We start from the raw sequence: 56,975 nt of genomic DNA on the forward strand, positions 1-56,975 counted from the left end.
CCATCGGTGGTGTACTCTCCGGTTTTTTTGGTGGACTTTCCGGTAATCAGGGGGCGCTTCGCTCAGCATTTCTGCTCAAGGTCGGCTTGTCGAAAGAAGCCTTTGTGGCGACGGGGATTGTGTCTGCCGTGATTGTCGATGCAGCGCGTCTTATGGTGTATGGCAGTGCCATGCTCGCGGCGGAATTCTCTCAGACCGACGGACTCGTTCTACCTGTGGTCGTCGGCTCACTCTGTGCTTTTATTGGCTCTTTCTTTGGCAAGCGTATTTTGCCAAAAGTAACACTTCGCGTGGTACAGTTAATTGTTGCAATCGCCATGGTGATCATTGGTAGCGGACTGGTTCTAGGCTTGCTATAGAGCGTTATGTACTAATTAGGTTGGTAAGGGTAGTTCAGCACAGGTAATTTTTGTAAAGTTAGGATTTTCGTCATTTTGCCTATTTAAATTGTGTCTTAGATAGATTTCATGCTAAATTTTGACAAAATATGTCAAAAGTAAATCCTAAAGGAGGTCTTTGTGTTAATTGAGGTGAATGTAGCGAATTTTCGTTCGTTGAGTGACACTCAAACCTTCAGCTTGGTAAAGAGCAAAAGTGATGAGTTGGTGACATTGAATACCTTTAAGGTTAAGGCAGCTAATGAGTTTGAGTTACTGCGTTCAGCTGCTATTTATGGTCCAAATGCCAGTGGGAAGTCTAACTTTTTGCGAGCACTGAAAACCATGAAGCGAATTGTGCTTGAATCTGCTGCGAATCAGCAACGTGGTGATCTCCTTCCCGTGACCCCTTTTCGACTCTCTCCAGATACCCGTCAGGCTCCCAGCGAGTTTGAAGTAACGTTTGTTGTAGGAGGGGTGCGCTATCAATATGGTTTTTCTGCCACATCTCAGCAGGTTTATGAAGAGTGGTTGCTAGCTTACCCTAAAGGTCGAGCACAACGCTGGTTCACGCGTGTTTGGGTAGAAGAGAAAGAGCGTTTTGAGTGGGAGCTAGGGAATAGTCTCACAGGAGAAAAACAGCTTTGGCAAAGATCGACGAGAGACAATGCTTTATTTCTATCAACGGCTGTTCAGTTGAATAGCGAACAGTTACGACCTGTTTTCGACTGGTTCAAGACTACATTGCGTTTGGCAAATGTGGGCGGATGGTCACCATCATTTAGCGCATCTCTATGCGAAAATGATGAAAAGTCTAAAGTGATGGAGTTTTTGCATGCGGCAGATATCCACATTGATGACATCCTCGTTGAAACAAAGTCATTTGGTCCTGATGATTTACCAAGTGATATGCCGGATGCTTTGAGGGATGTTGTTATTGAAGAAATGAAAGGAAAAAAAACGCTCGATATTAAAACAGTTCACAAAGATAGCGATGGGAAAGCTGTAACATTTGATTTTGATGAGGAGTCTGATGGCACTCGGAAACTATTTTCATTTGCTGGCCCTTGGATTGATGCCTTAAAAAATGGTTATGTCTTATTCATTGATGAACTGCATGACAATTTACATCCAAGATTGGTTCGTTTTTTAGTTGAGTTATTCAACAACCCGGAGACAAACCCTAAAAATGCACAGTTAGTGTTCACTACTCACGAGACCTCTATTTTAAATCAAGAGGTTTTTCGTAGAGATCAGGTGTGGTTTTGCGAGAAAAATAAAGCACAAGCTACAGAAATGTACCCATTAACGGATTTTAGCCCTCGAAAAGGTCGTGAAAATCTTGAGCTTGCCTATCTTTCTGGACGTTACGGCGCTTTACCCTTTGTGAAGAAGATGCGACCAACGGTCTAAGGGGGATGGCATGGGGTCAGATAATTTATTTCATAAGCGTAAAGCGAAGAATGCTAAGAGCTTGCAAAGAAGAGTAGCAAGCCGAGAAGCTTATAAAAAGATATTGGTTGTTTGTGAGGGCGAAAAAACAGAGCCAAATTATTTTGAAGAAGTACGAGAATATTACTCTCTTAATACTGTCAATGTTGAAGTTCGTGGTGACTGTGGTTCAGACCCAATGAGTATTTTCAATTTTGCTAAACAGCGATTTAGAGAAGAGAAAGATGCAGGAGATCCTTTCGATAAAGTATTCTGTGTTTTTGATAAGGACGGACACGCTAAATATGCAGATACATTGAGAGCAATAGCATCCTATACCCCTAAAGATACCTATTTTGCGATAAACTCGGTACCTTGCTTTGAGTATTGGCTACTACTTCACTTTACCTATTCAACTCGCCCTTACACCACATTGCCGGGAAATAGCTCTGGCAACCAAGTTTTAACAGAGCTTAAAAAGTACATACATGATTATGAAAAAGGAAGAGGGGGCATTTTTTCTGACTTAATCTGTCAGTTGGGTCAAGCGATAAACTATGCGGAGCGCGGGTTGCGAGAAAGTGAGCGTAATGCCACCGATAACCCCAGTACTCGAGTGCACGAGTTAGTTCGAGTTTTGCAAAAATTAAAGGACTAAGTCTCTTATGGAATACATTACTAAAAAAATTAGAAGCCTTCATCGTCAAAAGGGTCTATTGCAGGCACCCCATGACGATTTTCAGGTAGAGCTATTCATTTAGTCAGAACGCCCCCCTTAATCTACTTACCCAACTTCGACAACATCTCAGGCCGCATAAACTTATTGATAATCAACATAAATCCAATGGATGGAATCAATAAAATAAGCGCGGTAATCGAGGAGATCTGGTAATTCCCTTCCATGCTGGCGGTATAGAGTAATAAGGGTAAGGTCGTGACCTCTGGGGCTCCAACAAAAAAGGTGCCGGTAAACTCATCCAAAGACTCCAAAAATACAAAGATACTGGCCGCAATGAGACCCGGTGCTGCTTGTGGCAGTACCACATGGATAAAGGTGTAGATTGGCCCGGCTCCCAAATTACGCGAAGCACGGGACAGCATGGGATCAATAGAGGAGAAGGCCGCGACACTTATCCACACGGAATACATCAGCCCATGCACGCTGTGCACCAACACGACACCGAGCAGAGTGCCGTTGAGTCCCCAGTCATAGAAAATGCGGGCAATATTGATGTATACCGTTAAATTCGGGAAGGCTTGAGGAATCAAAAACAGCAGCATAAATCCTACCCGCCAAGGCATGGTGTGTTTGGATAGCGCATAGCCAGCCGGTATCGACACCAGCAAACACACAACAACAGCACAGAGGGCGATGATAATGCTGGTCATCAGTGAACCCGAGACATCACTGTAGGGATTAAACACTTGCTGCCAGTACTTCAATCCCCACTGATTGGGTAAGGTGTGTGGGAAATACCAGGTTTCTGCAATTGTCCAAATCAATAAATTCGCGATGGGGCCAAAAAGCGCCAAGGCTAAGAGGGTGATAAATGCAGTTTGCGCCCAAAAACTCCAGCGTAAGGTGAATCGGGCTTTTAGTGATCGAAATCCTCTGTGTTGGGTTGTCATCGTTTGACTCATGATAAAGCCCCCTTATCCTTTAAACTCTGACGCAAGTAGAACCATGCTAGGCCTGCACAAATTAAGTAAGACACCATGCCTAGGGCATTGGCGACAGGGTAATCACCGTAAGAATTCACTCGAAACGCGATATCGGCGGTGATCATGGTGGGTGAGCCTGTGCCTATCATGAGCGGCACGGATAACACCGACATAATGGTCACAGTGGACAACACAAGCGCTACACCAATGGTTGGCATTACTTGCGGCAAAATTACATCCACTAAAATGCGTAGACGCGAGGCGCCCAGGTTTTGTGCCGCTTGAATCTGGTCTCGGTTTAACGCGGCCATTGCGCCACTGATCAGCAAGGTTGAAAAGGCTAACTGTTTCCAGACAAAGGTAATGATAATGCCGCTCCAGCCAAGTAAAGAAATCGTTTCAAAAGGGGTCATCACACCCATCGCGACAAGGGTGTTGTTCATCAAACCATTTTTCGCTAAAAACGTGCGCATCATTTGTGCGGCAACGATAAATGGAATGAACAAGGGCAAGCGATAGAGCAGGGCCAATACGGCCACCAGCTTGGGAAAAGGAGACAAGGTCAGTGTTGCAGCAATTCCAATTGACAGGATCGCCAGCAATACAACTGAACTCAGGACAATGATTATGGTGAACTTGATATCGTTTGAGTAGAGTTCGAATACCTTTACAAAATGATCGAGCGTGAAAGACAAATCATCCTGAGTAAACGCCGAGACTAGCGAAAAAAACAGCGGATACAAGAATAACGCCACGACCATTAATGCAGCTGGCCCAATGAGTAATAGGTTAGAAGTGGATGCTCGCATAGTAAACCTGAGACAAAACGCTGAGACTAAAATAAGCCCTAAGCAAGCGTATCTCGCTTAGGGCTTGTTATTAATTGGATACCTGACGCTCGTAGCCTTCCTGGATCGCATCAAAGTAAGGGGCGATCGGGAAGCTCTTACCGAAATTGGCAAGATCGTCTGGTGTGATCTCAACAAACAGCTTGTTCCAACTCTCGGTGTCGAGTTCAGGTTGAACAAACTCAGCATCAATGCCGGGGTACCAGTTAAATTGCTTCACAATACCTTCCGCTTGAACCTCAGGACTGGTTGCCAACTCAATAAAGGCACGTGCAAGCTCAGGATTTTTGGCTTTATCCGGTGTGACGTAATACATCGGCTGACCAGGCATTCCTGGGGCAATCAGCGCAAGCTTTAACGAAGGTGGAATCTTTTCATCGGCTTGCCAGCTGTAAAACATATCCACCCATACTGGGCCCATGAAAATTTCACCACGGCTGAGCATGTCTAAGGTGCCTGCATTACCGGGTGTAAAGGTTACGTTCTTGTTGAACTCTTTTAGCTTGGCAAAGGCATCCTCCCAAGAAGCTTCAAGGCTCTGGTCATAAGGAGCACTGGACAAACGTTCAGCATCGGTGCCATAGGCATAGATCCAACCTGTTACGAAGCTGACACCCGACATACCGTTCTTGATGCCGTTATAACCAAAGGCTTTTGGATGTTGCTGTGTCCATTCCACTAGCTCATCGTAGGATGTGGGCGGATTGGCAATGAAATCGCTGTTGTAGGCAAGAGCAGTTTGACTGTGGAACATGGGCATGACATAGCCATCGACATCTGTACCTAACGCATTCTTTGCGGTATCACGTGTCACCAATTTACCTGTACTGATGTCATCACGGAACGCAGCCAATAAGCCTTGCTCGACCATATCGCCACCGGTTTTTTGATGAACAACGGCCACATCCAGATCCCACGTCTCTCGACCACTTTTTTGTTGAGCGCTGAGTTTTTCCATGATTTTATGAGAGCCCGCATCACCAGGACCTGTGCCCACTACGTTGACTTTGACATCTGGATGCATCGCTTCAAACTTAGGTGCTAAGTAGGTTTTGACATAGTCGACCATATTTTGGCTTCCGGCGGTCGCAACATTAAGCACGGTTTGGGCATGGGCGTTTGCCCCAAACTGCGTTACACACACCATCGCTAAAACAGAGAGTTTCGTTTTGAAAAACATAATTTATCCTCGTAGGTTTGATTGAAAAGCATTGGATGTTTCGTGCGTTGCAAGATCAAACACGTGCAGTGCCTGAGGTGGAACAAATAAGGACACCTGTGATGCGATAGGCCAGCATTCGCGAGAGTCGGCTTGTAAAACCTGTTCACCAGAGCGGACGGTATGGCGGTATTGCTGCCCTAAAAACGCGGTTTGCTCGACTAGACCGGATAGCGTTAGGCCTGCCTCATTCTTACTGTTAGAGAACGCCTGCACTTGAGTGGCGGAACTTCGAAAATACAGGGCAAATGTTTGGGCTGTTGAGCGATTGGGTAAGTGTAACTGTACGTTTGGTTCCGAAGTTTTATAGATAATGCAATTATCAGCGCCCATAAAATCGGCAACGAAAGGGGTTTCGGGTTGTTGATAAATATCTTCGGGGGTACCGAGTTGTTCAATGCGACCTTGGTTAAGCACCGCGACACGGTCTGCCATGACTAAGGCTTCTTCCTGATCATGGGTGACGATCAGCGAGGTGAACCCTAATTTCTTTTGTAAAGCTTTTAGTTCGTGGCGAACGCTAAGGCGAACTTTGGCGTCTAGATTTGATAAGGGTTCGTCCAATACCAGTACGTCCGGCTCAACGGCTAAGGCCCGGGCCAGTGCCACACGTTGACGTTGCCCCCCAGATAGGTTGGTTACTTTTTCGTTTTCAAACCCCTCTAAGTTAACAATGCTCAGCAGATCCAATACGCGTTTGTGTGCTTGAGCCTTTGGGATTTTGCGTACCTTTAAACCATAACTAATGTTTTGTGCGACGCTCATGTGTGGCCACAAGGCATAGCTTTGAAACACCATGGTGATATTGCGACGCTCTGCAGGAAGCTGCGTAATCTCGTGTCCAGCGATATGCACTTCGCCTGATTGCGTGGGCACAAAACCGCATATCGCATTTAATAAAGTGGTTTTCCCGCATCCAGAGGGTCCCAATAAAGCAATCATCTCACCTTTTTGCACTTGTAAATTGATGCCATGCAAAATGGTTTTATCGCCATAACCCACTTGTAGTTGTCGTATATCTAGGTGTGCCATCGATTAAATCCACTATCAAATTGCAAAAAAATGCACTAATTTGTATAAATGAACACGTGTTCATCGAGTTGTAAAAAAAATGCAACTTAGTGTCGACATTATGTGTGTCTACTTTGTCGCCTATGTGTGACAGTTTCATTAAGCAAAAAAGAAATTTTCTGGGGTGTTATGAAAATCGACGTAATTGGCAGTGGCAGCGCATTTTCTTTAACGCGCAATACCTCTTCTATTCTGGTAACGGACAAGGATGATCAACGCTGGCTCATCGATTGTGGTCCTACGGTGCCTCGTGCGTTGTGGCAGCGCGCGCTTGATGTGAACGACATCGATGTGCTGTATTTCACTCATATCCACCCAGACCACTGTGCAGGATTGCCGGTTTTACTCAATCGCTGGAAAAGTTTTGGGCGTCGTAAACCGCTGATTATTTATTGCCAGGCGCAGCAGCGTGAATCCCTCCAACAGCTTGTCTCTCTAGCAACCTGGCCTGTACCTCACATCTGTTTTGACATCGACTGGCGGGATAGCCAAGCGCAATGGCAATGGCAGCAATGGCACTTATCCACAGCGGCCACTCAGCATGAAATGTCCAACTTATCCTTGAGGATTGAAGCCGACGGACACGTGCTTTTTTACAGTGGAGACGGCCGTCCAACAGACGCCAGTAGGGCATTAATGCAGGGCTGTGATCTGGCGTTTCAGGAGTGTGCAGTTTCAATGCCGCTATCAAAAGAGGCTTCCCATGGAGACGTTGTGAACTGCTTAGCGCTGCAGCAATCGCTTTCCTTACCCGTATTAGCTTTATCACTGTTACGATGAAGAAATCCCTCATATAGAGGCTCAGATTACAGGGAATCCTCAGGTGTTCTTATCCTATGACGGCCTAAGCTTGGATTTAGATTTTGGTGTTCCACTAGATAAGCTAGTACAAGGGCGTTGCCATGAGTAAGCCTCATAAAAGCATTACCGCCCAAGATGTCGCAAATCATGCCGGAGTGTCGCGTGCGGTAGTGTCTCGAGCCTTAAGTGACAAGGGCAGTATCGCACCCGAAACCAAAACAAAAGTCATTGCCGCGGCTAGGGAACTGGGCTATCAAGTGAATTTTCTTGCGCAAGGATTGAACCGTAAGCGCAGCCAGTTAATCGGCGTTGTCGTTGCGCGCATTAAAGATCCTTTTCGCAGCAGTTTGCTAGAAGGTCTGATTCATATGATTCAGCGGCGTGGCTATCAAGCGTTAGTGACAGAAGTAAACTCAGAAAAAGAGTTAGAAGCCACCATGCGTCAGTTTACTCAGTTCCGTGTGTCTGGCGTGATTGTCACATCTGGCCAACCACCGGCCACGCTTGTTAATGAATGCGTTCAATTCAAAATTCCAGTGGTCGGCATTAATCGTCAGCTGGACATTCCATTGGTTGATTTTGTCTGCTCAGATAATCAACAAGGTGCAGCGTTGGCGACGGATCAGTTGCTTAAGTCGGGTTGCCATAGCTTTGCCTGGTTAAATTATGCAGGCTCCACTTGGGCGGGTTTGCAACGGGGTGTGGCATTTGAGCAAGCGCTTGAGAGCGCCAATTTTGGGGCGAATTCTGTTAAACGAGTCATCGCAGAACAGGATGGCTACGAAGGTGGCGAAGCGGCCGCCTTAGCATTCGATCTAAGCCAAGGCTTGCCCAATGGGGTTTTCTGCGCCAATGCACAACTGGCTTGTGGCTTTTTAGATGGCATGCGCCAGCGAGGTTTCGATGCACCCAACGATTTTCATTTAATCGGTTTTGATAACACCCCACAGACAGCTCAGTACAGCTACCGATTAACCACGCTCAACCAAGACATTTCAGCCTTATGCTCCGAGGCACTCAATTGTCTTGAAAGCCGCAATAAATCGCCTAATCAAGCGGCTCGCTTGGTTAGGGTTCCTGTTTCTCTGGTATTACGCCATACCAGCCCTGTTATTAACTTAGGATAATTTTCTATGCTGATTGAAGCTGAAACCTTACAAAACATCAGTGATACAATTGTTGATATCGGTCAGCAAGCCCAAGCAATTCGTGATAATGGCCTTAACATTACCACCAAGGCAGATCAGGATTTTGTCTCGCAAGCCGATATTCTTGTAGAAAAAGCCTTGCAAACCTATTTGGCGCAGGCGTTTCCAAACTCTGGCTTTTTAGGCGAAGAAAGCGGCTTAAAAGAGGGAAAAGATGGTATTTGGGTCATAGATCCGATTGATGGCACCACCAATTTTACGCTAGGAATGGACTATTGGTGTATCTCTGTGGCCTATGTTGTAGAAGATGTTATTCAATTGGGTATCGTGTACGCACCTGACCGAGATGAACTGTTTATTGCCCAGAAGGGCAGAGGTGCGACCCTAAATGGAAACACACTTAAAATAGTGGAGCCACTGCCGGAGCGCGTGGTATTAGGGCTTGGGCGCTCAAATCGCAATCCGCTTAATCACTACTTAAAAATGCTAGAGCACCTGATTGTTGAAGAAAATATCGAGTATCGTCGCTTTGGTGCTGGCGCTTTAATGCTTTGCCATGTGGCGTCTGGGCAAGTACATGGGTATTTTGAAGCGCATTTGAATAGCTGGGATGCCTTAGCTGGGCTGTTGATTTGCCAAGAAGCGGGTGCGTCAAGCAATGATTTTATGGCAAATAATGGGTTGTATGAAGGAAATCGCATTTGGGTTGCAGCTAGCGGTGTATGGCAGCGCCTCGCGGTGTATTTGGAGGTATAAGTGCCGTTATCATCCGTTATTATGATGTTTTTACTAAGGCCAAAGGAATTTATATGAAAGAAACTCACCAAAAGGATCAGAGTGCATGGTCTGTTTTTCTGATTTTTCTTCGGCTGGGTTTAACCTCATTTGGCGGGCCGATTGCTCATCTTGGCTATTTCCGAGAGGAGTTTGTGACTCGAAGGCAATGGCTAACAGAGCGAAGCTATGCGGACTTAGTTGCCTTGTGCCAGTTTTTGCCAGGACCTGCTAGCAGTCAGGTTGGTATTGCCATCGGCTTATCTAGGGCGGGGTATACCGGCGCAGTGGCGGCTTGGACGGGTTTTACCTTGCCTTCAGCCCTGGCTCTGATTCTATTTGCGTTGAGTATCGCCAGCTATGGAGAGGCGATGCCGCAGGGCGTCTTGCAGGGGTTAAAAGTGGTTGCCGTTGCTGTCGTGGCTCAGGCCGTCTGGGGGATGGCACGTAGCCTTTGTCCGGATGTTCAGCGCATCACGTTGATGGTGGCAGCGACCTGCTTTGTCTTGCTGATTCCCTCCGTCTGGGGACAAGTGGGTGTGATTGTTTTAGCCGGTATTCTGGGCCTTTTTCTGTTTAAGGCTCAAGAGCAAGCGGATCATGATCCTTTGCCACTTGTCATCTCTGCGCGTGCTGGGGTTGTCTGGTTAGGCCTTTTTGTCATTCTGTTGTTTGGGCTGCCGCTGCTGGCCAGTGTGTACTCGAACCAAACCCTTGCCCTTGTGGACTCTTTTTATCGTGCAGGCGCTTTGGTGTTTGGTGGCGGTCATGTGGTATTGCCCTTGTTGCAAGCCGAAGTTGTACCCAACGGCTGGGTTGATCCCGAAGCTTTTATTGCGGGGTATGGTGCGGCTCAAACGGTACCAGGGCCTTTGTTTACCTTCTCTGCGTTTCTAGGTGCATCAATGAATGAGGGGCCGACAGGTGTATGGGGCGGCTTGATTGCTCTCTTGGCTATTTTTATCCCTTCATTTCTATTAGTACTGGGTGCACTCCCTTTTTGGGAAAGCTTGCGCCGCAATGTGCGGATGCAAGCGGCACTCTTGGGTATTAATGCCGGTGTTGTGGGATTGCTGCTCGCGGCACTTTATCAACCTGTCTGGACCAGCGCCATTCAAGGCCCACAAGACTTTGGTTTGGCGTTAATTGCCTTGGTCGCACTGATGTTTTGGAAATGCCCTGCTTGGTTGGTGGTGATAGGGGGGGCGGTCGTTGGCGGGTTTTTAGGTGTGGTTTTTTAGGTGGCGGCTTATTTAAAGTTATCGAGAGTCTACATTGTTATCATCTAGAAATTTGAATAAGCAGCAGTTGTTTTAAATAGCGGTTAAATGCTGAGCAATCGTTTTTTACAAATGCGCATTTAAAAAAAGAGATGTTACTATTCAAGCGTGAAAAAATATAATATGAACCTTCAAAAGGCCACAAAATATGACCATCATTCTTTATCAGTTTCCCATCTCTCATTACTGTGAAAAGGTACGTTGGGCATTGGATTTCAAAGGATTGACATACAAAACAGTGAACCTTCTACCCGGTGCTCATGTTAGTAAAATCAAAGAACTGACGAATCAAACGTCAGTACCTGTACTGCAGCTTGATCAGCAGGTTTTAGTCGGTTCCTCAGCAATATTGGAATTTTTAGAAGCGCGCTATCCGCAGCCCGCCTTGATGCCGTCTGATGCCGTATTAAAAGAGCAGGTGCTTGACTGGGAAAAGCGATTAGATGAGGTTGGGGGGCCTGCTGTACGTTTATTTTGTTACTTTCACTTGCTGCAAACGCCAAAGCAAGTCACGCCTTTATTAACGGTAAATCAAGCGTTTTACAAGCGATGGTTGTTTACGCTGATGTTTTCGAAGGTGGAAGCGGTGATGAAGAAGCGCATGGGGATTAATGCTCACAATGCGACAAAAGCAGAGAAAGACATTCTTGAATTGCTGACGGAGATAAACGAACGACTCCTATCCAATCCCTTTTTGGTGGGTGATGCGTTTTCTCGTGCGGATTTAACAGCCAGCGCATTATTTGCGCCAATGTTTCAGCCAGAAGCCTACCCCGTACCCTGGCCTAAAGAGCACGATCTCGTTAAGCCTTACCAGGAGTGGATGCAAAGCAACAGACCCTTGTTGAAGCCCTTAGAAACGATGTATTCGAATCATCGACTCAGACACACTCAATGAAGGTGCGCAGTCACCTGTCGAGGGAAGTGGATGTTGGCTCGACAGGTTAGACATGTTCAGTAGTGCTCGCGTCGAGCAAGATACTCTTTGGAGAGTTGAGCCAAGTCTGTGACGCCTAGTAAGCCCATATCCCGATCCACTTCGTCCATAATGAGTTTAAGCGCATGAGCGACGCCAGCGTGTCCGGCAATGGTGGCCGCATAATTAAATGGCCGTCCAATCAAGACACCCTTAGCACCCAGCGCGATGGCTTTGAGTACATCTGTCCCCCGTCGAACACCGCTGTCGAGCAGTATCTCCATTCCTTGAGTGGCAGCGGCAATCTCCGGCAATACATCTAAGGGGGCAATACTGCCATCCAGCTGTCGTCCACCGTGATTGGAAAGAATAATGCCATCGACGCCGATTTGTTGTGCTTTCAGGGCATCCTCAACATTTAGAATACCCTTGATTACCATCTCGCCTCGCCAATGTTTACGAATTTGAATCATGTGATCCCAGGTTAAATGGCCGCGGTCAGAAAAGTCCCTTAATACATTACGAGACATAATGGGGGCACCACGTGTGGCGTAATTGTTCTCAAAATGCGGCATGCCATGACGTATTAAGGTTTGAAAAAAAGTGTTAATCAACCAACGAGGGTGGGTAATACCTTGCCAAGCTAAAGATAGAGACGGGCGCAGAGGTGTGGAAAAGCCTGAACGAATATTATTTTCGCGATTGGCGGCGACGGGCATATCCACGGTAATCACCAGTGTTTTAACCTTGGCCTGTGCGACGCGTTGAATTAAGGCATCAATCTGTTCTTGGCTGCCGGGCAAATAGGCTTGGAACCATGTTCCAGGCGCTGCTTCCATGACTTCTTCAAGACGGATAAGTGAGGACCCACTCATGATGCAGAGCGCGCCAGCTGCCTTAGCCGCTTCAGCAAGGACAACATCGCCTCGATAGCTGGTTAAGGCAGCAATACCCATAGGTGCAATTCCGACAGGTGTCGTGTAGCGCGTGCCAAACAACTCCATTGACGTGTCACGTTTAGACACATCGACTAAAAACCGTGGCTTGAAGGAGTACTGTGTAAACGAATGGCGATTGGCATGTAAGGACTGATTATCCTCAACGGCTCCAGACACGTATCCATAAAGTGGCTTTGGAAGTTGGCGCTTAGCGGCAGATTCAAAATCTTGCAGTGATAAAAAATCGTGTAAGGAACGAGGCATGCCTGAATCTCCAAACCATTCTGAATAATAAGTGTTGCTGGACGTTATCCACCCACAACAAGAGCATCAGTCTACGAAAACTAGAATTTTTTAAAAAGCGAATAATATTGATGCTATTATTTCGATTTTATTCAACAGTGAAAGGTGCATATGACGTTTAAACAGTTGGAGGCATTTTATTGGGCGGCGTCTTGCAACAACTTCGCTGTGGCCGCAAGACGGCTGAATATATCTGTTTCGTCCTTATCAAAGCGAATTTCTGAGCTGGAAGGGCTGTTAAACGCTGAGCTGTTTTCCCGCTCGGCACGCCATGCGGTGATGACCCCCTTTGGTGAGGAGCTATTGCCCTATGCACTCAATGTTTTGCGCAGTGCAGACCAGTTTCAACATCACGCTAACAAAAACCTGACCTTATCCGGGCGTTGTCGCTTTGGTGTCGGTGAGTTGACGTCTTTAACCTGGTTACCGAAGATGATTGCCACTATTCAGCAGCGTCACCCTGATCTTCGTGTTGAAACCACGGTTGCGGTGGGGCAGCAACTTGAGCAAGGGCTGGAAGCCGGAGATTTGGATTTTGCGATCATTGCCGGCCCTTCAACGCGAAGTGTGATTGCCTCGTACATTATAGGCGAGGCTGACTTCGAGTGGGTTATAGCGGCAACACGAAAGGAGCAGGCGAGTGATATGCGTCCTGAAGCATTAGTAAGTGAGCGCTTAATAACCCTGACAAGAGGAGCTGGTACGGTCCGCATTCTTGATGACTGGTTAACTCAGTATCAAGTGACGCCTGCTCAACACCTTTTCTGTGAAAATTTGGGTGCCTTAGCTGGCATGATACAGCAAGGGTTGGCCATTGGATTTCTGCCTTCGGCATGGGCCGAGTCCTTGATTCAGCGTGGTGACTTGCTCAGATTGCAGAACTTTCCAAAGCTAAAGCCTTTATCCTATGCATTTCAATGGCGGCGAGATGACTCGCGTCTATTGATCCAGCAATTACGGGCGATTGCACAGGAAAGTATTAATTTTGATCGATCTGTGTGTTGGGGCTGATGTTGTTTTCATCCGATGCTGCCAAGCAACACGAGTTGCCACCAGAGCGAGCACCGCCACTAACTCCCAACCTGTTCGACCCATCTCAGAGTCGTCTCTTTGACTGACGGCCGCAAATCCAACACTGCCCAGCACTGCCAACTTTCAAACGGAGCGGTGGGGTAGCTTACATCCATTGAGCAGATTTTACCGCTAAACCGAACCTTTATTGGAGCGATTTGGGGCCCCTGCTTGCACAAGTTGGCGGGATTTAGAGGGTGAATGAGTCAGGGGATTTCAGTAAAATACATCGAGTGAGGGGTAAAAAGGTCGTTTATACTTCCTATACTCCCGTCGCCAGAAATATATCTGTCCCTGCTGTGAGCAACACCATGCCATTGCCTGCAAGCCTAAACAGCCCATCGAAAAAAGTATCGCAGGCCCTGGGTTACTCGCCTATGTGGCCACACAAAAATATTGTGATGCATTACCGCTGTACCGCCAGTCGGAAATCTTCAAACGAGCGAAAGTATCTAATGAAAGAGTTATCCAGATAACTTTTAAGTGCCACGTAGTTGTCTAGTAAAATTGAACGTCTGTGTGTTTCATTATTAGATTAAATTTATGTGAATATGACATAGAGAGTTACCATTATTAAAATGGGTAACTCTCTATTTTTAAATTAAAAAATGTTAATGCATATATTGATCAGAGAATAACATTATTGGATGTTTCATTATGACAAACTTGCCAACGTATCTGCTGTTATTTGACGAATGCTGCCATCAGTTAGTGATTTTGATTGTTTGGGATCATGTCCATATAAAATAAATGCTCCTTTAGCTTTTAGCTTTTTGAATAAATCAAAGTTATTAAGCATAGCTTGAGCATCGTTTACTACCATAGCATCTGGTAACGTCATTCTTTCAAGAGATGCTTTTAAGTAGCAAGCATCAGCGGTAATAACTACATCCTTACCATCAACTTTTACTTTAAGTGACTGGTGCCCAGGAGTATGTCCATAGCTTGGGATTAAAACAACAGAGCCATCACCAAATAAATCGTGTTCACCATCTATTTCTAAGCGTTCATGACCTAAATCATAATGTCGTGGTACATAGATTCCTTTTTCAATATTTTCCTCATCTTTAGCCGCTTCCCATTCACGTTTTTGTATGACAATGCGTGCATTTGGGACGCAAGCATTGCCACCGCAATGATCGAAGTGGAGATGGGAATTAATAACATAATTGATTTTTAGTGGGTCCACCCCGAAGGCTTCTAAACGCTTTGCTACGTCTTCACCAGGAACAAAATCTACAGTTGTTAATTCTGCAAATCCACCTAATGCTTTTTTGACGACATTCTCATCGTCGGACTGTAATGGCAGCTCCAAACCGGTATCAAATAATACAGTTCCTTTAGGATGCTCAATTAAATAGCATGGTATAGGTATCGCTAAACTGCCTGTTTCTCCCGCCATAAAAAAACCATAAGGCATTGTAATCCAACCACATGTCATAGCGTATAACTTTAATTCTTCCATTTTAAAAACCCTTTATATTTATATTTTTCAATATTGAAGACTACAGATAAAAGATATTAATAAATTTCACGATTTTAATCTTTTATCTATAACAAAACATTTAATATTACTTGATATAATAATTTAATTTATATCTCTCTCCTTTTTTAAATTTTAGAAAAATGCATTCCTGATTTTATAAACATCCTAACTATCGTTGAGTCTCACTATTAAGACTATTCTTAATAGTGCATTATTATGTCTGTAGCTTAATTTCTTGGAGTTAGAAAGCCGCTCGATACAATGCCAATGCATCTGCTTCGGTTACAGGTACTGGGTTGTTACCAAGCAGACGGGTTTGCAGCATGGCGTCTTTGGCAAGCCTTGGTAGACTGTCTTCAGTGACTCCAACATCCTGTAGACGTTGTGGTGCGCCAGACTCGTTCATCAGTTTTTGCATGAAATCAACGAATTTCGCAGAGCGTATTTCTATGCCTTCGTCTGAGTAACCTAGAACCACATCCGCAAGTTCTGCATATAACGGCGCAGCAACTGCCATGTTGTAGCGTAAAACAGGCCCAAGCATGAGGGCGTTGGTTAAACCATGAGGCAAGTGATAATGACCGCCTAATGGATAAGCGAGGGCATGAACCGCTGCCACAGGGCTATTCGAGAAAGCTTGGCCTGCTAAATTTGCACCCAACAACATAGCTTCACGAGCCGAGCGGCTCTGTCCATCTTGGCAAGCAGTGATTAGATTTTTGCTCAACAAACGTAAAGCTTCTTTGGCTAATGCATCTGATAGTGGGTTTTTAAGATGAACCGAGGTGTAGGCTTCTATAGCGTGAACCATAGCATCAATGCCCGTTGCTGCAGTGGGTAACGCTGGTAAACCGACGGTTAACTCTGCATCTAATAAGACGTGATCAGCATACAACTGCTGCGATACCACACCCATTTTGGTAGTTTCACCCGTAGTCAGAATCGTGATGTTGGTTACTTCAGAGCCTGTGCCTGCCGTGGTAGGAACCTGTACCAATGGCGTTCTGGTTCCGGTGACTTTACCAATGCCGTACAGTTCAGGCAGTGGTTGTTCAGATGTCAGCATGACAGCAACCAATTTGGCTATGTCCATAGAAGACCCACCACCCAAGCCTAGAACGATATCGGCATGGCTTTTTTTGCCTTGTTCGACACATTCCATTAGCACGTGTTCTGGTGGATCAGCGACGACATCGTCAAATACCGTTACCGTGAAGCCGTGTTTTTTTAGTGAGTCTTTGGTTTGTTCCAATAGGCCACTTTCGTTCAAGAATTTGTCTGTTACGATTAGTAAGTTACGTTCTTTGAACCACTCACTAAGCAATTCGCCAAGATGTTTTGCGCCACCCCATTCAAGGTGCATGGAGCCGGGCGTATTAAAAGAAAAAGGTTTGATGCCGTCAGTCATGAAGATCTCCAATTTATTGTTGTTGGCTTATAGGGCACTGCATACGTATTTCATTTCGAGATATTCTTCGATGCCATATTTAGAGCCTTCGCGTCCAAGACCAGACTGTTTGACGCCACCGAAAGGTGCGACTTCGTTTGAAATCAATCCTGTGTTGTGACCGACCATGCCGTATTCAAGCGCTTCTGATACGCGGATCATGCGGCTGTGATCGCGAGTATAGAAATACGCGGCGAGTCCAAAAATCGTATCGTTTGCCATGGCGATGGCTTCTTCTTCAGTATCAAACGCAAACAGCGGCGCCATCGGTCCAAAGGTTTCTTCTTGTGCGACTTTCATGTCAGCAGTGACACCAGTCAAAATGGCTGGCTGTAAGAACAGTCCACCCAAACGTTCGCCACCAAAGACAAGTTTGGCGCCTTTGCTTATGGCATCTTGAATGTGATCTTCTACTTTAGTGATGGCTTTTTCTTCGATCATTGGGCCAATGTCGGTGCCAGCTTCAACACCGCTACCTACTTTTAAGGCTTTGACTTTTTCGGTCAGTTTCGCAGTAAATGCTTCGTAAACACCGCGCTGAACCAAAATACGGTTTGCGCAAACACAGGTTTGTCCCGCGTTACGATATTTAGAAGCCATAGCGCCTTCGACCGCTTTATCAAGATCCGCATCATCAAAGACGATAAAGGGCGCGTTGCCGCCAAGTTCCAAAGAGACTTTTTTGATGGTTTGCGCGCATTGCGCCATTAATAAACGACCTACTTCCGTTGATCCTGTGAAAGACAGCTTGCTAACGACTTGGCTGTCGGTTAGAACCTTGCCTAGTTTGCTAGCAGACCCCGTGATGACTTGAAAAACGCCAGCAGGAATACCGGCACGTTGTGCTAATTCGCCAATGGCTAACGCAGTAAGCGGTGTTAAGTCCGCAGGACGAACGATCATTGAGCATCCCGCTGCCAGTGCCGGCGCGGCTTTGCGTGTAATCATCGCGGCCGGAAAATTCCATGGCGTAATTGCTGCCGTAACACCGATAGGTTGACGGATAACGGTTAGTCTTTGATCTGCACGAGGTGCTGGAATAGTATCGCCATAAATGCGTTTTGCTTCTTCAGCAAACCATTCAATAAAAGATGCTGCGTAGCCAATTTCGCCTTTTGCTTCGGCTAACGGTTTGCCTTGTTCTGTGGTCATCAAGAGGGCTAGGTCGTCGGTATTCTCGATCATTAGCTCAAACCAGCGTCTTAAAATCACTGAGCGTTCTTTGGCCGTGAGTGCAGCCCATTTTTTTTGTGCAATGCGAGACGCTTCGATGACAGCAGGGATTTCCTCTGGTGAAAGGTGAGGAATTTCTGCGATGACTTCGCCAGTCGCAGGGTTAGTGACAGGGTGTGTGGTTTTTGCTTTGGCTTCAACCCACTCGCCATTAACTAAGCAGCGAGTTTTTAGAAGTGACATATCCTGTAACATTGGAATCTCCTTTTTATTAGTTATCTTGGATTCATGTAAGGAAGTGCATGACTTGGATTGGGTAATGAGGTATCTAACTGGCATCCAAGTTAAATGCTACTTGAATTGTCTTTTGCAATCGGCATACCAAGTGCTGGGGATTCTTTAAGATATTGATTTATGGTAAAATATATTTTATTGGATTTTGTCATGATGAATATCGGCATCAAGTGTAAATTTTTTGATGGATATATTCATCAAGCAGCATGAGGTTCTCCCTGAATTCAGGCTCAAATAACAATAGAAGATTGAGATGAAATACTTTTTAATGCGTTTAGTGACATGAAACGATTGTTCTTCAGCCGTGTATGCACGTTATGCTTAAAAGTGAAAATTAGGGAGTAATGAAATAAATGCTTTTTGATAAAAATTTACAGCGAGTTATCGATGCATTGAGTGATGGTGTCTATATAACTGATGGGAATGGTATAACCGTTACCATGAATAAAGCTTATGAAAGAATGACGGGGCTATCAAAGCGTCACTTAATTGGGCTGCATATGTCTGAAGTTGTGAAGGCCGGTTATATCTCACGCTCGGTGTCCCTTGAAGTACTGAAAGAGTTAAGTGCCGTTACCATCATTCAAACCATTGGGGATGACCATAAAATATTTGTGTCGGGAACCCCGATGTTTGATGAGCAAGGTCGTATTGAGTACGTTGTTACTACGGCAAGAGATATTACAGAGCTGCTTAAAGCAAAACATAAAGAAGAGCAGCTAGACCAATTGTTAAAGCTAAAGGAACTCTACGGAACATCCGCCGTATCAGGGGATAACCAAGAGACCTTTATCATTAGCCGTAATACTAAGGCTTGTTATGATTTAGCCAAAAAAGTCGCTACCTCTAATGCCAAGATACTCATTCAAGGTGAAACGGGTACAGGTAAAACGCTATTAGCGAATACTATTCACAAATACAGCAAAGCTTGCGATGGGCCATTTATTGAGCTTAATTGTGCAGCAATGCCTGAATCCTTACTGGAGGCTGAGCTTTTTGGATATATGCCAGGAGCATTTACTGGGGCTTCAGCAAAAGGGCGCATTGGGCTATTGGAAGCGGCTAATAATGGCACTTTATTTTTGGATGAAATTGGTGATTTACCGCTCAGCTTGCAGGTAAAGTTACTTAAGGTAATTGCTGAAAATCGCTTTATCCCTGTGGGAGGTACTGACTTTAAAAGCGTGAACTTTCGTTTAATTTCTGCCACACACCATGATTTAAAAAACTTGGTCGATAGTAAATTATTTAGAGAGGACCTGCTTTATCGGTTAAGTGTAGTGCCAATAACGCTCCCCCCATTACGCGATAGGAATGACGAAATTGCTCCGCTACTTGAACATTATATTCAACATTTCAACAGCGTGTATGAATTAGATTGCCATTGGCATCAAGATGTCATTGAACAATTAAGTCACTATGACTGGCCAGGTAATATTCGAGAATTAATCAACCTAACTGAGAGATTAGTCGTTACCGCTGACCAGTCATTGATTACGGTTGAGCAACTACCGGCCGAATTCAAATTAAAAGCCCCTATCAGTGAGAAGCGACTTTTAAAATTGCAAGTTGAGGCGTTAGAGCGGCGCTTAATTGATGAGGCGATAAAAGAGTTTGGCACGACTAGGTCGGCCGCTAATGTGCTTGGTATTGACCAGTCAACATTAGTAAAAAAACAAAAGCGTTGGCGTCAGGATGAGCGGTAGAGTCAGACAAAGCTATTTAATAATTAAAATTAATGGCAAGTAGAAAATATTAGTGGGAATTTTTTATTCTGCGTCCAAGCGTTTCTCAAGCTCTTTACCCCTTCAGGATACTGGTTTTGTATGGAAGGCGTGAGCACTTCTTTTTACTCCTATATGCCCTCGGCAAGCGCCAATCGAACCACCGCCTATTCGAACTGAAGCTAACTCGATAACCTCACAGCTTTTAACGCTAGGCAGTTTCCATGAGAAATAAATAAATGATTGTCGTGTGATTTTTTCGAATGTATGCTATGTGTGTTTTTAATTAATTTAAATTGATGTCTTGATTTGTAATAGGAATTTTTATGGATGATTTTACATTTTGGATGTTCTTTGTGTCCGCTGCCATTATATTAAATATTTCTCCAGGGCCTGATTTAATCTATATTATATCTAGGACTTTGTCTCACGGAGCTAGAGTTGGGCTGGCATCTGCAATTGGCGTTTGTTCTGGAGCTCTGATACATGTGCTAGCGGCAGCCGCTGGTATCTCAGCCATACTCAAGAGTTCAGAGATTGCATTTGTTATCGCTAAATTCATAGGAGCAGGCTACCTTGTTTTTTTAGGCATCCAAGCGCTGCGATCGACCGGGGTCAGCTTTGAAACTGATAAATTGAATGTATCAACTAAGATTTCCCCTTGGTTAGCATTTAAGCAGGGCGTGTTGGTGGATGCGCTCAATCCTAAAGTAGCTATATTTTTCATGGCATTTTTACCTCAATTTGTACGCGAGGATCACGGAAGTGTACCGACACAACTAATAACCTTGGGGCTCATAACAATCGCGATAGCCATCGTGATAGAAAGCTTTGTTGTTTTTCTGGCTGCTCGACTCACAAATTATTTGCAAAGTAACCCTAGTGTATCGATTAGACTTGATCGTATTTTTGGTTGCATACTTATGGTTCTTGCGATTCAGCTCGTGTTGACTGAATGGGCATCAATCTGATGCTGATACGGCGATCAAAATAGGGAACACCTCTGTGCGTTTAACTCACTGTTGTGAACTGACGTTAGGTTAACGGTAAGGGGGTTGTTTACTGCTAAACAAAGGTCGGTTTATAATAAGCGCGGGTTCTTGTTTCGAATGAAGAACTAAGCTTTTAAGTGGCCAAGGATTTTACATGGCATACGAGTAAAGGGATCGTACCAGCACATCTCATCAATGATTGCTTTTTGAACAAGAAAGCATAATTTTTAATTGACCCTCTCCCTGTAAAATTCATGCTGTGCCGTTCACCCAATTACAAGGATATTAGGTATGTCAAACGACGCCTCTGCAGCGTGCAACGAAAGTTCAATCAATCAGAATCCAGCAATGCCTTATGTTGCTGCGAAGGATGTTAATAAAATACATTTAAATTTTCAATTCCGAGGTAAAGGAGGGGAATATTTTCGTATTTGGATTGTTAACATCCTACTTACAATTCTGACGCTAGGGATCTATTCGGCCTGGGCAAAGGTTCGTAACCACCGCTACTTTTATGGGAATACTCACTTAAACGATCATAGCTTTGAGTACTTAGCCAGTCCTATCACAATTCTTAAAGGACGCCTGGTTGCCGTTGCGCTTTTGATTATTTATATACTGGCCGATCAGTTTTTCCCTTTACTAAGTATTGCGCTGTATATTGCACTCATCGTGTCTATGCCTTGGCTGATTTGCAGATCCATGGCGTTCAGGCTGATAATACACGCTATCGTAACATCCGTTTCGGCTTCGATGGAGGTTATTCGGAGGCGTTCAAAGCCTTTATTGTTTGGCCGATGCTTGGCGTTTTAACCTTAGGCATTTTATTTCCGTACGCTGTGTACAAGCAGAAGTATTTTCTGGTTAAAAACTCACGTTATGGTACACGCAGCTTTGAACCTGACTTTAATTGGAAGCAGTTCTTTAACATCTATTTAGTGGCATTTGGCATCGTTGCCGTGGGTATTGTGATGTTATTTGTTGTTCCTGTTGTGGGAGGGTTTATAACAGCGATCACTTATTTTATGGCATTTGCTATGTAAGTGCCAATAGTACCAATGTCATTTATAACAGAACAGTTTTAGATCAACATGGATTTGAATGTCGACTCGATTTTTTAAAACTAGCCTTTATTTATTTCACTAATGGTTTGGTGATCATCTTGAGCTTGGGATTAATGATACCTTGGGCTAAAGTGCGCTTAGCACTTTATCAAGCTGAGTGCCTTGATTTCTTGGCCGAAGGATCGCTAGAGGAGTTCATCACAGCCGAAGATAAGCGCTGCAATGCTTTTGGTGAAGAAATGGGCGAAGCGTTTGACATCGATATAGGGTTGTAATGGGTATTTACACCCATACAAATAATGCCCAGGTTAATGCATAAAGAGATAACTCATGCCCAGTGTTTACGGATATTTTTTTGATAGTCGGACCTCTGCAAGCCAAAAAGCACGTATTGATACTGTTGATTCGGGACGTGTAATGCTGGTGCTAGAGAGTGGGTCTCAATGCTTTTCAATGGCAGAGCTGAAGGTGACATCTCGGCTCGGAAACACGCCACGACACGTGGCGTTTCCTGATGGGGGGCGGTTTGAAACGCAGGATAATGAAGCGATTGATGCTTTGCTAACCTTCTATAATCGACAAATGAGCGCCCTTTGGTTATATCGTTTAGAGAGTAAGCTCCGGTATGTAGTCTTAGGTGTCGTTGTCACCTTTGGATTTATCGGGTTAATGGTTTTGTATGGTTTACCCGCTGGCGCTAAGTTGCTTGCAATGCAGATGCCTGTGTCCGTTTCCACAGGTATTAGTGAACAGGTTTTCAAACAACTCGATCAACGTTTTTTTCAGCCCTCACAACTTCCTGAATCTACACAAGAACGCTTAAGAACACGCTTCTATGAGGTGACGGAGCAGGTCGAAGAGCCCTTTGTTTTCGAGTTGTACTTTAGAAGAGGAGGTGCAGGCTTGGGTGCGAATGCTTTTGCACTTCCCTCCGGTTTGATTTTGATGACGGATGAGCTCGTCGCCCTAGCTGAAGATGACGATGAGTTGGTTGCAATTTTTGCGCATGAGGTTGGTCATGTCGTACATCGACACGGTGTTCGCCAAGTCATGCAACAAACCGCATTAGGGCTTGTTGTCACCTACGTTACCGGTGACACCAGTAGCTTAATCGGTGCGTTACCCCTAGTGCTGTTGCAGCTTGGCTATTCACGTGAATTTGAGCGAGAAGCAGACCAGTATGCATTGGACTATTTAAGTACCGCCGACATATCGAGCGAGCATTTCGTCAATATTATGAAGCGGCTTGATGACCGTTATGAAGATGAAGAGGGTCTTGGTCATTATCTGTCCACTCACCCTCCTACCCGAGAGAGGATAGAGCGCTTTTCAGTAGACAATTAGTCCAGCGCTCATGTCGGCTTTACGAGTGATCACTTTTGTTTTCACGACTAAGCCACAGATACATTCCGAGTCCGACCATCATTGCCACCGCCGATAACAGCATTAACACGGCATTCATCAGCTGGGCGGTACTGGCATTGTCGATTAAAGACTTGAACATTAACAACAGAGCTTCGATTGAAACCGCAATGATGATCGCTGCTACGAATCGTGAAATGGTACGTCGAGTTGTATCGTGATGGCGGATATCTTTACTGACCAGTACCTATTCTTCAAGGATGGTTTTACCAAGGTCGAAAATTGACATACCCAGTGTGAGCATGATGACAATAGTGAAGGCCCCTGTAGCAATATTTTCACCATCACTGAACTATAGCCACTTCAAATTTATATTTATTTTTTAGAAGTAAATGCGTATTTAATCTAATATATTATCTTTGATTGGGTTACGAGTATCAGCGTTATTTACAAGCGGTGTGGTTTGTTAAAGTGGGTGGCTGCTTTGTAATAATAGAGCTGTTAGCCCGCATTTTTCATAATCGCCAAAATCATTATATCAGCCCAGTTTAACCTTTTTTTCCAGCGCTAAGCTGGCATTTAGATACCGATTTTGACCCATTATCTGTGTTTTGGGCACAATTCCCCTTTTCCCCATTGATTCGAGCAGGGGGTGCTCAGTCAACTAACTCGGCAATAAACGCTCAACGAGTCGCGTGAACTCTTTTTGATCTGGACAACACTCATTCAAGAGGAAACGGATTCGACGGGTATTAATCACGACCACGGCCGCAATTTTAATCAGTCTGAGTCTCAGGCCTTGCACGCTTAACGAGTCATATTTGTTTGAGCAATGCTCTCTGAGTTTTTCAAACAATACAAATGCGAGCATTGAGGGTGCGAGTCGCCATTGATTACTCCACCAGTGCTTAGAGGATGTTCGTTTAGCAAAGAGGTCAAGCTGCTGATCTTTAATTCGATTTTCCATATCGCCACGCGCGCAGTATTCTTCGCAATAAAGTTTACTGTCCCTGCCATGCAAGCTCGTGACAATAAATCGAGGATTTCTGCCCTTATCGGTCACTTCAATCTTGGCGATAACCTCACGAGGATGTTTCCAGCTGTCGGCTTGATAGGTGTAGCGCCAGAAACATCGGGTCGCACCTTTAATACCTCGCGATTTGCGTTGCTGATGCTGTGATTCAGCATAGTTCCAACTTCTATCAATCATACCTTCCAAGCGTAAATTGCGGGCGATCCCTGCGATGTAATCAACACTGTTACGCTCACACCAATTCAGTACTAACTGACGACAGAATCCACTGTCGCCACGAAAGACAATCTGCACATCAGGCCAGTGTTGACGAATAAACGTGACCAGTAGTTTCAGGATGGCTGCCGTGTGCTTTGCCCCGTCAATTTTACTGGGGCGTAGATAGGCGACTAGCGGAAATCGATCACTGAATACATAAAGCGGCAGGTAACAATAATGGTCGTAATACCCATGGAAGAACTTCTCTGGTTGGTCACCATGCAATGGGATATCTGTGGCATCAAAGTCGAGAACGACACGCTTTGGTGGCTTTTTATGTGAGGCAATAAATTGTTCCCAAAGACACTGATGGGCATCAAGAATAGCCTAGCGATTCATCTGAGACTCGAAGCGACAGAGGTTGAACAACTTGCAAGCATTTGCAGTGATTCTACCAAGGTTTGACGTGCCATATCCTGTCGTAATTGAGTGTGATCATTAAGATCGCAGTAACCGGCGGCTATGCAGAGTAATCGTTGTCGCAACATAGCTTTCAGTGAGTGTTTAACCTTGCCAGATTCTCTCCAATCCACCAGTTTACGTGCCAGTCGATCAGTAAGACCCAATTGGCGGTCTACTTCACGCAACAGAAGTAAACCGGCATCACTGGTGATATGACCACCGCTAAACTGAGCTTCAATTTTGTGGCGAGAAAGGGAGGAAAACTGAATCGTCTGTGGTAACATTTTGCTCACGGCTGAGTCCTTATCGCTGTTGCTTCGACACCAATAACTATAAGGCTTTCAGCCGTTTTTGTTTATACCTTCATGAAAATCCGGGCTAGGATAGCGATAGAAACTAAAGGTTTTCTCGTTAGGCGATTGCTTTAGAAATCTGATCATATCATTGATCATCAAATCCAAGCGATCGGCCGGATGAATCCCTAACTGTTCGTAGACAGTCTGAGAAACATGGACACAACCCTCCAGAACGTCGTTAGTCAGATACACCTGAAAATCGAGCTTTAGAGAGCATGAACGAGTGAGGTTCATCATGGGTTTGGTCATGGTATTTATCCTTGGAAAAGAAAAACCCAAAGAAAAACACCCCCAACGGGAAGTATTTCCCAATGGGTTGAAGTAGAACGGAATGATTGGCTAAATAGCCAAAATCTTAGAGAAGAGGTCTAGAGACTAGAGCAGCTTAACGATAGCGACCACCAAACCTGCAATAGCAAAGGTTTGCATCATGAGCATACGAAACATCTGAGATGTTAAACGATCCTCAAGATTTTTAAGTCCTTGGTTAAGGTCTTGCTTGGTTGCAAGCTCGTTCATGTCTGACTCCATTGCCTCAATGACGTCTTTTGCTTTATCAGCTGGGACATCAATTGATCGTAAAGCATCATAAAGGGTGATACTGGTTTTCATGAGACTCCCTCAGAAAATCTCGGAAGCCTGCCCCATTCGGGAAAGTTCCCGAGTGGGTTAAAAAGAATGCATCACCTAGTATAGCTAGACTGCCGCTGAAGATGCGATGCGGCTAAGGTATGGGCGTTACTTGGTGCAGGCGTAACAAGCCTGACTGTCAAACAGTACTAAGCTGTTAAATCATAGCCAGATAGGACAAGTAACGCAACTTTCATGATGACGAAATTGAGAACTATCATAGTTTCAATAATTTTCACTAAATGCTAAATCGCAAGATTCGCAGTGATTACAACAGTGCAGGCTTTCCTCGGACATTTGCTCCACAACTAAGGCATGAATATTTTACCTTGCTGCGATTTTCATTTATTCCTTCGGGCAGTACAGGTAGTACAAAATCCTCTTTATCGAAGAGTTTCACTTCAGCTTAACTGCTGACGCGATCGGCAAGACAAGCATTCCTCAGCTCTCTAAGCCGCGTCCAACTGCAATGCGCCAAGGTTCATTAAGGATATTTAATCGCTCTAGTATGAGCTTTTCAAGGCGTTCTGCTTCGTGCCAAAGGTGTTGCCAGCGCTGAGACTCATCATTCATATCGCCAACAGATAAAGGTTCAGTAACAACAACTCCAACTTTACTCAGCTTACGAGCTGAATTCCAGAAACCGGATGCTCCATGGAGTTCTTTAACAGCGGTAATTGGATGGCGATAGGTTTGAGCTAGGTACAACAAAAAAGCAGTAGCATATCCCTTACGCTGGAAGCGCTGTATTACCTCGATATTGAACAGATAAATACGATCAAATATCGGAGACTCTGCATAGATGGCAGTGCCAACCAGCTCATCGGTAGTATTAAAAATACTGACATTGTAATCTGGATTTGGAGACGTGAACGTCTTGTAGTAATTGACTGATGCTTTTACGGTGATTGATGGTAATTGCTCAAGCGTTGTGCGGTTGAAAATTGTATCCATGCTTGTTCACCATTGTCATGTAAGCTTTAAAATCATGGACTTTTTAACATACTAATCTGGCCCCTTCAAACGCCACACTCTAATGAGCAGTTTATGAGCCCCTATCTCGCATTCATGGCGTATTCATTAATTCATGTTAGTATTGAGTTTAAGCAATGTTGTTGAGACAGCTATACAGTAAATTGTACCTATAAATATTTAATGAGATCGTCGGAAGGAGTCGAAAATGAGCAAACTTCTCAAAGGAGCCAAGGCCTTTACTACCTCTCTTTTATTCGGTAGTAATGAAAGCCAAGGCCTGATCAGAACATTAGGCTCTGCGTCCTTAGAAGCTGGAAAAAACCTTGGTGCAGCCATCCTAGATACTAAAGAAGATGAAAAAGATCGCATTGTAGCAATTGGCGGAGACCCTAATATTCCAGATGGAATTGGAATTGGTATTCAAGGTTCGGGCTACTATAAGGACGGCTTCCTTCTCGTTCCTGACGACGAGACAGAAGCCGATTATTTTGGTAAAAATTAACTTCCGTTATTTCCTTGCCATTTTAGTAGCAGCACCCTGTAATTTATTACCGCCCTCTGATCCAGCACTTTGAGCTATTTGTGTTGAGTTACTGAGGGAGCTCTGAACCGCACTACCTACACTCATACCAGCCCAACTCAACACACCTACCCACAGCATCGGAAAAATAAAGAACATCGACCACTCCACAAACATCATGACGCCACGGTCATATACATTGTTGATGCCGGCCATAAAGCTCAATTTCGCTGCTTCGGAACGATAAATAAGATCAACCATATGACTATTGAGCCAGCGAGCTAACTCCCACCAGAACTTTATAGGGATTTAAAGGTATAAAGATACCTAGGACTAGGGCGCAGTCATGATTTTCAGGGATGGTTATGTGGCTTATCGTTGTAATTTATACACGAGAAGTATTTTGTGCCTGAGTAAAGATTGAGCCACTCAATCACACAAATGCATGAGGCAAGCCCCCAATCACTTGCCTCACAAATTCAAAAAATTCAATTAGCCTTCAAACCAGCTTTCTTGGTCGATAAAGGCGGCGAGTTCCAGCTCTTCTCGTCGTTTTTCAATGGCTCGACGTGCCTCCAATAAGCGTTTAGAAGCAAGCTTCTTACGCATGTTTGTTTGTTCAACATCGTACCCAATCAGCAGGTCGAATACTTCCGTTTGAATTGGCGATAGATCCTGTTCACTACGTATCAGCATAATGACCACTCCGATCTGAATTATCAGACTCACGGGCGTCGGCCTAGGATGCCTCGCCCGGCTCCAAAGGTTGTCACAGATCAATTATTAACCGATTTTAGGGCTGAGATCAATTGCAAACGGTTAATTTTTGATCTACGGACTGATCATATAGAGGGAAAATGACAGAATAATGACGTTTTATGGCTTAATCGGTTAAATCGTTTTGACGACGTGTCGGCAGTAGACGGTCGTTCTGCCGCAAACTGCGTAAGCTTCGTTTGATGGTCTTCAAATGGTCAAACAAGCTAGGGCCCAACTTCATGGCCACGCCCACGGCTAAAATATCAATGACGACCAAATGCACCACACGAGACGACATTAAGGTGCTGAGATCTTTATCTTCTTCGACGTCAACGTGGATTGGAATCGTTGCGAGCTCGGCTAAGGGAGTGGTGCCTGGACACAGAGTAATCACGGTTGCGCCCGTCTCTCTGACTAACTTCACCGTATGGAGCAAGTCTTTCGTGCGGCCGGTTTGTGAAATGGCAACGACCACATCACCTTGACGCAGCGTGACCGCCGAAATGGTTTGCATGTGCGGGTCGGAGTAGGCGGCAGCCGAGACCATCAGTCGATAAAACTTATGCTGAGCATCCGAACAAACGGGTGCTGATGCACCAAATCCATAGAACTCAACACGATTGGCTTTGGCGAGCGCATCGATGGCTTCTTCTAGGGTTTCTGGATCAAGCTGTTCGCGAATGTTAATCAGGTTGCCAATCATCGAGTCAAAAATCTTTTGCTTGAACTCGATAACGGTGTCTTTGGTGTCTAACGAGAATTTTTCAAAACTGGTGTTGCTCGCCAACCCTTGCGCTAACGTCAGTTTAAAGTCTTGAAAACCATCATAGTTGAGTGCCCGGCAAAAACGGACAACGGTGGGTTCGCTCACGTTGGCTTCAGAAGCTAAATCCACAATTCGCATATGAATGACGTCATTGGGGTTTGCTAACACATAGTCAGCCACTTTTTGCTCAGATTTACGCAGTTTTTCACGCGACTCTGCAATCGATTTAAGAAGATTGAAGGGGTTCAACTCTGATTCCTGTCGGAGCAATTGGTTTCAAGGCTTTAGTATAGCAATGAAAGTCGGCTTGAACGAAGCGTTTTACACTGTCGTCTGTATTTGTTTGCGACAAATGCGTGAAAAAAGCCATTGATGCTACAGATCCGAGACTCAAGCACGTACAATAGACTTAACACAAGCCAATTATGCGGAGCGCTCAATGGGCGATAGTCAAACTCTTATCAAGCAATTGAATCAGCTGAAACCCTGGCAACTGACGGCAGTGTCGGCTGCGTTTACTGAACGCATGTTGCCGAACTTCATGCTTTTCTCCAAATTATTGAATTTTGGTGATACCGCTAAGGTTCGCACCGTCATGGATGGCGTTTGGCAGCACTTATCCGGTGGCGCCAAAATGAACTTTGAAGTTCAATTGGATCATATTGATAGCAACATTCCATCTTTAGATGAGTTTGATATGTATGGCGCCATGCCAGCCCATGATGCGATTGTAGCCTTGTACTCAACCCTGACCTGCATATTGGAAGAAGATGCGTCCGAGGTGCTGAGTGTGATTAGCTTATCGCATGAGTCCGTCGCGACCTTTATTGAAGTGAATCAAGCGGACACTCAGATGTCAGATGTTGATCTGATGCGCTTTATTTCAACGCATGAACTCATGCAAGACGAAGATGCCTTTACAGAAGAGGTGTTCGAGCGCATTTTGAGTCAGGAGCATCCTGATAAAGCCTTTATTCAAAGTCTTCGGACGTTGGCTGAAAATCAGGGTATTAGTAACATTGGTATTAGTGATAGCGAGTAATGCTTAGAATTGGTTTGTGTCTACTGATTATTCCCGGTCTTGTTCTGCTGTTTATATTTTTTCGTGAGCTGATGTGGGTCGACGATTGTTTGGCCAGCGGAGGCTCTTGGAATTATGTCAAAGCAGTCTGTGACTCGTCGCAACAACATCCCTTTGTGCCATTGATGACTCGCAAGCCGTTGCTGGTCAATGGTGGAATGTTGCTGTCTTGTTTGGGTTTGCTGATCACCATCGCAGGCCTGTATCGTCGTCGGTCTTAAAGCGAGCTTTTCATGCGTCGTAAAATTGTTCTGTTTAGTCTTGTTTTTCTAGTTGCTATTGGACTTATCGCTTGGCAACAATCGCCACAGTGGTTGGAGTCTTTTAATGAAACACGAGCAGAAGAGGCTAAGCAGTATCGAGCGAAGGGCCTAGCGCTCGGAGACGTCTCAGATCAAGAGACTTGTGTGACCCGCGCGCTCAGCGACTATGCAAGTTGCACCGATTCGACCTACGCCTGCACGGTCAATCAGGGCATTCAGTTAAAAGCCTGTTTAGAAGCGGCTCAACCGAGCGAAAACTTCTGTGCAGATGTCCCTGAGTTCAATGAAAAAGCCACCGAAGAAGAGAAGAACTGGGCGCGTTACGGATGTTGGGATGCGGATATTGCTGGCGAAGGCTGCAGATTGCTGCTGCGTCAAAAGCAGCAGTTCTGCAGCCAATAGGTCTTATTCCGAAATACTGAGCAGGATCTTACCCACGGTTTTGCCTGTTGCACTCAGTTTGTGAGCGGCGGCGGCATCCGATAAGGGGAAGGTCTTCGCCAGCTTTAAAATCAACTTGCCGTCGGCCACTAAATTGGCAAGGGATGCCAGTTGTTGTGGGTTAGGCACCACACGGATCGGCTCAACGGTGACATCGGTGCCTTCTGCCGCAGCGGCAACCTGAGCGGCTGTGACGGAAGGTAAGGTCACCATGCGTCCACCGGGTTTCAGCGTAATCAAAGCATTGATGGCCGTATCGCCGCCTACACCATCGATAATTAAATCAAAGGTGTCTGCATAATCACGCATATCAGCACGTGTGTAGTCAATCACTTCTTGGCAACCCAAGCTTTGAAGAAACTCAATATTGGCCGTTGAACAGGTTGCACTGACTTGCGCCTCATGGATGGCAGCTAATTGAACAGCTAAATGACCCACTCCACCCGCACCCGCTAGAACCAGCACTTTTTGTCCCGTTTTTAGCTCGCCTTTGTCGAATAAGGCTTGCCATGCTGTTAAGCCCGCTAAGCCTAAACCGCCAGCGGTTAAGGCATCCAATCCTTCTGGACGCAGTGCGATTTGGTCAGCTGGCGCTGTTAAATACTCGGCATAAGTACTGGCGGGTGTTGGAAAACGAACGAAACCTAAAACAGCGTCTCCTACGTTAAAAGTGTCAACTCCTTCACCACAGGCTTCAATAATACCGCTAAATTCCCATCCAGGAATAAAAGGAAATTGTTCAATGAAGCCAGAAGCGCCGCCACCTGAGCAGGTTTTCCAATCGATTGGATTGACGCCAGCCGCTTGATTGCGAATTAAGACTTCGCCAGGGCCTGCTTTTGGCTGCTCGGTTTCTTCGTAGACTAAATTGTCGGGTTCGAACGCATGAACACAGATTGCAAACATCAGGTGTACTCCACAGATATTGGCTAAAAACTCTCCACTGAGTCAGTGGTGACTGATGTTATTATCTACTTCAGACTCTTCAATTTCTACGTCGGTGAGCATATCAACAGGGAAATGGCAGATAAACTCACTGCCCACACCCAATTTGCTTTTGATTTCAAGTTTGGCGCCATGCCGAGCCAAGACATGTTTGACGATGGATAAACCCAGTCCAGTGCCGCCTGTTTCCGATGATCGCCCTTCATCAACGCGGTAAAAGCGTTCGGTGAGATGCGGAATATGGTGTGATTCAATACCGCGCCCGTTATCAATGACACTTAAGTGCCCGCCGGATGCGTCGCTTCGCCATTCTATCTTTATTTCACACCCTTCTGGCGTGTACCTGACGGCATTAAATACCAAATTGGAAAAGGCGCTGTGAAGTTCGTTCGGTTGTCCGAGCAGGTCTTTATCTGACGCAATGTTGAGTGTCAGGATGTGTTCTTTTGTACCACTGAGTAATATGCCGTCACGCTTGATTCGATATAGAAGAGAAGGAAGGTTAACGGGTTGCTCATCTTTCACGTGTTGGCTTGACTCTAAACGTGACAGTAACAGCAAATCGCTGACTAGACTTTCCATGCGCAAGGTTTGTTGCTGCATTTGGCTTAAGCCACGCATAATGGGTTTGGGTAACTCTTGATCTAAGAAGGTTTCAAGATACCCTCGAATCACCGTTAGCGGGGTTCTTAACTCATGGGATGCATTCGCGACAAAGGTTTGGCGAGTCTGCTCAAGCTGCTTAAGGCGGGTGATATCACGTGCAACGAGGAGTCTGTCACCTTCACCAAATCGAGTAATGTGATATTGCAATGTCATCTGGTGATGAACGGGTGACATTAACTCAAAGGGTTCGGAGTATTCTTGTTTTTTGTAATAACGAATAAAGCGCGGGTCGCGCAGTAGGTTGAGAATGGACTTTTTCTTATCGATTTTGGGTTTGAGGCCCAATAAGCGCTCAGCTGATCGATTCCACCATTCTAACTTGTCTCTGGCATCAATAATGACAACGGCATCTTCTAACGCAGCGGAGGATTGTTGGAAGCGTCTGATGACCGACAGGAGCTTTGTTTCATGCTCCTTGTTGGAGCGTTGTAAGCGATACAGAGCATAGGATAAATCGCCCCAAGAGGACGGCAGATCCGGTGGTTCACTGTTGTCTGTTTTGATGGCCCAGGCATATAAACGCTGAAACTGTCGCAACTGATAGAGGCTCCACGAGAGCGAGCCCAGCAATAAGCCAAGCAGAAAGTGCTCAGTGACGAACCCAACCAAACCCCCGACAACACAAAAAGTGAATAGGCTAACAAACAATTTTGGTTTGGAGATAACCATAAATATGGGGGTCCATAGCGGGTTGGTTCAATGCTAAGTAGAAGGTTAACTCTAACTCAGTTGAGCTGAAAACCGATAGCCTGTTCCTCTCACGGTTTGAATTAAATAATCGTGTCGTTCGCCCAGTGCTTTGCGAAGGCGGCGAATGTGCACATCAACCGTGCGCTCCTCAACGTAAACATTCCCACCCCAAACCATGTCCAATAACTGCCCACGGGAGTATGCCCTGTCTTGATGCGTCATGAAAAACTGCAACAGACGGAATTCTGTTGGGCCCAGTTCTAAGGGTGAGTTGCTGGATAACACACGGTGAGAAATAGGATCAAGTGTTAAATCATCCACGGTAACCGGCTCTTCAATGCCTTTTGGTGTCGTGCGTCGCAGGACGGTTTTTAGACGAGCCACTAATTCGCGCGGTGAAAAGGGCTTGGTGATGTAGTCATCAACGCCGACTTCAAGGCCTTGAATTTTATTATCTTCTTCGGCTTTGGCCGTTAACATAATAATCGGGATGTTGGACGTTACTTCGTCACGACGTAAACGACGCGCGAAATCGATTCCATTCGTACCTGGCATCATCCAGTCCAGCAATACCATATCCGGCTTTTGGTCCAATACAGCGGCATGCGCTTGTTGAGCATTCTCAGCTTCTATGCATTCGTAGCCAGCCATCTCAAGTGCGACAGCAATCATCTCGCGGATAGGCGCTTCGTCATCAACAATTAATACCCGTTTAGCAACAGACATCCCTAAAACCTCAACATTAAAAACCAGATACCTATTACAAGACGTTTCTGTTACATAAATATGACAATCACGGCCTTAGTATTATCTATTTTATGAAAACAACCAAGTTTAGGCAGCATAATGCAGAACAATCCCTATCAGAACGGATAATTCGGCCAGGTGATTATTTAAAAAGGCTTTAAAGCACGGGTCGCGTTCCCTGTGCCGAATCAGCAAAAATTGATAGACAAAAAAGCCAGCGGCACCCAGTAGACCCGCATAGTACCAGCCACTCATAGAGAGCTGCAGGCCGACAAATGCCAACAATCCTAAAGCAGACAATTGAAGAAGGCTAATGATGAGCACATCGCGCTGACCAAACAAAATGGCGGTGGATTTAACGCCGATTTTCAGGTCATCGTCACGATCCACCATGGCGTATTGAGTGTCATAGGCAACGGTCCAGAGCACTTTTGCGAGATATAACAGCAGTGCAAGGGTTGGCAGGCTCTCAGTCACCGCCGTAAACGCCATAGGAATGGCCCAACCAAATGCAGCGCCTAACACCACCTGCGGTAAATGCGTGTAGCGCTTCATAAAGGGATAGGTGAATGCAAGTGCGATGCCCACCACTGACATTAAAACCGTCATGGTGTTGGTAAAAAGAACGAGAAAGAATGAAATCAGCATTAAGCCGATGAACAAATAAATGGCTTCCTTCTCAGAGACTTCGCCAGTGGCTAAAGGGCGATTGGCGGTGCGCTTAACATGACCATCGATATGCCGGTCTGCATAGTCATTAATGACACAGCCAGCCGATCGCGTTAAAAATACACCCAAAATAAAAATAATGAGGAGATGGGGAGCGGGGACGCCTTCCGATGCAATCCAGAGCGCCCAAAGTGTGGGCCACAGCAGAAGCCAGGTGCCGATAGGTCGATCAGCACGCATTAAACGAATATAAACGGAAACTTTATTTGCAACATTCATGACTCAGCTCCTTTTAGAGGCGCTATTGTACGCCTTAAGGCGCTGAGTCAAAATAACGTCTTACTTTTTCGTGCAAATTCCCAAAAGTGGGTAGAGTGGGCAATAGCCGACCAATCCCGTCAACAAGGTACAATACCGATCCAACCCCAGATAGGCAGTGCACCGAACAGGGTTGCGAGGACCAACGCTGCGCCAATCACAATTCGTAGGATGCGATCAATTCCGCCGACATTCAGTTTCATGATATAACTCCTTTATCTAAATTAGACTTTATTGTAATAGATAGAGTTGAGAATAGAAACGTTTAAACGATCTTACAAAGCACTTAAGCGTTAGGGTGATAGGTAATTTGCTGCATCGGCGGTAGGAAGATTTCGGTGACGAGTAGCGGATGTGCCGCGATCCAAAACACAGAGCGGCGGCTCGGGTAGGCTTGTCCATTGGCGTAGAAGTGGCAAAGCTCAATGTCACCTCTTTTGATGGTTGGGTCTGTAAACAGCATCGTTCCTAACGAGCGACTGCCGAGTCGATTCAGACGCTGATGACACTGTTTTAGTGTTGCGACAGGAACAACTGAGCGCGCGTAAACCCAAGGTTGTTGGTGACCCAAGAGCTCGACTTCACGAATGAGAACACGTTGTTTTGGGTTTAAGCCCAAGGCGGATGCTTCATCTTTTGTGGGGATAGCTAGGTTTTGAGAGAGAAGCTTAACAGAAAACTGTCCGTGACTGGCGCGAATTAGGGCCTCAGTTAATGAGCCCTTGTCGCACAGCCAATTGCGCCAGTGGCTAGACAGGGCAGGTCTGCGTTTTGCACTGAGCCAAGTGGATCGTGTAAAGCCGTTAAGTGGAATGTCTGAATAGTGCACAAAAACATCACATAGCCGTTGTTATGGGGTCGGCAGTATAACATTTTTGTGCAAATGGATACGTTCTGAGCGGCTAATTATCTTCGTTCAGCTCCATTTCATCGTCTGGAGATTCGTTGCGTAATGAGCGTTTAATGCTGATGAGGCTTTGGTGACGTACATCCATGCCGCTGACTTGATAAATTAAGTGTTCGGAAAGGTTTCGGGCATGATCACCGATACGCTCAAGACTTCTGAGTACCCACATAACGTTTAAAATGGCAGAGATTGAACGCGGGTCTTCCATCATATACGTGGCCAAGGAGCGCATCGCTGTACGGTATTCCATGTTCACATTGCTGTCTTGTTTGGCCACGTTATAGGCCAACTCCAGATCGCTGCGTGCGAAAGCCGTTAGAACATCTTTGACCATACTCGAAACGAGCTTACCGATATGACGAACCTCTTGATAGCCTTTAGGAGAAGGGCCACTTTGTGCAATCTCGATCGCATGCTTACAGATGCGGCTGGCTTCATCGCCCATGCGTTCAAGGTCAGTCACTGAGCGGCTAATTGACACAATTAAACGTAGATCACTGGCCGTGGGCTGGCGCGTGGCGATCATTTTTGTGCACTGATCATCAATGCTCAGTTCCATCTGATTGGTTTGCTTATCCATGCGTCGCGACTCTTCAGCCATATCGAGGTTATTGTTGATCAGTGCCTCAATCGCATCACTGACTTGCCGCTCAACAATCCCGCCCATGGCTAAAAGTTCAGTTCGTATTTTTTCCAACTCATGATTGAATTGTTGTGAAATGTGCCGTGAAAAGCCTTCGTTACTTGTGAACATGATGTTGTCCTATTATTGTTTGATGTCAACGCACATCGTGTTATTCAACAAATCGGCCTGTAATGTAGTTTTCGGTAGCTCGTTTACGAGGGTTTGTGAATAGCTGCTGTGTTTCGCCATACTCAATGAGAGTGCCTTGGTGCAGATAAGCCGTATAATCCGATACGCGCGCAGCCTGCTGCATATTATGCGTCACTATGATTATAGTGTAATTATGTTTCAATTCTGTGATGAGCTCTTCAATTTTAAGTGTCGAAATTGGATCCAATGCGGATGCGGGCTCGTCTAGCAGCAGAACTTCAGGTTCAACAGCTAAGGCTCTGGCTATCACCAATCGTTGTTGTTGACCTCCGGAGAGCTCATAGGCATTGGTGTTTAATCGATCTTTCACTTCATCCCATAAGGCTGCACGCGTCAAGGCATGCTCAATGGCGGTGTCCAATCGGCGACGGCTGCGGATGCCTTGTATTCGCAATCCATACGCGACATTCTCGTAAATGGATTTAGGGAAAGGGTTTGGAAGCTGGAAAACCATGCCAATACGCCGTCTTAAGTCTGCAATATTCATACTGGGTGCGTAGATATCCTGGTTATCCAAATGTATCTGGCCAGACACTCGACACTCTGTTGATAAGTCATTTAAGCGGTTAAGGCTGCGCAGTAAGGTTGATTTGCCACAGCCAGAAGGGCCGATCAGGGCGGTAACATGATTGGCAATCACATCCAGATCAATCGATTTGAGAATTGGGGTTTGGCCAAAGCTCAAATTGAAGTCACGAATTGACAGTTTAATCGGGAAGGCTTGACCTGGATCAGGCAGCGTCCTTGGTTGATAGGGGGTCATGGTGTTATCCATCTAAATAGGCTTCTTGTCATCTTGAAAACGAACACGCAAACGATTGCGCAACAAGATCGCACTGAGATTCAGCAAAATGATCAGCAATATGAGCAGTAGAGCCGTTGTGAAGACGAAGGGTAAACTGGCATCTGTCCGGCCTGTTTGAAAGGCAAGGTCAAAGATATGGTAGCCTAAGTGCATAATTTTTCGGTCAAGGTGTAAAAATGGAAACTCCGCATCCAAGGGAAGCTCAGGAGCCAATTTGACAACTCCGACCAGCATGAGCGGGGCGACCTCACCTGCGGCGCGTGCAATGGCGAGAATCAAGCCTGTTAGAATCGCTGGTGTTGTTAGCGGCAGGACAATGCGCCACAGGGTTTCTGTATGGCTGGCACCAAGTGCTAGGCTGCCTTCTCGAACGGATTTTGGAATACGGGCGAGCCCTTCTTCCGTTGATACGATGACGACAGGCAGCGTGAGCAGAGCTAGCGTTAACGACACCCAAATAAGACCTGGGGTACCAAACGTTGGCATCGGCAAGGACTCTGAATAGAAGAGCTGGTCGATACTGCCACCGAGCGTATAGACAAAAAAGGCCAGCCCAAACACACCGAAGACAATCGAGGGCGTGCCCGCCAAGTTGTAGACTGCAATGCGGATGGTCTGGGTTATCCAGCCAAGGCGAGCGTACTCATGTAAATACACAGCGGCCATCACGCCAATTGGCGTCACGAAAACGGTCATAATCAAGACGGTAATAACGGTTCCAAATAGCGCGGGAAAGATGCCCCCTTCAGTTCCACCTTGTCGGGGCGATTCGACCATAAACTGCAAGAGTCCCTTGCCAAACACCTGCATTTTTTCGACCCATGACAGTTGATTGGGGAAGTGAATCTCTAAAATATCAACCAGATTGAGGGTTAATGCTTCGCCATTGCCGAGTAGCAGCGTTAATTGGGCATCTTTCTGTGCAGTTTTAATCTGTTCCGGCCAGTCTACAGGGGGTGGGGTGATCGTTGAGGTTGGGCTGAGCCGGAGCAAGATGGGCTCTGCAATTAAGCGTCCAAACGTCCTGTGTTCCAATGTCATTAATTCTGGGCGCTGAGTCATTGTGTTAATTTGGGCGTCCGTTAACCAAATAAAGTCTTGATAGGCGGCTTGCGCTTCTGAGCGTCTGAATAAGTATTCCTGTGTGCCTTGATCTGTGCTTTGATACGAGATGCGCTGTCCGATCAGGCGTTGCATCGATGGGTCATCCTGTTCGTGATAATGAACGTCAAAAATGGGCGCAGGCCAGAAATGACTGAGCCTTTAACGGCAATAAAGCCAATCAATATCGCGACCAAGAGTAACGACACAGACAAAGCGCCAGCACTTAACCAGATCCAAGCGTGTCCACCGGAAAGCCAACGATTCATAGCGCTTCCTTAAAGTTGTTGATAGCGTTTCTTCAACCCTTGTCGAATCAACGCCGCCAGCGTATTAAGGACAAAGGTAAACACAAACAGGATCAATACCGATAACAGCAGCACACGATAATGAGTGCTGCCGGCCTGAGCTTCGGGCAGCTCCATGGCAATATTGGCAGACAGACTGCGCATGCCTTCAAAGAGGTTCATATTCACCAACGGCGTATTTCCACTGGCCATTAATAAAATCATGGTTTCGCCTAAGGCACGACCAAAACCAATAATGATCGCTGAGAAAATACCCGCGCTGGCGGTCGGAAGGATAACACCCTGTAGGCTTTGCCAAGGTGTTGCGCCTAAAGCTAATGCCCCTTCGGTGAGATGTTTTGGCACCGATGATAATGCATCCTCTGCCAGTGAAAAAATGGTCGGAATAATCGCAAACCCCATGGCGATACCGATCACCAGCCCATTGCGTTGAGCGTAATCGATATTGTGATGGGCTAACCACTGACGTAAGTCCTGCGCAAATACCCAAGACTCAAATAACGAAGAGGCATAGGGGAGTGCCCAGACAAATGCCACTAGCGCCGGAATGAGCAAAACCCATAGGCTGGATTTTAGGCGATAGTGCGTTGAGTCGGGCAAAATTGACCATAACCACGAGAGCAAAACGAGGTATAACGGCAGGGCGATCAGGCCAAACAACACTTGAACGAGGTAGGCTTCAATGAGGGGGGCCAGATAAATACCAGCAATAAACCCTATCACCACGGTGGGTAGAGCCTCCATCAGTTCGACACTCGGTTTGATCCAATTGCGCAACCGTGTGGGCATAAAATAGGCCGTATACACAGCCCCCATTATGGCCAATGGCATGGCAAACAGCATCGCAAAAAAAGCGGCTTTTAACGTGCCTATACTTAACGGCACAATACTGTACTTGCCATCATGATACTCTGCCGATGGCGCAGATTGCCAAACCCATTCAGCCTGGTTGCGACCCTCATACTGCACTTTATGCAGCAATGAGGTGATGGATATTTGAGGGTGAGGGTTCAGCAGATGCCAATAGCGGGTTTCGCCAGAGGCCAGCCGTACTCCAAGAATTTGGTTGGACGAGGACAAGCTATAGGCCTTAATGGGTTCATCGGTTAAATACCCTGACCACAGGGTTTCGCCTGTGGGGGCATAGTGAATAGCAAGATGCCCTTGTTGGTCCAAGCTTAAAAAGCCTCGCCGTTGAGATTCAGGGATTAAAGCCAGTATCGGCGCCCTGTGGGATGTAAACTCATGTACCTTTTGAAAAGAGGCGGGAGTTCCTGCATCGCCCATCAGCCAAAACCACTGTTGAATACCACCATCTGAAGTGGTGGTGAGTAAAGACCGCTGATTTTCGGCAAGTCGGTAAACCAAAGCCGAGGGGTCAAGGTTGACTGGGTGCCATTGAAAAGATGACCTGTGTTCTTCAGACAGGCGTTCAGTCTCTATAGGCGTGACTTGGATGGGCTTGAAAATCGGGAACACTTGATAACCGAGATAGACAAACATGAGCAACAAAGAAATAACGACGGTATAGCCGCTGCTGCGGATCATCAAGGACATAACCGCATCTCGACAGCGTCGCCAAGTTTGAAAAGCCGACTGCTTGGCCTGCTTCGGCTTAGGGTTAGGACGCATCTAGATCAAGGCTCCTGAGGATATTGATCGCTTCGTCAGCCGGTAAAGCTACAAAGCCTTCCTGCATGAGAATAGATTGCCCCGTAGTCGAGTAGAGCATACGAATGAACTCGGCATGCAAGGGCGATAAAGGTTTAGACGGAGGATGATTAAGATACAGGTATAAAAAGCGCGCCAACGGGTAGCGCTGCTCCAATGCATTCTGTGCCGTGGGCAGTATTGCCGCATCCGTGGGGCGAATTGAAATGGCGAGTGGTTTGACATCCACGGACGCTGCGCCTAAGCCAGAATAGCCAAGGCCATTGAATGAGCGAGAAATGCTGCGCACGACGGCCGCTGAGCCAGGCTGCTCACTGACTTGGGGACGAAAATCTCCACCCAAAAGAACTAAATCACGAAAAAAACCATAGGTCCCAGAGGCGGCGTTGCGTCCAAACAAGGTAATGGGTTGATCATGCAGTCGCCCCTCAAGACCTAGGTCTCCCCAGCGTTGAATCGACATACCTGCGCTTTGATACTGAGTGACGGAGTAGAGTGCATCAAGCTCAACCAGGCTAATGCGGGTTAAGGGATTGTCTCTATTGACAAACACGGCGATTAAATCGAGCGCAATGGGTAACTCTAAAGGCGGGTAGCCGTACTGTTGTTCAAACTCGTGTCGCTCAGACAAACGCATGGGGCGACTCATCGGGGCTAGGGAGGCCGTACCTTGAATCAGTGCCGTCGGGGCGGTTGATGATCCACTGCCTTGTACCTGAAGGGTGACCTGAGGGTGGAGTTGAGCGAACTGTGTGGCTAATTGGGTCATTAATGCGTTGAGCGTGTCCGATCCAGTGGAGTGTAAACTGCCTGATAAGACAGCCGTTGGCTGATACTGTGGATAACTCGACAGGTCCTCAGCATGACCAAAGGATGGAACATACAGCAGGCTCAACACACATAAGTATAAAACGCGAAAGTACATCAATGACGTATCCAAATAGTTCAACGTTGACTCAACACATTTCCAAAAAAGTTAAATGAATTCAAAACGCCAAGATTAAGGGCGCTCCCAGCTGTAATACAAATGTAATATTTAATTCATTTTTCTGTCACATTTATCAGACACACTAGCCTCAGTAAGAATTAGCGATCCTCCTAAAGGTTAGGTGGGTCGTCTCCACTAACTTAATGAGGACACTTACATGACCTTTCGTAACAATGCCCTTGCAATTGCCATGACCGCTGCCACTGCTGTTGCGTTTGCAGCCCCTGCAATGGCTCGTGATACGATCCAGATCGCTGGCTCTTCAACTGTACTGCCTTTTTCTTCAATTGTCGCTGAGGAATTCGGTAATTCTTTCGCACAGTTCAAAACGCCTGTTGTGGGTTCAGGCGGTTCAGGCGGTGGCTTGCGTCAATTCTGCCAAGGCGTAGGTGCAAATACCATTGATATCGCAAACTCTTCACGCGCGATTCGTCCTAACGAGTTAGAAAACTGCTTCGCAAACGGCGTAACCGAAGTGATCGAAGTCAAATTCGGTTATGACGGTATCGTGTTTGCATCACGCACAGACAGCGGAAGCTTTGCTTTGGAACCACACCATGTATTCTTAGCTGGCGCTGCACAAGTACCACAAAACGGTCAAATGGTTGCGAACCCTTACTCACGTTGGAACCAGATTGACGCCAGCTTGCCAGACCAAGAAATTTTATTGGTTATCCCAGGTTCTAACCACGGTACTCGTGAAGTCTACGAAGAAAAAGTTGTGCACCCAGGTTGCGATAGCTTTGATGAAGTGAAGGCGCTTTCTGGTGAAGAAAAAACAAACTTCTGTAATGCGATTCGTACAGACGGCCGTGTTGTAGAGGTTGCAGGTGATTACACTGAAACTCTGGCACGTTTGGATGCACAGAGCAACGCGTTGGGTGTGTTTGGTCTGAGCTTCTATGATCAAAACCGTGACCGTTTGCAAGTGGCGACAGTGGGTGGTGTGACGCCAAGCTTGGAAACCATTGCAACAGGTGAGTACCCAGTATCTCGTCCTCTGTTCTTCTACGTTAAGAATGCACACGTTGGCGTGATTCCAGGTCTTCTGGAATATGCTCAGTACTTCATGAGCGCCGAAGTGGGTGGCATGGGTAGCCCATTAGAAGCTGCGGGTCTGATTCCAATGGATGACGATGAGCGCGCTGAGGTTATCTCTGCGATTCAATCACGTACGTTAATGCAGCCGTAAGGCACGCTGAACGGAACCGGGGCTCTGTTTTGGCATCCCCGGTTTTGGCATTTATGAGGACACTACGCTGGAGCGAGTATGAGTAATCTCGTATTGTTAACAGTGCTGCTGATGGTAATGGCAGTGGCTTATCAAATTGGACTGGTGCGCAGCAAGCGTATGTCGGTTGCGGCTGTGGACGGTGGAACGCGTATGCATTCTCGACCGGCTTACCACGGCACATTGGTTGCGCTGTGGACGGTGGTGCCAGCGGCCTTAATCTATATGGTCTGGAGCTTTTTCCAGCCGAATATCCTGAACTCAATGGTGATGAGTCAGTTGCCATCTGAGGTCTTAACCGCCTCTGATAACGAGCTGCGTATACTCCTGAATCGCATCATTAATTTATCCACAGGCTTTGGTTTAGCGGATGAGGCGCAGGCCTACGAGCTGGCGGCGGCGAGATGCTGAGAGAACTTCGTAATCAAGGCAACTTTATTATGTTGGCGTTGATGGCATCGGTTGCATCGGCAGGATTAGTCTTGACATGGCGACGTATTCAACCGGATTTGCGTGCGCGCAATCAGGTCGAAGTAGTCACACGTTTCTTACTGATTCTCTGTTCAACAATCGCCATATTGACGACGATCGGCATTGTTTTTTCCATGCTGGGCGAAGCGTTACGCTTTTTTTCTTTTGTTAGCCCTGCTGACTTTTTCTTCGGGACGACCTGGAACCCTCGCTTTTCGACCGTAGGCACCTCTGGACAAACGGGCTTTGGGATGCTGCCGCTGTTATGGGGTACCTTAATGATCGCCATCATTGCTCTATTAGTGGCGGTTCCGATTGGCTTAATGACGGCCATTTATTTGGCAGAGTACGCGCCTTCTAAAGTGAGAGCAGTTGCCAAGCCGGTCATTGAGGTGCTCGCCGGTATTCCAACCATCGTGTATGGTTTTTTTGCCCTAGTGACCGTTGGCCCTTTTTTGAATATGTTAGGTGCCACATTGGGATTGGAAATACGCGCTACCTCGGCCTTAACGGCGGGTGTGGTGATGGGTATTATGATCATTCCTTTCATTTCCTCTCTGTCTGACGACATTATCACCCAAGTGCCAAAAGCCATGCGCGATGGCTCACTCGGCTTGGGCGCTACCAAATCTGAAACAATTCGTAAGGTGGTGATTCCCGCTGCTTTACCAGGGATCGTGGGTGCTATTTTGTTGGCGGCAAGCCGCGCCATCGGTGAAACCATGATTGTGGTATTGGCCGCGGGTAACAGCCCAGTATTAACGGCCAATCCGTTTGAGGCGGTATCCACTATGACCGTCACCATCGTGAACCAATTGACGGGCGACTTGGATTTCGCAAGTCCACAATCTTTGGTTGCGTTCGCATTGGGGCTGACGCTCTTTGTGATAACCCTGTGTCTGAACGTGGTGGCACTGGTTATTGTTCGTAAATACCGTGAACAGTATGAGTAAGTTGTTATGACGACATCAACGCAAATAACCTCAGAAATGAGCCTAGCGGAAAAGCGCGATATTATGCAGCAGCGTGTGGCTAAGTCGCTAAAACGTCGCCATGCGCAAGAAACTCGGTTCAAAATGATTGGCATGGGCGCTGTGGGATTGGCCTTGGCCTTTGTGGTCATTCTGTTTGCCACCATTTTGTCTAAAGGCTTACCAGCCTTTTGGCAGGCGCACATCACGCTGGATGTGTACTTTGACCCAGACGTGATTAAAATTGACGATAAGCCTGTTCGCCAAAGCACCGAAAGTGAAGCCGCATTTAATCAACGCATGCTGGCATGGCAGACACAATTGGGGTTTGTTAACTTCAACCGAATTATTCTGGACTCTCTTGAAAAGGTGATTCCGGATGCTAAGGCCTATCAGCGCGATGCCATGCGTCTTGTCACCAGCGGTGAGCGTTTTGCGCTAAGGGGCATGGTTGAAGAAAACCCATCGATTATCGGACAAACGCTCAAACTTAATTTGTTGGCCGATGCCAACGTTGATGTTTGGATAAAGGATAATATCGACCGTAGTTTACCCGATGCACAGCAGCAATTGAGTGCTAAAACGCGCCAGTGGGTGGATGAGCTTGAAGCGCGCGGCATCATACAGAACAAGTTTAGTACGGCACTCTTCATGAATCCGGACTCTCGCAGCTCTCTGGCATCGGCGGGTCTTGCTGGCGCATTTATGGGTTCTGTGATGATGATGTTGATTGTGATGTTTTTAGCAGTCCCTGTGGGCGTGGCCTCTGCGATTTATCTTGAAGAGTTTGCACCGAAGAACAAACTGACCGATTTGATAGAGGTCAATATCAACAACTTGGCCGCAGTACCGTCGATTGTCTTTGGTTTGTTGGGTGCCTCGGTCTTTATTCTGTGGTTTAAATTGCCATTGTCGGCACCCATTGTAGGGGGACTTGTGCTATCCCTAATGACTTTACCGACAGTGATAATTGCGACCCGTTCAAATTTAAAAGCGATACCACCGTCCATTCGCCAAGCGGCATTAGGGATCGGTGCTTCAAAAGTGCAGTCTGTGTTTCATCACGTTTTGCCCTTGGCGATTCCCGGCATTCTAACGGGAGCCATTTTGGGTGTGGCACAAGCATTGGGTGAGTCCGCTCCCTTATTGCTGATCGGCATGAGTTCATTCGTTGCCAGCGTGCCTTCAACGCCGTTTGATCAGTCCACGGCACTTCCTGTACAAATTTATTTATGGCAAGGCAATGAGCTGCGCAATTTCTTCGAGGCAAGAACCTCTGCGGCAATTATTGTGTTGTTAAGTCTAATGATTTCGCTTAACGCGTTGGCCATTTGGTTGCGTAAGCGCTTTGAAACTCGGTGGTGATTATGAATATGGAGCAAGCAGCGATGGGTGCGATGCAAATGACGTTTTCTGATGAGAAAAAACCGACTCCTACGAGTGGAAAAGTCAAAATGGCCGCGCGTGATGTCAAAGTGTTCTACGGTGACAACGAAGCCATCCATGGTGTGAATATGGACATCATGGAGAACGAGGTGGTTGCGTTCATTGGTCCATCAGGATGTGGTAAATCGACGTTTTTACGATGCTTGAATCGAATGAACGATACCATCGATATCTGTCGCGTCACGGGCAAGGTGACCTTGGATGAGCGTGATATTTACGATAAATCCTTGGATGTTGTGCAGTTAAGAGCACAAGTGGGCATGGTGTTCCAAAAGCCGAACCCTTTCCCTAAGTCCATTTACGAAAATATCGTGTACGGTCCTAAGTTGCACGGTTTGGTGAATAGCAAAAGCGATATGGATGAGATTGTCGAGTCGAGTTTGCAAAGAGCAGGCCTCTGGAAGGAGGTTAAAGACCGACTGGATTCACCAGGAACGGGTTTGTCGGGTGGTCAACAGCAGCGTTTATGTATTGCCCGTGCGATCGCCGTGAGCCCAGAGGTGATTTTGATGGATGAGCCGTGTTCTGCGCTTGACCCCATCGCGACCTCGATCATTGAAGAGCTGATTGATGAGCTCAAAGGCAGTTATACCATCGCTATTGTGACGCACAATATGCAGCAGGCTGCCCGTGTATCCGATAAAACAGCCTTCTTCCATATGGGGGATTTGGTTGAGATTAGCGAAACGCGTGAGATTTTTACCAATCCTAAAGATCGTCGCACTGAAGATTATATTACCGGTCGTTTCGGTTAATTTGAGCGCCCCACAGCGGCGGTAATGAAGGAGTGAACATGAACAAGCAACGAGTCGACGGTCATACGTCACAGGCCTATGATGCGGAGATGAACCAAGTCGTCAATCACGTTCTAGAAATGGGTGAGTTGGTGACGCAGCAGGTTGAAAAGGCCTTGCAGGCGTTTATTCACAGTGATTCTGCGTTGGCACAACAGGTCGTCGAGAAAGATCATCTTGTCAATAAAATGGAAGTGGACATTGACAATGAGTGCGTGCAAATTCTTGTACGTCGTCAACCCGCAGCGGGTGATTTGCGTGCAGTGATTGCCGTCATTAAAACGATCAAGGATGTTGAGCGTATTGGTGATCAAGCCAAGCGTATTGCACGGTTGGCTTTAAAAGCATCTGAAGCCGATCAAATGATGGCACCAAAAGAGTTCAATGAGTTTCAGACCATGGGCAGCCGTGTCTTGGAAATGTTGCGTGGTGCGATGCAAGCCTTCAGAAAAATGGATGCAGAGGATGCCTTAAGCGTTGCCTTGCTTGATAAGCAAATCGACAACGATTATGAAGCTATTTTGCGCCAGAATATGACCTATATGCTTGAAGACCCACGTAACATTACCCGAATTGTCGAAATGACTTGGGCTGGACGTGCGATTGAGCGTATTGGTGACCACGCCCGAAATATCTGCGAATACACCATTTATTTTGTCAAAGGCCAAGATGTTCGTCACCAAGATGACGCGGTGCTAGAGGCAACGGTCAAGGGCCGTTAATAGAAGTCATGTGTTTTAACGAAAGGAGCCTTGTGCTCCTTTTTTGTTTGCGATAAACCCTTGTGCTCTGAGGTTAACCGTAAGCGATTTGTCATGATTTTGTCATCATATTCGTTTATTGTTATATGCACTTTAACATATATGAGGAAGGCAACATGGCGATTAAGGTCGGTATCAATGGCTTCGGCCGTATGGGGCGTTTAGCACTCAGAGCGGCGTGGAATTGGCCTGAGTTTGAGTTCGTTCGTATCAATGACCCTGCTGCAGGCGCCGAGAGCTTGGCGCATTTGCTTAACTTTGACTCAGTGCATGGGCGCTGGTTGCATGAAGCCTCGGCTGAAGGCGATCAAATCCTGATCGATGGCAAGTCCATTCAGGTCAGTCGCGAAAAAGAAATTGCCGCCACCGACTGGTCTGATTGTGACTTGGTCTTTGAATGCTCAGGTAAGATGAAAAGCCAAAGCGTCTTGCAAGCCTACTTAGATCAAGGGGTTAAGCGGGTCGTTGTCTCTGCTCCGATTAAGGAAGCGGGCGTGTTGAACGTCGTAATGGGCGTGAACGATCACCTGTATAACCCAGCAGAGCATCGTATCGTCACCGCTGCTTCGTGCACCACGAACTGCTTGGCACCGGTGGTCAAAGTTATTAAAGAAAAACTCGGCATCAAGCATGCGAGCATGACCACCATTCATGACTTAACCAACACCCAGACTATCCTGGACGCACCCCACAAGGATCTGCGTCGTGCGCGTGCTTGTGGTTCTAGCTTAATTCCAACCACAACGGGATCGGCGAAAGCGATTATCGAGATTTTCCCTGAACTGGCGGGTCGTATCAACGGTCATGCGGTGCGTGTTCCGTTGGCCAATGCCTCTTTAACCGACTGTGTATTCGAGGTTGAAACACCGACCAGTGCGGAACAGGTCAATGCCTTTTTAAAAGCCGCGTCTGAAAACGAGTTGGCGGGCATTCTGGGCTATGAAGAGCGCCCATTGGTGTCTGTGGATTACCGTGGGGATTCACGCTCTAGCATCATCGATGCCTTATCAACGATGGTGGTGAATGAAACGCACGTCAAAATCTATGCATGGTACGACAATGAGTGGGGCTACAGTGTCAGAATGGTCGAGCTGGGGCGTAAAGTTGGCGTATTAGATTTAGGACAATAACCATGTTAGCAGGGCTTTCGCGTGAGGTGCGGCAATATCTGATTGTCACAGGCAATTATTGGGCGTTTACACTGACAGACGGTGCACTGCGCATGTTGGTAGTGCTCTATTTTAACCAGTTAGGCTACAGCCCCTTACAGATTGCCCTGTTGTTTATTTTTTATGAAATTTTTGGCGTGGTGACCAACCTTGTCGGAGGTTGGCTTGGCGCGCGTTTAGGTTTAAACCGCACCATGAATGTGGGGTTGATTCTGCAGGTTGGCGCGTTATTGATGCTGACCCTGCCTGCAGAATACTTAACCGTGGCTTGGGTCATGCTGGCGCAGGCCTTGTCGGGGATTGCCAAAGATTTAAATAAAATGAGTGCCAAGAGTTCGATTAAACTCTTGGTTCCTGACAATGCTCAGGGCACGCTCTACCAATGGGTGGCGTTGCTAACCGGTTCAAAAAATGCGTTGAAGGGCATCGGTTTTTTCTTAGGGGCCATGTTGTTAACACTTCTGGGCTTTACGGGTGCGGTTGCTGTGATGGCGGCCATGTTAGGTTTGGTGTGGATTTTTTCCATTCTCACCTTGCGTGATGATTTAGGTCGTATGAAAAACAAGCCTAAGTTCACAGATGTGTTCTCGAAAAGCCGTGCCATCAACTATCTGTCAGCAGCGCGTTGCTTTTTGTTCGCGTCCCGGGATGTTTGGTTTGTCATCGCCTTGCCTGTTTTTTTGAAAGACGGCTTGGGTTGGAGTTTCTGGCAAGTGGGCTTTTTCATGGCCAGTTGGGTGATTGGTTACGGCATTGTGCAATCCGTAGCACCGTATTTTACCGGCAAACGTTCGGGTCGAATTCCGGGACGTGGCGCCGTGGTTGCATGGGGCAGTGTGTTGGCCGCTTTACCCTTGATGATGGCGGTCGGTTTATCGTTTAACTGGGATGCACAAACGCTATTGATATCGGGCTTGATGGCATTCGGCGTGGTGTTTGCGGTGAATTCATCTCTGCACAGTTACTTAATTGTTAGCTATGCCCGTGGTGACGGTGTTTCGCTGGATGTCGGTTTTTACTACATGGCCAATGCCATGGGGCGTTTACTCGGCACAGTTTTGTCAGGATGGCTCTACATGGCCTATGGCTTGCAAATGTGCTTGAGTGTTTCGGCAGTCATGGTAGGGTTAGCAGTATTGATTTCGTTGGCTTTGCCGCAGGGGCGTCAACTGGCTGCAGTAGAGGAAAAGTAGAGTGATCGGCGTTGAAAAAACAGGCAATCCAGTAGGTTACGAAGCGCAACGGCAGAACCTGAGCGAAGGGGCAGGGGATGCTCTGATGTTCTATAAGAATCTAGCAGAAGAAAACCGATTGCTCAGCTTGTTGCTGCTGAAGCAAGAAGGTGAACTGTGCGTGTGTGAGATTATGGAAGCACTGAATCAGTCGCAACCCAAAATCTCTCGTCATTTGGCGCAACTACGTCGGTCAGGGTTGCTCGTAGATCGACGCCAAGGGCAGTGGGTCTTATATCGTCTTAATCCTGATATGCACACTTGGATGCAGGACGTATTAGAGCGGACGCTCATCGAAAACCCTCATCTGCTGGAAGAGCCCAGCCGACGTTTAAGCGATATGTCGACTCGGCCAATCTTCTGCTCCACGTCCGCCTGAATAGACCGTCTTCAGTTGCCGATAAAAGGCTGCTGAAGAGGTGTTTAGATTTGTGAGGACTTGACGGCTAAGCAAACTGTCCTCGGGTACGATTGGCATAGCGCACCAGCGCTAACATCAAAGGCACTTCCACCAAGATGCCAACCACCGTTGCCAAGGCCGCGCCAGATTGTAATCCAAACAGGGCAATCGCCGCGGCAACCGCCAACTCAAAAAAGTTACTTGCGCCGATCATCGCACCGGGTGCGGCAATGTTATGTGGCACCTTCCAGCGCTTTGCCCAGTAGTAGGCCAGTAAAAATATCAGCACAGTTTGTATGATAAGTGGCACAGCAATGAGGGCGATATGCAAAGGGTTGGCTAAAATCACATCGCCTTGGAACGCAAACAGCAGCACCAGTGTAATAATCAAGGCAATGGGTGTGACTGAGCCAATTTTTGGCAAAAAAACCTGGTCAAACCAATCCTGACCGTTCTTTTTAATGATGCTAATGCGGGTGAGATACCCCGCAGCTAAGGGAATGACGATATACAGCACAACTGACAGGGCGACGGTGTCCCAAGGTACGGGGATGTTAGAGATCCCTAGTAGTAGCACCACGATGGGAGCGAAGGCAAAGAGCATGATGAGGTCGTTTAGCGCGACTTGTACGAGGGTGTAGGCGGCATCGCCACGGGTTAGGTAGCTCCAGACAAAGACCATCGCAGTACAGGGTGCCGCACCCAGTAAAATCGCCCCGGCTAGGTATTCATAGGCCAAGGCTTCAGGAATAAAGGGGCGAAACAGCACCACCAGAAAAAACCAGCTGATGGCGAACATGCTAAAGGGTTTAATCAACCAATTGACGCAGGTGGTGATCATCAATCCTTTTGGTTGTTTGCGCACGTTCAATAAGGCTGAGAAATCAATTTGCACCATCATCGGAAAAATCATACCCCAGATTAAAAGGGCAACGGGTATGGAAACTTGAGCAACTTCATAGGCGGCTAAGGCTTGCGGTAGGGCGGGTGCTAACTGCCCCAGTAGTACACCGGCGATGATGGCCAGTCCGACCCAAACGGATAGAAATCGGCCAAAGACTCCCATGCTTTCACTAGAGGGGTCCGCGTGAGTGGCGGTGGACTGAGTCATTATTGTTTTCCTTTGAATGATATACGTTTTTTCATATATAAATAAGTATAGCGAATTTCAAAGGTGTTACCATTACCGTTTTGTGAAAAATTGCCTCGTGACGTAACAATTAACTCCGTTGAAGCAATAGGCGGCTGAAGTCTGTTGAGTGAATCATGGCTAAGTTTGAGTGTTTAGAGTGTAACATGGAGAGCGATAATAGCGCTTGGAAACACAGGGTATCTCTGGTTAAATGCATTGAGTTACAAGATTCCGATCAGAACAATAATAACTGACACCATGTTTAATGGTCAGAGATTGAACAATGAGCATTACCTTACCCTTGCCTCCGCACAAAAAAATCACCTTTACCTGCCGTGTTGAGGCGGGTTGCCTAGGCCCTGATGGAGCGCTTCATGTACAGGCGTTTTGCCAACATGCTGAACAGGAAATCGCGTTTTTTGATACAGGTGTCATACAATGGCGCTTGGTGCCTCGACATGACAAGTCGGAGGACGAGATCCAGTATTCCATCGCCTCAAAGATCCTGACGCGTGAGCAAGCGGCTCGCTATTTTTCCTTGCTAGACCGTGACATTGAAGATATCGAAAATTTCTTCCACGGTTTTCTAGTACGATTGATCAACGAGTATCTCGGGCACGAGTAAGTACTCACTTACGCTGATCTTTAAGAGACTTGGGAAAGCGGTCTTCCGATAGCGATTCTAGGCGGATCGCGTCTTTCGGTTCTTAAAAATCCATACGCTTAGGAGCATCGTGATCAGGGTTGAGCCCCAATAGAACTCAGTGATCAAGTCCTGCTCAATCAAAATCGCTGCAAATAAAGCCCCAATCGCAACGGAAAAATCACGCCAGAAGGTGAAAGCACTTAATGAAAGCTGACGTTCATTTTCTTGCTCACTGATATCCGCTAACAGCTTCGGCATTAAAATCATGAGAAGCGCATGTCCCGTGGCTGCCAGTACGCTGGCAAAGAGAATCCAAGCCGTTGGCATCAACAGCCCCGATACCAACAAGCATCCGACCGTAAACACTAACCAACCATAGGTATTGGCGAAGAGGGCGAAACGCACGGAGATGAGTCCAATCACCATGCTAAAAATACGCTTTGCCGCGAAAATAAAGGCGACCGTGGATAAGGCAATGTGGGTTGAATAGCCCATATTGACCAATTGTGGCGCTAGAATGATGACCCAGACACCGTCAAACAATAAACACAATAAAAAGGTGAGCTGGTGCAGGGGAGCCGGTTTGGGCCAAGATGCCGTTGCCTTTGCTTGGCTTTGGCGTTGCGGGTTAGGCAGTCCCAAGGCCGGAAGAATGGCGAGCACACACAGGAGCGTACCGAACATTAGCACCTGACTCAGGGTTAAAAAGGTCAGTAGCCAAGGCGAGAGTAGCATGACCAGCAGCGGCCCGATTTCTTGAAAGCTGGTAAACCAGCCTAAGTTTTTAAGGCTAAGGGATCGCTCTTCCGTCGCATAATGCAAACACGCCAAACGCATTAAGGCAAAGGCACAGCCCCAGAGCACACGTGAAGCCAACAAAATCCAAGGGCTGGCCATGAGCACAAAGCATAGGCTTGCTATCGTGGCTAAGGCAATCGCCTGCAATAACGCCTTACGCGCACCCATGATCTGAAAATAACTGACGAGCCATGGATTGATCAGCAGTCGAATGAAACGATTTAAGGATAACAGGAGTCCTACCCATAACAGGGTTAAGCCAAACGACTCGAAGTACAGGGGTAACAGCAAATAGAGTAAGGCGTCCGACACCAGTGTCAGGGTCAGCACTAGGCTGGATAACAAGGTGTTTCGCGTCGAATGCTGAACAGGTGTTGATGCGGACATAACCGCCGCTCCTTTTAGCGAAAAAGAGCAGGCTAGAATAAACTAAAAGCGAGCGAGACGGGTAAAGGATTTTTTACAATCCAATATCGCTTAACAATTGGGACATGATATCGCTTGCCCGATAGTCAGTTTCCCGCCGTTGTGCGCCCTTTTGGAGGGTTTGACGTGCTTGCGGTTCCCAGTGTAAGTATTGGCAAACGATCTGTGCCATTTCTGTTGCGTTTTCAGCGGTAAAGGAGTTAATGCCATGCTGAATAATGTCTTTAGGGCCTTTGACATTGTATGCCACGACGGGAAGACCTGTGGCCATGGCTTCTAAGACTACACAGCCAAAGGTGTCAAAACGTGAGGGCAGCAGGAGCAGATCGGCTTGCAGGTACAATGAGGCGAGTTTGTCTTTTTCTACCCAGCCTAAATAGCAGGCATCCGGCATACGCTTTTGCAGTTTTTTCAATGCAGGGCCTTTGCCTGCGATGAGCAGTTGTGCATCTGGGTGAAGCGTTTTGATGGCAGCAAAAATACCGGGTAAATCCAATACCCCTTTTTCACGGCTGATGCGTCCAGCAAATAGCAGCGTTTTACCTGGCGGTTTAGCACCACGTTGAACACCCGCTTCGACATAACGCGCATCTATCCAATGCTGAGTGCTATAGAGACGTTCAATTGGAAAATCCATTGCGTCAGAGGCTAACCAAGCTTTGTGGTCAGAATTGAGGACAAACAAGCCATCATACTGTTGATAAAAAAAGCGTAACAAACGTCGCAGGCGGTCGCTGGACTGTGCATCCAATGCAGCACTTCGTTTAAAGAATTCATTCCAGTCGGTATGCATGTAGAAGTAGGTGGGCACCGAAAAGGCTTTCTTCAGATACAAGGCGATGAGTCCCATCACCAACTCGGTGGAGCAGATAATTCGATCATAGCCACCCACTTCAAACAGTGTTTGCACCTCCAGCATGTCCGGGATATAGAGCGTCTGTTCACTCAGTGATGGAATACTAAAGGACTTCATTGGTTTTAGAACATGCAGGTGAGCCTGTGCCTCCTGAGTGGGATGGCAGATCAGCATATCAATCGGCAGTTCATGCGCTTGCACATGAGCAAGGGTCGACTGCAGTACTGAAGACACACCATTGGCATCGGAAAAGCTATCGGTTAACCAAAGCACGCGCTTCGAGTGTTGGCCTTCTTGTAAATCCTCGGCCAGATCATTTAAAAAATCACGGTTGGCGTAGAGCACCTGACTGCCCGCAAAGGAGGCCCCGCCGATGACCAGAGTTGCCAGTGCAGGGAAGGTCACCTGATCCAGCAAGCCAAATATGTTAAGATCCGTCATGCGTGGATGCTTAGCGTAGCTGTTGTTAAACAGGCTTCTAAACGAGGTAGGCAGCTCAAAATGCTCAATGAGGGTCTGGGCATTGATACGTTTGAGGGTCTTCTTAGGCAAGGATAGAATTTCGTGTTCTAAGCGGTCAAAAAAGACTTGAGTCACTTCCCGATACAAGGCGGGAAGCGTCTGGCGTAGGGTTGCCGTAAAGTGCTTAGGCTGTTGTTGGCGAGCCTTGGCAATGTCTTTGATAATCTTTAACGTGGGCTTAAAGGCTTTGCTAACTCCTAAGCTTTTCCAGAGGGCCGGTGATTGGCCGTGCAAGGCTGATGAAAGGTTTTTAAAAAGCCCAAGGTGTATTTATGGCGTTGCAATTCCTGCATCGCATTGCTCACGGCCAAACACATTACCTTGTCTTGTAAACGGCCTTTATGCAGCATTAAACGCAATAAGCCGGGGTCTTCCATGTTGAGCGTTACCTGCGCGAAATAGTCCAGAAAGGCCGTGGTTAGGCGTTCCTCTTCACCTGGCTCACCATAGGGAGCGGTATACCCCTTGCGTAGGGCCTCTAGTGCCAGTTGCGATAAGGGCGTGCTTATGCGCCGTTCAGCCAAGTTATCCACGTGTAGGAACGTGCCACATTCTCCTGCAAAAATGCCGTTATGGTCATCGGAGCCACCCGTCATGCATTTGTTAAAGGGGTGAGCACAAAAATCGGCTGGATTGATTTTATGCTTATGCGCCAGTTCTGTGATTTTTTCGTCTGTTAAACTGGCGACCCAGCGTTGGGTTAGATGGTTTTGCCAATAACCGCGTTGACCGTTGAGTACTTCAAAACGCTCGAACAAGAGGGCGAACTTTTCCAGTAATTCGATGTTTGGCTTCTTTTTGGCGGTATAAAAGAATAAGGGATGGGGTAAAACCGTGGGAATATCTTGCTCAAGTGCATAGGCTTGGAACTGAAAAATATTGAATCGTAGTTTGTTCAGCCTGACTTCTTGAGCGGGCGAAAAGCCATAGGCCAAGACATGAATGCTTAAACTGTCATCGGGAAAGTGGCAGGTAAATTCAGCGCCTGAGAGAATATCCAGACCCTTGTCCATCAACGTCCAGCAGGAGCGAGCATTGTTATGATTGGTAACGGTCATTAAATCCGCCCCAGCATCATTCAATCGTTCCAGTAGCTTATGTGACGGTAACCAGGTCTCGGGTAGCTTAAGCAAACGCCCCCAGAGCTCATCAGGAACATCGCTATTTAAATCATGACAATGCAGGTCAATTTTTAGCCGATTCTCAACGGGAAAGCGCTGCTCTTGTGCTAATAAAAAGCGATCATATTCTTGACGAATCTGAGAGTGAAAAGGGCTACCCGTCATGGCAAGGCGTTCCTGAGAATAAGTTACATTCTATGGTATGAAACCTATGTGACAGTTTTCTTACAAAGGGTAAAAAAGATGAGTAAACAATGTGTCATTGGATTGTCATGAAATCGTCACCGGGATGAAATGAAGTCACTTTAGAGTTTTGACCTAAGTTTAAAACTAAGGGTAAAACACCAATGAACCTCGTTTCTAACATTCAGAAATTCGCGACGCTGCCTGTTCTTTTAGGTTTAGCGATCTCCAGTGCAACCCTACAGGCCAGTGATTTGGCACCTCGTTTCACGGATGCGAACGGCGACATGGTGGCGGATGCACCAACCGACCCGAAGGATTGGATTGATCCTAATGTACTGATTTTCGCCTATACACCGGTTGAAGACCCCGCTGTGTATGCTCAAGTGTGGGACGATTTCTTAAAGCACATGGAAAAAGTGACCGGTAAGCGTGTGCAGTTTTTCCCAGTGCAGTCGAATGCGGCTCAGTTAGAAGCCATGCGTGCTGGACGCCTTCATGTCGCAGGCTTCAACACAGGCTCAAATCCGTTGGCGGTTAACTGTGCGGGATTTGTACCCTTCACAATGATGGCGCGGGACGATGGCAGCTTTGGGTACGAAATGGAGATTATCACCCGTCCAGATTCGGGGATTGCGAAGGTTGAAGACATCAAAGGTCGAAGCTTAGCCTTTACTGCGCCAACCTCCAACTCTGGGTATAAAGCGCCTTCAGCACTCTTGTCTGCCGAGTTTGGTTTAGAGGCTGAAGTTGACTTTACGCCGTCTTTTTCCGGCAGTCATGACAACTCCATTTTAGGGGTTGTGAATAAAGACTACGATGCGGCGGCAATTGCGAACTCAGTGTTGAAGCGTATGGTGTCTAGAAATGTCGTGTCTGAGGCTGACTATACCACTATTTACACCTCACAAACCTTCCCAACCACGGGTTACGGTTATGTGTATAACCTGAAGCCTGAATTAGCCGAAAAAGTGAAAGAGGCGTTCTTTAGCTATGAGTGGGCGGGTTCACCCTTAGAAGCTGAATTTACAAACTCGGGTGAAGCTCAATTCATTCCAATTACCTATAAAGAACATTGGGAAGTGGTGCGCACTATCGATGCAGCGATGGATGTCACCTACAACTGCAACTGATTTAAGGCTCGAGCTTACGCTCATTTGGCCCCTCTTTATGAGGGGCTGTTTTTTTGTATAGTTTAGGAGCCGTTTGCTATGTTAAGCATTCAATCGTTAAGTAAGCGCTACAACACGGGTGATAGAGCCCTGACGAATGTGAATATTCAGATTCCAAAAGGGCAGGTT

60 protein-coding genes and 3 pseudogenes (1 of these 63 running past the window's edge) are annotated in these 56,975 nt (G+C 46.6%); 31 read left to right on the forward strand and 32 right to left on the reverse strand.

All coding sequences use genetic code 11. The annotated features are described in order from the left end of the window. The 3 genes from D791_RS15110 to D791_RS15120 all read left to right on the forward strand — a co-directional run. On the forward strand, window positions 1–359 hold a 359-nt coding region (locus tag D791_RS15110; protein WP_036513392.1), incomplete at its 5' end, for a hypothetical protein. Window positions 360–530: 171 nt separating this feature from the next. Continuing rightward, complete coding sequence (locus tag D791_RS15115) at window positions 531–1,790, forward strand: AAA family ATPase (protein WP_272944862.1); 1,260 nt, start codon at window positions 531–533, stop codon at window positions 1,788–1,790. Between the two features lie 10 nt (window positions 1,791–1,800). Beyond that, on the forward strand, window positions 1,801–2,466 hold the full coding sequence (locus D791_RS15120) for an RloB family protein (protein ID WP_036513397.1): 666 nt from the start codon (window positions 1,801–1,803) through the stop codon (window positions 2,464–2,466). Between the two features lie 122 nt (window positions 2,467–2,588). On the opposite strand, the gene D791_RS15125 is transcribed toward D791_RS15120, so the two are convergent. The 4 genes from D791_RS15125 to D791_RS15140 form a co-directional block, all read right to left on the reverse strand. After that, window positions 2,589–3,449 (reverse strand): ABC transporter permease, encoded by an 861-nt coding sequence (locus tag D791_RS15125; RefSeq protein ID WP_237748676.1) that lies wholly within the window; start codon window positions 3,447–3,449, stop codon window positions 2,589–2,591. Then, a complete protein-coding gene (locus tag D791_RS15130; RefSeq protein WP_036513401.1) occupies window positions 3,446–4,279 on the reverse strand; it encodes an ABC transporter permease in 834 nt (277 codons plus the stop codon). The genes D791_RS15125 and D791_RS15130 overlap by 4 nt, the downstream gene beginning before the upstream one ends. A gap of 70 nt (window positions 4,280–4,349) precedes the next feature. After that, window positions 4,350–5,498, reverse strand: a complete 1,149-nt coding sequence (locus D791_RS15135) for an ABC transporter substrate-binding protein (RefSeq protein ID WP_036513404.1) — start codon at window positions 5,496–5,498, stop codon at window positions 4,350–4,352. Between the two features lie 3 nt (window positions 5,499–5,501). Beyond that, window positions 5,502–6,569: an ABC transporter ATP-binding protein gene (locus tag D791_RS15140; RefSeq protein ID WP_051514595.1), complete on the reverse strand. Its 1,068-nt coding sequence runs from the start codon at window positions 6,567–6,569 to the stop codon at window positions 5,502–5,504. A 168-nt stretch (window positions 6,570–6,737) separates the two neighbouring features. Between D791_RS15140 and D791_RS15145 the strand changes: the two genes are divergently transcribed. The 5 genes from D791_RS15145 to D791_RS15165 all read left to right on the forward strand — a co-directional run bounded on the left by D791_RS15145 (window position 6,738) and on the right by D791_RS15165 (window position 11,509). After that, the gene (locus tag D791_RS15145; protein ID WP_202806890.1) at window positions 6,738–7,388 is read left to right on the forward strand and encodes a ribonuclease Z; all 651 of its coding nucleotides are present in this window, start codon (window positions 6,738–6,740) and stop codon (window positions 7,386–7,388) included. Between the two features lie 122 nt (window positions 7,389–7,510). Next, a complete protein-coding gene (locus tag D791_RS15150; RefSeq protein ID WP_036513407.1) occupies window positions 7,511–8,536 on the forward strand; it encodes a LacI family DNA-binding transcriptional regulator in 1,026 nt (341 codons plus the stop codon). A gap of 6 nt (window positions 8,537–8,542) precedes the next feature. Next, window positions 8,543–9,313 (forward strand): inositol monophosphatase family protein, encoded by a 771-nt coding sequence (locus D791_RS15155; RefSeq protein WP_036513410.1) that lies wholly within the window; start codon window positions 8,543–8,545, stop codon window positions 9,311–9,313. Window positions 9,314–9,366: 53 nt separating this feature from the next. Then, window positions 9,367–10,572, forward strand: a complete 1,206-nt coding sequence (gene chrA / locus D791_RS15160; protein ID WP_089503646.1) for a chromate efflux transporter — start codon at window positions 9,367–9,369, stop codon at window positions 10,570–10,572. A 187-nt stretch (window positions 10,573–10,759) separates the two neighbouring features. Next, window positions 10,760–11,509 (forward strand): glutathione S-transferase family protein, encoded by a 750-nt coding sequence (locus D791_RS15165; RefSeq protein WP_036513412.1) that lies wholly within the window; start codon window positions 10,760–10,762, stop codon window positions 11,507–11,509. A 56-nt stretch (window positions 11,510–11,565) separates the two neighbouring features. Here the strand turns inward: D791_RS15165 and D791_RS15170 are convergent, their stop codons facing one another. After that, complete coding sequence (locus D791_RS15170) at window positions 11,566–12,729, reverse strand: alpha-hydroxy acid oxidase (RefSeq protein ID WP_036513415.1); 1,164 nt, start codon at window positions 12,727–12,729, stop codon at window positions 11,566–11,568. 150 nt (window positions 12,730–12,879) lie between these two features. On the opposite strand from D791_RS15170, the gene D791_RS15175 reads away from it, so the two are divergent. Together D791_RS15175 and D791_RS22075 are read left to right on the forward strand one after the other, a co-directional pair. Further along, window positions 12,880–13,779 carry a LysR family transcriptional regulator gene (locus tag D791_RS15175; protein ID WP_036513418.1) on the forward strand — a complete coding sequence of 300 codons (900 nt, stop codon included), beginning with the start codon at window positions 12,880–12,882 and terminating at the stop codon, window positions 13,777–13,779. Between the two features lie 412 nt (window positions 13,780–14,191). Beyond that, window positions 14,192–14,341: an IS66 family transposase gene (locus tag D791_RS22075; protein WP_420329354.1), complete on the forward strand. Its 150-nt coding sequence runs from the start codon at window positions 14,192–14,194 to the stop codon at window positions 14,339–14,341. A 153-nt stretch (window positions 14,342–14,494) separates the two neighbouring features. On the opposite strand, the gene D791_RS15180 is transcribed toward D791_RS22075, so the two are convergent. The 3 genes from D791_RS15180 to D791_RS15190 all read right to left on the reverse strand — a co-directional run bounded on the left by D791_RS15180 (window position 14,495) and on the right by D791_RS15190 (window position 18,200). Further along, entirely contained in the window at window positions 14,495–15,304 is an 810-nt protein-coding gene (locus D791_RS15180) for an N-acyl homoserine lactonase family protein (RefSeq protein WP_036513420.1), read from the reverse strand. 262 nt (window positions 15,305–15,566) lie between these two features. Then, window positions 15,567–16,721 (reverse strand): iron-containing alcohol dehydrogenase, encoded by a 1,155-nt coding sequence (locus D791_RS15185; protein WP_420329355.1) that lies wholly within the window; start codon window positions 16,719–16,721, stop codon window positions 15,567–15,569. A gap of 39 nt (window positions 16,722–16,760) precedes the next feature. Next, window positions 16,761–18,200 carry an NAD-dependent succinate-semialdehyde dehydrogenase gene (locus D791_RS15190; RefSeq protein ID WP_036513426.1) on the reverse strand — a complete coding sequence of 480 codons (1,440 nt, stop codon included), beginning with the start codon at window positions 18,198–18,200 and terminating at the stop codon, window positions 16,761–16,763. Between the two features lie 392 nt (window positions 18,201–18,592). Between D791_RS15190 and D791_RS15195 the strand changes: the two genes are divergently transcribed. The 5 genes and pseudogenes from D791_RS15195 to D791_RS15210 all read left to right on the forward strand — a co-directional run bounded on the left by D791_RS15195 (window position 18,593) and on the right by D791_RS15210 (window position 23,363). Beyond that, window positions 18,593–19,945 (forward strand): sigma-54 interaction domain-containing protein, encoded by a 1,353-nt coding sequence (locus tag D791_RS15195; protein ID WP_036513429.1) that lies wholly within the window; start codon window positions 18,593–18,595, stop codon window positions 19,943–19,945. Between the two features lie 344 nt (window positions 19,946–20,289). After that, window positions 20,290–20,934 carry a LysE family translocator gene (locus D791_RS15200; protein ID WP_036513432.1) on the forward strand — a complete coding sequence of 215 codons (645 nt, stop codon included), beginning with the start codon at window positions 20,290–20,292 and terminating at the stop codon, window positions 20,932–20,934. A gap of 369 nt (window positions 20,935–21,303) precedes the next feature. Beyond that, window positions 21,304–21,998 (forward strand): annotated as a pseudogene (locus tag D791_RS22080) (YjgN family protein). A gap of 20 nt (window positions 21,999–22,018) precedes the next feature. Next, window positions 22,019–22,294 (forward strand): DUF898 family protein, encoded by a 276-nt coding sequence (locus D791_RS21560; protein WP_272944863.1) that lies wholly within the window; start codon window positions 22,019–22,021, stop codon window positions 22,292–22,294. Between the two features lie 55 nt (window positions 22,295–22,349). Next, window positions 22,350–23,363, forward strand: a complete 1,014-nt coding sequence (locus D791_RS15210; protein ID WP_036513435.1) for a M48 family metallopeptidase — start codon at window positions 22,350–22,352, stop codon at window positions 23,361–23,363. A 19-nt stretch (window positions 23,364–23,382) separates the two neighbouring features. Here D791_RS15210 and D791_RS20225 read toward each other — a convergent pair whose 3' ends face one another. From D791_RS20225 to D791_RS19240, 5 genes and pseudogenes are all read right to left on the reverse strand, one after another. Next, window positions 23,383–23,523: a hypothetical protein gene (locus tag D791_RS20225; RefSeq protein WP_193365007.1), complete on the reverse strand. Its 141-nt coding sequence runs from the start codon at window positions 23,521–23,523 to the stop codon at window positions 23,383–23,385. A gap of 522 nt (window positions 23,524–24,045) precedes the next feature. Further along, a pseudogene (locus D791_RS15215) lies at window positions 24,046–25,358 on the reverse strand (IS1380 family transposase). A 57-nt stretch (window positions 25,359–25,415) separates the two neighbouring features. After that, window positions 25,416–25,679, reverse strand: coding sequence for a hypothetical protein (locus D791_RS15220; protein ID WP_036513438.1), 264 nt, complete (start codon window positions 25,677–25,679; stop codon window positions 25,416–25,418). 126 nt (window positions 25,680–25,805) lie between these two features. Then, the gene (locus D791_RS15225) at window positions 25,806–26,042 is read right to left on the reverse strand and encodes a hypothetical protein (protein ID WP_036513441.1); all 237 of its coding nucleotides are present in this window, start codon (window positions 26,040–26,042) and stop codon (window positions 25,806–25,808) included. A gap of 459 nt (window positions 26,043–26,501) precedes the next feature. Next, window positions 26,502–27,014, reverse strand: coding sequence for a GNAT family N-acetyltransferase (locus tag D791_RS19240; protein WP_051514598.1), 513 nt, complete (start codon window positions 27,012–27,014; stop codon window positions 26,502–26,504). 226 nt (window positions 27,015–27,240) lie between these two features. Here D791_RS19240 and D791_RS15235 point away from each other — a divergent pair, with 226 nt between their 5' ends. Beyond that, on the forward strand, window positions 27,241–27,537 hold the full coding sequence (locus tag D791_RS15235) for a hypothetical protein (RefSeq protein ID WP_036513445.1): 297 nt from the start codon (window positions 27,241–27,243) through the stop codon (window positions 27,535–27,537). A 6-nt stretch (window positions 27,538–27,543) separates the two neighbouring features. Here D791_RS15235 and D791_RS15240 read toward each other — a convergent pair whose 3' ends face one another. The 3 genes from D791_RS15240 to hexR all read right to left on the reverse strand — a co-directional run bounded on the left by D791_RS15240 (window position 27,544) and on the right by hexR (window position 29,329). Further along, window positions 27,544–27,816 (reverse strand): hypothetical protein, encoded by a 273-nt coding sequence (locus D791_RS15240; RefSeq protein WP_036513448.1) that lies wholly within the window; start codon window positions 27,814–27,816, stop codon window positions 27,544–27,546. Between the two features lie 231 nt (window positions 27,817–28,047). Beyond that, a complete protein-coding gene (locus D791_RS15245) occupies window positions 28,048–28,251 on the reverse strand; it encodes a PA3496 family putative envelope integrity protein (RefSeq protein ID WP_036513451.1) in 204 nt (67 codons plus the stop codon). 187 nt (window positions 28,252–28,438) lie between these two features. Continuing rightward, window positions 28,439–29,329 (reverse strand): transcriptional regulator HexR, encoded by an 891-nt coding sequence (gene hexR, locus D791_RS15250; RefSeq protein WP_036513452.1) that lies wholly within the window; start codon window positions 29,327–29,329, stop codon window positions 28,439–28,441. Between the two features lie 190 nt (window positions 29,330–29,519). Between hexR and D791_RS15255 the strand changes: the two genes are divergently transcribed. The 3 genes from D791_RS15255 to D791_RS15265 are packed head-to-tail and all read left to right on the forward strand — an operon-like array spanning window position 29,520 to window position 30,826. Beyond that, window positions 29,520–30,122 (forward strand): YjaG family protein, encoded by a 603-nt coding sequence (locus D791_RS15255; protein ID WP_036513455.1) that lies wholly within the window; start codon window positions 29,520–29,522, stop codon window positions 30,120–30,122. Next, entirely contained in the window at window positions 30,122–30,382 is a 261-nt protein-coding gene (locus D791_RS15260; RefSeq protein WP_036513458.1) for a hypothetical protein, read from the forward strand. The genes D791_RS15255 and D791_RS15260 overlap by 1 nt, the downstream gene beginning before the upstream one ends. A 12-nt stretch (window positions 30,383–30,394) precedes the next feature. After that, window positions 30,395–30,826: a hypothetical protein gene (locus tag D791_RS15265; protein WP_036513461.1), complete on the forward strand. Its 432-nt coding sequence runs from the start codon at window positions 30,395–30,397 to the stop codon at window positions 30,824–30,826. Window positions 30,827–30,829: 3 nt separating this feature from the next. Here D791_RS15265 and D791_RS15270 read toward each other — a convergent pair whose 3' ends face one another. The 12 genes and pseudogenes from D791_RS15270 to D791_RS15325 all read right to left on the reverse strand — a co-directional run bounded on the left by D791_RS15270 (window position 30,830) and on the right by D791_RS15325 (window position 41,452). Continuing rightward, complete coding sequence (locus D791_RS15270) at window positions 30,830–31,771, reverse strand: NADP-dependent oxidoreductase (RefSeq protein WP_036513464.1); 942 nt, start codon at window positions 31,769–31,771, stop codon at window positions 30,830–30,832. Window positions 31,772–31,813: 42 nt separating this feature from the next. Beyond that, complete coding sequence (gene phoR / locus D791_RS15275) at window positions 31,814–33,145, reverse strand: phosphate regulon sensor histidine kinase PhoR (RefSeq protein ID WP_036513468.1); 1,332 nt, start codon at window positions 33,143–33,145, stop codon at window positions 31,814–31,816. Between the two features lie 51 nt (window positions 33,146–33,196). Continuing rightward, on the reverse strand, window positions 33,197–33,892 hold the full coding sequence (phoB, locus tag D791_RS15280; protein WP_036513471.1) for a phosphate regulon transcriptional regulator PhoB: 696 nt from the start codon (window positions 33,890–33,892) through the stop codon (window positions 33,197–33,199). Window positions 33,893–34,000: 108 nt separating this feature from the next. Continuing rightward, window positions 34,001–34,861, reverse strand: a complete 861-nt coding sequence (gene ubiA / locus D791_RS15285) for a 4-hydroxybenzoate octaprenyltransferase (RefSeq protein ID WP_036513474.1) — start codon at window positions 34,859–34,861, stop codon at window positions 34,001–34,003. A gap of 119 nt (window positions 34,862–34,980) precedes the next feature. Beyond that, window positions 34,981–35,103, reverse strand: coding sequence for a YgaP family membrane protein (locus D791_RS15290; protein WP_337588676.1), 123 nt, complete (start codon window positions 35,101–35,103; stop codon window positions 34,981–34,983). 83 nt (window positions 35,104–35,186) lie between these two features. Beyond that, on the reverse strand, window positions 35,187–35,729 hold the full coding sequence (locus D791_RS15295; RefSeq protein ID WP_051514599.1) for a chorismate--pyruvate lyase family protein: 543 nt from the start codon (window positions 35,727–35,729) through the stop codon (window positions 35,187–35,189). A gap of 73 nt (window positions 35,730–35,802) precedes the next feature. Next, window positions 35,803–36,561, reverse strand: coding sequence for a phosphate signaling complex protein PhoU (phoU, locus tag D791_RS15300; RefSeq protein ID WP_036513479.1), 759 nt, complete (start codon window positions 36,559–36,561; stop codon window positions 35,803–35,805). 40 nt (window positions 36,562–36,601) lie between these two features. Next, window positions 36,602–37,405: a phosphate ABC transporter ATP-binding protein PstB gene (gene pstB / locus D791_RS15305; RefSeq protein ID WP_051514608.1), complete on the reverse strand. Its 804-nt coding sequence runs from the start codon at window positions 37,403–37,405 to the stop codon at window positions 36,602–36,604. A gap of 12 nt (window positions 37,406–37,417) precedes the next feature. After that, window positions 37,418–38,212, reverse strand: a pseudogene (gene pstA, locus D791_RS22085) (phosphate ABC transporter permease PstA); the annotation flags it as partial. Between the two features lie 419 nt (window positions 38,213–38,631). Beyond that, the gene (locus D791_RS15315) at window positions 38,632–38,817 is read right to left on the reverse strand and encodes a hypothetical protein (protein WP_036513482.1); all 186 of its coding nucleotides are present in this window, start codon (window positions 38,815–38,817) and stop codon (window positions 38,632–38,634) included. 9 nt (window positions 38,818–38,826) lie between these two features. Then, window positions 38,827–40,488, reverse strand: a complete 1,662-nt coding sequence (locus D791_RS15320; protein ID WP_051514601.1) for an ABC transporter permease subunit — start codon at window positions 40,486–40,488, stop codon at window positions 38,827–38,829. Next, window positions 40,478–41,452, reverse strand: a complete 975-nt coding sequence (locus D791_RS15325; RefSeq protein ID WP_051514602.1) for a PstS family phosphate ABC transporter substrate-binding protein — start codon at window positions 41,450–41,452, stop codon at window positions 40,478–40,480. Before D791_RS15325 ends, D791_RS15320 begins: the two co-directional genes overlap by 11 nt. Before the next feature lie 220 nt (window positions 41,453–41,672). Here D791_RS15325 and D791_RS15330 point away from each other — a divergent pair, with 220 nt between their 5' ends. The 9 genes from D791_RS15330 (at window position 41,673) to D791_RS21565 (ending at window position 49,969) form a co-directional block, all read left to right on the forward strand. Then, window positions 41,673–42,707 carry a substrate-binding domain-containing protein gene (locus D791_RS15330; RefSeq protein WP_036513485.1) on the forward strand — a complete coding sequence of 345 codons (1,035 nt, stop codon included), beginning with the start codon at window positions 41,673–41,675 and terminating at the stop codon, window positions 42,705–42,707. 78 nt (window positions 42,708–42,785) lie between these two features. After that, window positions 42,786–43,157, forward strand: coding sequence for a phosphate ABC transporter permease family protein (locus D791_RS22090; RefSeq protein WP_420329350.1), 372 nt, complete (start codon window positions 42,786–42,788; stop codon window positions 43,155–43,157). Continuing rightward, the gene (pstC, locus tag D791_RS15335) at window positions 43,151–44,170 is read left to right on the forward strand and encodes a phosphate ABC transporter permease subunit PstC (protein ID WP_420329351.1); all 1,020 of its coding nucleotides are present in this window, start codon (window positions 43,151–43,153) and stop codon (window positions 44,168–44,170) included. The genes D791_RS22090 and pstC overlap by 7 nt, the downstream gene beginning before the upstream one ends. Window positions 44,171–44,176: 6 nt before the next feature. Next, window positions 44,177–45,553 (forward strand): phosphate ABC transporter permease PstA, encoded by a 1,377-nt coding sequence (gene pstA, locus D791_RS15340; RefSeq protein ID WP_081763902.1) that lies wholly within the window; start codon window positions 44,177–44,179, stop codon window positions 45,551–45,553. 2 nt (window positions 45,554–45,555) lie between these two features. After that, complete coding sequence (gene pstB / locus D791_RS15345) at window positions 45,556–46,389, forward strand: phosphate ABC transporter ATP-binding protein PstB (RefSeq protein ID WP_081763903.1); 834 nt, start codon at window positions 45,556–45,558, stop codon at window positions 46,387–46,389. A gap of 38 nt (window positions 46,390–46,427) precedes the next feature. Further along, a complete protein-coding gene (gene phoU, locus D791_RS15350) occupies window positions 46,428–47,150 on the forward strand; it encodes a phosphate signaling complex protein PhoU (RefSeq protein WP_036513488.1) in 723 nt (240 codons plus the stop codon). A gap of 155 nt (window positions 47,151–47,305) precedes the next feature. After that, window positions 47,306–48,319, forward strand: coding sequence for an ArsJ-associated glyceraldehyde-3-phosphate dehydrogenase (locus D791_RS15355; protein WP_036513491.1), 1,014 nt, complete (start codon window positions 47,306–47,308; stop codon window positions 48,317–48,319). 2 nt (window positions 48,320–48,321) lie between these two features. Beyond that, entirely contained in the window at window positions 48,322–49,551 is a 1,230-nt protein-coding gene (gene arsJ / locus D791_RS15360) for an organoarsenical effux MFS transporter ArsJ (RefSeq protein ID WP_036513493.1), read from the forward strand. A 1-nt stretch (window position 49,552) separates the two neighbouring features. Further along, window positions 49,553–49,969, forward strand: coding sequence for a metalloregulator ArsR/SmtB family transcription factor (locus D791_RS21565; RefSeq protein WP_272944859.1), 417 nt, complete (start codon window positions 49,553–49,555; stop codon window positions 49,967–49,969). Between the two features lie 67 nt (window positions 49,970–50,036). On the opposite strand, the gene arsB is transcribed toward D791_RS21565, so the two are convergent. Continuing rightward, a complete protein-coding gene (gene arsB / locus D791_RS15370; RefSeq protein WP_036513495.1) occupies window positions 50,037–51,101 on the reverse strand; it encodes an ACR3 family arsenite efflux transporter in 1,065 nt (354 codons plus the stop codon). Window positions 51,102–51,405: 304 nt separating this feature from the next. On the opposite strand from arsB, the gene D791_RS15375 reads away from it, so the two are divergent. Next, window positions 51,406–51,747, forward strand: a complete 342-nt coding sequence (locus D791_RS15375; RefSeq protein WP_036513497.1) for a hypothetical protein — start codon at window positions 51,406–51,408, stop codon at window positions 51,745–51,747. A gap of 57 nt (window positions 51,748–51,804) precedes the next feature. Here D791_RS15375 and D791_RS15380 read toward each other — a convergent pair whose 3' ends face one another. The 3 genes from D791_RS15380 to D791_RS19795 all read right to left on the reverse strand — a co-directional run bounded on the left by D791_RS15380 (window position 51,805) and on the right by D791_RS19795 (window position 55,656). Next, window positions 51,805–52,953 carry an MFS transporter gene (locus D791_RS15380; protein WP_036513499.1) on the reverse strand — a complete coding sequence of 383 codons (1,149 nt, stop codon included), beginning with the start codon at window positions 52,951–52,953 and terminating at the stop codon, window positions 51,805–51,807. Between the two features lie 73 nt (window positions 52,954–53,026). After that, the gene (locus tag D791_RS19790) at window positions 53,027–54,604 is read right to left on the reverse strand and encodes a glycosyltransferase (protein ID WP_081763904.1); all 1,578 of its coding nucleotides are present in this window, start codon (window positions 54,602–54,604) and stop codon (window positions 53,027–53,029) included. Further along, a complete protein-coding gene (locus D791_RS19795; RefSeq protein WP_081763905.1) occupies window positions 54,568–55,656 on the reverse strand; it encodes a PHP domain-containing protein in 1,089 nt (362 codons plus the stop codon). Before D791_RS19795 ends, D791_RS19790 begins: the two co-directional genes overlap by 37 nt. Window positions 55,657–55,838: 182 nt before the next feature. Between D791_RS19795 and phnD the strand changes: the two genes are divergently transcribed. Both phnD and phnC read left to right on the forward strand, forming a co-directional pair. After that, on the forward strand, window positions 55,839–56,807 hold the full coding sequence (gene phnD / locus D791_RS15390) for a phosphate/phosphite/phosphonate ABC transporter substrate-binding protein (RefSeq protein WP_036513501.1): 969 nt from the start codon (window positions 55,839–55,841) through the stop codon (window positions 56,805–56,807). Between the two features lie 78 nt (window positions 56,808–56,885). After that, on the forward strand, window positions 56,886–56,975 hold the 5' portion of the coding sequence (gene phnC / locus D791_RS15395) for a phosphonate ABC transporter ATP-binding protein (protein ID WP_036513503.1). Its footprint extends 741 nt past the window's final position; the window shows 90 of its 831 coding nt (coding positions 1–90); its start codon is at window positions 56,886–56,888; its stop codon lies off the right edge, out of view.

Origin of the sequence: Nitrincola nitratireducens (assembly GCF_000585235.1) — a bacterium.
Classification (GTDB): domain Bacteria; phylum Pseudomonadota; class Gammaproteobacteria; order Pseudomonadales; family Balneatricaceae; genus Nitrincola; species Nitrincola alkalisediminis.

Coding starts and splice junctions, on each gene's coding strand:
- D791_RS15120 (WP_036513397.1), top strand. CDS start 1,801: ATGGGGTCAGATAATTTATTTCATAAGCGTAAAGCGAAGAATGCTAAG.
- D791_RS15125 (WP_237748676.1), bottom strand. CDS start 3,449: ATGAGTCAAACGATGACAACCCAACACAGAGGATTTCGATCACTAAAA.
- D791_RS15130 (WP_036513401.1), bottom strand. CDS start 4,279: ATGCGAGCATCCACTTCTAACCTATTACTCATTGGGCCAGCTGCATTA.
- D791_RS15135 (WP_036513404.1), bottom strand. CDS start 5,498: ATGTTTTTCAAAACGAAACTCTCTGTTTTAGCGATGGTGTGTGTAACG.
- D791_RS15140 (WP_051514595.1), bottom strand. CDS start 6,569: ATGGCACACCTAGATATACGACAACTACAAGTGGGTTATGGCGATAAA.
- D791_RS15145 (WP_202806890.1), top strand. CDS start 6,738: ATGAAAATCGACGTAATTGGCAGTGGCAGCGCATTTTCTTTAACGCGC.
- D791_RS15150 (WP_036513407.1), top strand. CDS start 7,511: ATGAGTAAGCCTCATAAAAGCATTACCGCCCAAGATGTCGCAAATCAT.
- D791_RS15155 (WP_036513410.1), top strand. CDS start 8,543: ATGCTGATTGAAGCTGAAACCTTACAAAACATCAGTGATACAATTGTT.
- chrA (WP_089503646.1), top strand. CDS start 9,367: ATGAAAGAAACTCACCAAAAGGATCAGAGTGCATGGTCTGTTTTTCTG.
- D791_RS15165 (WP_036513412.1), top strand. CDS start 10,760: ATGACCATCATTCTTTATCAGTTTCCCATCTCTCATTACTGTGAAAAG.
- D791_RS15170 (WP_036513415.1), bottom strand. CDS start 12,729: ATGCCTCGTTCCTTACACGATTTTTTATCACTGCAAGATTTTGAATCT.
- D791_RS15175 (WP_036513418.1), top strand. CDS start 12,880: ATGACGTTTAAACAGTTGGAGGCATTTTATTGGGCGGCGTCTTGCAAC.
- D791_RS15180 (WP_036513420.1), bottom strand. CDS start 15,304: ATGGAAGAATTAAAGTTATACGCTATGACATGTGGTTGGATTACAATG.
- D791_RS15190 (WP_036513426.1), bottom strand. CDS start 18,200: ATGTTACAGGATATGTCACTTCTAAAAACTCGCTGCTTAGTTAATGGC.
- D791_RS15195 (WP_036513429.1), top strand. CDS start 18,593: ATGCTTTTTGATAAAAATTTACAGCGAGTTATCGATGCATTGAGTGAT.
- D791_RS15200 (WP_036513432.1), top strand. CDS start 20,290: ATGGATGATTTTACATTTTGGATGTTCTTTGTGTCCGCTGCCATTATA.
- D791_RS15210 (WP_036513435.1), top strand. CDS start 22,350: ATGCCCAGTGTTTACGGATATTTTTTTGATAGTCGGACCTCTGCAAGC.
- D791_RS20225 (WP_193365007.1), bottom strand. CDS start 23,523: ATGTTCAAGTCTTTAATCGACAATGCCAGTACCGCCCAGCTGATGAAT.
- D791_RS15220 (WP_036513438.1), bottom strand. CDS start 25,679: ATGACCAAACCCATGATGAACCTCACTCGTTCATGCTCTCTAAAGCTC.
- D791_RS15225 (WP_036513441.1), bottom strand. CDS start 26,042: ATGAAAACCAGTATCACCCTTTATGATGCTTTACGATCAATTGATGTC.
- D791_RS19240 (WP_051514598.1), bottom strand. CDS start 27,014: ATGGATACAATTTTCAACCGCACAACGCTTGAGCAATTACCATCAATC.
- D791_RS15235 (WP_036513445.1), top strand. CDS start 27,241: ATGAGCAAACTTCTCAAAGGAGCCAAGGCCTTTACTACCTCTCTTTTA.
- D791_RS15240 (WP_036513448.1), bottom strand. CDS start 27,816: ATGGTTGATCTTATTTATCGTTCCGAAGCAGCGAAATTGAGCTTTATG.
- D791_RS15245 (WP_036513451.1), bottom strand. CDS start 28,251: ATGCTGATACGTAGTGAACAGGATCTATCGCCAATTCAAACGGAAGTA.
- D791_RS15255 (WP_036513455.1), top strand. CDS start 29,520: ATGGGCGATAGTCAAACTCTTATCAAGCAATTGAATCAGCTGAAACCC.
- D791_RS15260 (WP_036513458.1), top strand. CDS start 30,122: ATGCTTAGAATTGGTTTGTGTCTACTGATTATTCCCGGTCTTGTTCTG.
- D791_RS15265 (WP_036513461.1), top strand. CDS start 30,395: ATGCGTCGTAAAATTGTTCTGTTTAGTCTTGTTTTTCTAGTTGCTATT.
- D791_RS15270 (WP_036513464.1), bottom strand. CDS start 31,771: ATGTTTGCAATCTGTGTTCATGCGTTCGAACCCGACAATTTAGTCTAC.
- phoR (WP_036513468.1), bottom strand. CDS start 33,145: ATGGTTATCTCCAAACCAAAATTGTTTGTTAGCCTATTCACTTTTTGT.
- phoB (WP_036513471.1), bottom strand. CDS start 33,892: ATGTCTGTTGCTAAACGGGTATTAATTGTTGATGACGAAGCGCCTATC.
- ubiA (WP_036513474.1), bottom strand. CDS start 34,861: ATGAATGTTGCAAATAAAGTTTCCGTTTATATTCGTTTAATGCGTGCT.
- D791_RS15290 (WP_337588676.1), bottom strand. CDS start 35,103: ATGAAACTGAATGTCGGCGGAATTGATCGCATCCTACGAATTGTGATT.
- phoU (WP_036513479.1), bottom strand. CDS start 36,561: ATGTTCACAAGTAACGAAGGCTTTTCACGGCACATTTCACAACAATTC.
- pstB (WP_051514608.1), bottom strand. CDS start 37,405: ATGACCCCCTATCAACCAAGGACGCTGCCTGATCCAGGTCAAGCCTTC.
- D791_RS15315 (WP_036513482.1), bottom strand. CDS start 38,817: ATGAATCGTTGGCTTTCCGGTGGACACGCTTGGATCTGGTTAAGTGCT.
- D791_RS15320 (WP_051514601.1), bottom strand. CDS start 40,488: ATGCGTCCTAACCCTAAGCCGAAGCAGGCCAAGCAGTCGGCTTTTCAA.
- D791_RS15325 (WP_051514602.1), bottom strand. CDS start 41,452: ATGTACTTTCGCGTTTTATACTTATGTGTGTTGAGCCTGCTGTATGTT.
- D791_RS15330 (WP_036513485.1), top strand. CDS start 41,673: ATGACCTTTCGTAACAATGCCCTTGCAATTGCCATGACCGCTGCCACT.
- D791_RS22090 (WP_420329350.1), top strand. CDS start 42,786: ATGAGTAATCTCGTATTGTTAACAGTGCTGCTGATGGTAATGGCAGTG.
- pstC (WP_420329351.1), top strand. CDS start 43,151: ATGCTGAGAGAACTTCGTAATCAAGGCAACTTTATTATGTTGGCGTTG.
- pstA (WP_081763902.1), top strand. CDS start 44,177: ATGACGACATCAACGCAAATAACCTCAGAAATGAGCCTAGCGGAAAAG.
- pstB (WP_081763903.1), top strand. CDS start 45,556: ATGAATATGGAGCAAGCAGCGATGGGTGCGATGCAAATGACGTTTTCT.
- phoU (WP_036513488.1), top strand. CDS start 46,428: ATGAACAAGCAACGAGTCGACGGTCATACGTCACAGGCCTATGATGCG.
- D791_RS15355 (WP_036513491.1), top strand. CDS start 47,306: ATGGCGATTAAGGTCGGTATCAATGGCTTCGGCCGTATGGGGCGTTTA.
- arsJ (WP_036513493.1), top strand. CDS start 48,322: ATGTTAGCAGGGCTTTCGCGTGAGGTGCGGCAATATCTGATTGTCACA.
- arsB (WP_036513495.1), bottom strand. CDS start 51,101: ATGACTCAGTCCACCGCCACTCACGCGGACCCCTCTAGTGAAAGCATG.
- D791_RS15375 (WP_036513497.1), top strand. CDS start 51,406: ATGAGCATTACCTTACCCTTGCCTCCGCACAAAAAAATCACCTTTACC.
- D791_RS15380 (WP_036513499.1), bottom strand. CDS start 52,953: ATGTCCGCATCAACACCTGTTCAGCATTCGACGCGAAACACCTTGTTA.
- D791_RS19795 (WP_081763905.1), bottom strand. CDS start 55,656: ATGACGGGTAGCCCTTTTCACTCTCAGATTCGTCAAGAATATGATCGC.
- phnD (WP_036513501.1), top strand. CDS start 55,839: ATGAACCTCGTTTCTAACATTCAGAAATTCGCGACGCTGCCTGTTCTT.